The organism is Halobellus rarus (assembly GCF_024494595.1).
Taxonomy (GTDB): Archaea; Halobacteriota; Halobacteria; order Halobacteriales; family Haloferacaceae; genus Haloquadratum; species Haloquadratum rarum.
Window position 1 is genome coordinate 1 of record NZ_JANHDI010000014.1, and the last position, 56,133, is coordinate 56,133.

Below are 56,133 nucleotides of genomic sequence, written 5' to 3' on the forward strand. Positions count from 1 at the left end.
TGCCAGAGACATCGGTCTGGCGCAGCTCCACCTCGTCTACTTCAGTCCGCCGGCTTCGTGAACCGCTCTGCATCTTGGCCACAGGTTCCACGAACTATGGCGATAGGAGTTGTGGGTAAGAGACAGCCGTAAACGGGTGGGCTTTCGCCTCGCTACCGCTGTAACCAACACACACCCGTTCTGTCCTACTCGTGTTGTATTTTCTCAGCGTTCGGTGGGATCGTGGCTCAGGGAATACCCACCTGCGTAGAGTGTCTGCACAGCACTGTTGAACCCCGGTCCTGGGGCGAGTACCTCGTGCTCGTCGACGTCCCACTCGACGATGCCAGCGTCGATGAGAGCAGACAAATGTGAGCGCTTGAGATTTGTCCGGATATTCGTCACCTGCCGCGTCGAGACCGTACTGCGTTCACCGTCCGCTTCCAGCAGGCTAAGTACCTCGGCGAGTTGACGCAGGTGAACCCGACTCCAGGGTGCCATCGCGAGTGCGAGGATGACAGCACGTTTGCGATGTTGACTGAGCAGGTGGAAAATGTCATTTTCACGATACAGCGGAAGATCATCTGGATTGCCCGGACCGTCATATGGCTCATCACTCATCGGGATCGACCTCAGAGCCCACCATCCGAAGTTCGATGTCGTTGAGCACCTCACGGCCCACAGGTCGCCACTGACAGCCCGTCCACTCATCCTCGAAGCGCCACCATCCGGGGCCGGTATGCCGTGGCTCGAATCGGTAGCGACGGCGTGGGCCTCGCTGGACGGTGAACCGAAGCTCTAAGCTGAACGGTTTCGCTACGTGGGTGCTCTCGTGGTCGTGGGTGTCGCGGTGACTATTTCGGTGATTGAGAAAACGATACAACTTTTCGAGATCCACGACGAGCGTGGATGTGTCTCGTGGGGAGTTCATCGGTGGCAGGCCGGAAATTCACCCAGCCCGCACCTCCATCGGGGGGTAAAAATCAGTCAAGAGTGAAATAATACAAGTCTCTTGGCGAGGGGAGCCCCCAGAACATAACCCTAGTCGAGTTCGTCTCGAACAGACCCGACCTGCGGTCCCAGCAATGGAATCTCTTCTTGGATTGTTGTCCAGACAATCCGTAGTTCGACGGTGGCGTATCCGTGAATGAGTTTATCACGCATCCCGGCCATTTCCGACCACGGTACATCACTGTACTCTTGGCGAACATCTTCCGGTACGTTTTTCGCTGCCTCACCGATCACCTCGAAATTCCGGAGGACGGCGTCGATTGTCTTTGGATCCTCGACGAACTCCTCGTAGCCCATCTCGCTAGTGTATCGTTCAATCTTTTCGACGGCTTCAAGAATGTCATCTAGATAATCAAGGACTTCCCTCATACGTATACGAGATCTTCAGTGACCCGGGATTTGATCCGTGGCTTCAGCGAGTCTTTTGTCACAAGATCGACCTTGATGCCAAGTTCGTCCGTTAGTTCATTTTCCAAGCGAACGAGATCGAACAACGTTACCGGCTTCTCGAATGCAACGAGGACATCGAGGTCGCTATCGGACTGCTGTTCACCGCGGGCGTACGAGCCGAAAATAGCCAACTCACTGATCGGATATTTTTGCTCAAGTTGCGGCTTGAGCTGTGCGAGGCGCGCAGAAATATCTTCGTCTGGGGTCATAGTATGCGGTTCGATTGCGTTAGTTAACTACATTATGGTCAGTCCAGTTCTGTTCGCTTCAATCTCGGCAAACACCGGACGGCAGCGCCTTGCAGGAAGTGCAAATAACTCCACTCCAGGCCATCCTTGGATGATGACAGATCGAAGCTTCCGACAGAAAGTCATCGACGAGTACGGCAACGAGTGTCTGCTTTGTGGTCGCTCGCCCTCGGATGGATACGACCGCCGCCAGGGACTCTCAACGCATCACGTGAACGGTGACGCGTCGGATAATCGCCTCGAAAACGTGATTCCCGTCTGTCAGAGCTGTCATATCCATATTCATCGATCGGATACGCCACCATATCGAAAGTGGCATCGACAGCTCCCACTGGAGGCTCGAAACTACTGGAATCAATTCACGGAGCGGCCATATACGGGTCCGCAACTTTCGCGGGAGGAAGCCGAACGTCGCTTTGGTGATGCGGGTGGCACGCCTCGAGGAACGCGCTACTTTGACGCTGATGATGAACGTGGTCCGTGAGGACACACACGAGAACTATCAGATCGACGTTCCCTCAAGGCATACAAATCGGGAGCAAAGACGAGAATGGCCACGGAAACACCGTTGACCTGCTATATCTGTGGCGAGACCAGCGAAGAGTGGATAACGGTGGATATGATCGGGTTATTCAGGGACCAAGCGGCCGCGCGTGGCCGGTTCGAAGAAAAACATGGCCGCGAGCCCGAAAGCTATCTGTTCGTCTGTCCCGACTGTGAGTCTGAAAATCCCTATCACGCCGAGAACAGTCGCAAAAAGTATGGAATGTACTGATCAGGAGAGCCAAGAATGGGACTATTCGATCGAGTGACGTTTGAGGATGGACTCGATGTTGCATTTCCAGAGATTGCTGCGGATCCCTTTGAGATCACCTGGCAGACGAAATCCATCCAGTACCGTCCGGCGATGGAGAACTACAAGGCCACCGCCGATGGTCGTCTCCTCAAAGAGAACGCCGAATACGACCACATCCCCGAGGAAGAACGCCCACGATACAACGACGAGCTCGATGGGTTCGAGAGTTCAATCGAGAAAATGATCGGTAGTCGGAGGAAAGTACACCACGATTGGGTGGATACAGAGTACCACGGAACGTTCGAGTTCCATCGTGTTATTGACGACGAGTACGTGAGTCTCGAAGCGAGGTTTAGTGATGGAAAACTACTGGAAGTGAAATTGTCTCCCTAACGGTAAAGGCGAAGACATCTACTCAATCTGCCCAAGTTTGACCGAAACAACCCGCTCGTCAACCACGCAAACCGTCCTCCGCGATGTGATCGATCACCGCCCGCTGCTGGCGACGAAGCGACTCGTGTTGCTCGTCAAATTTCTCTTCGATAGCTGTCCTGAACTGCTCGAATGCTTGTTGATCGCCACACAGGAGTTCACCGTTCATGGCATCGTGTGCGACAGCCAGTGGAAGGGATTCGATATCAGAGACATCAATGAACGGGAGCGCCTCGTGCTGCAGATCACCAGAGAGGAAACAGTGCTTCTCGAATCGGTCACCCGCGGAGAGTTCATCTGCAAACTTGATTGCAAGGTCGAAATCGGACGACTGGGCCGACTCCCCCGAAATCTGTGAGCCAAACACGATAGCAAACACGATGTCCGGATCAGAGCACACTGTCTTCTCAAGAGTTGAGAGTACCTGTGAATGATCCGCACTCCTGTTCATAGATAAGAGCACGCCGTATCGTCACAAAAGAATTCCGCTGGATCGAGTTCTTGTTCCGGCCTTGTGGACTCATAATGTATATTTGCGAATTGGTTTTATCCGATCAGGGGATCTAAAAAAACTACAAACAGTGGTATTGTTCTCCGAATGCGGTATCACAGAGGCACCCTCTGACGTTTCAACCCTCCACACTTTATTTCACTTCTCGTTCGGTGAATAAGCCGAGGGAACAAGCGTGCTTACCGAACGAATTTATTCACGTGAATATATCGTGATATCGTCGGGAGTGATACGCAGTGGGTATCCCCATACTTTTGTTCGCACTTCCAACTGTGGGTTATCCCAATTTAATCGTTTAAGTGCAAATGGGTCAATGAATTCCATCATCGGTACGTCTCGATTCTCTAAATCTGCTCCGGCTACCTCAAATGCCGTGAATAAATCATCTTCAAACGAGGTCTCCTCCTGTCGTTCGTAACTAACCAGTTCGCTTTTGTCCGTGAATTCAGTAGGATCAGATGATTTATTCGACATTAGGGGAGGGCTCTATCGCATACTTGTTGACAGCTAACCAATAATATTTGTTACGACATAGTGTTGTGAAGCTCGAATCAATTGTTCCCCTGTACTGAGAGATTCCCATTCAGGTATAGCAACTCTTCTATGACATCTTGGTGTACACTCTTAGCTTGCAGGAAGTGCAAATAATACGGTATCGCTTCTAGCAACTCGTATGCGATCGACGATATCCAGTCCGTGTTTCAGGGAGGGAGCACCTATGAATCCGGTGACTCCTCGTCTTCGAACGCTTTCACGAGATACTGGCCGTTTTCCGAAAGCTGGTAGATCTTCTTCCCGTCGCGTTCGGCGGCGATTTCGATCATCCCCGCGTCCCGGAGTTCGCGCAAGTGCGTGTAGATATAGCCGTGGCTGAGATCCAACTCGGCTGCGAGTGCGTAACCGTGCAGCGGTTCCGTTCGCAGTTGTCGTAAGATTTCCAACTTGGTGTCGCTGATCAGTCCGCCCATCATACGGTGGATTCAGACCCATCAGGGGAAACATATATAATAGAAACTGCTGACCGATCAGTAGAAACAAACAAGTCAACGGTTCAAGTAGAGTGATGTATCCCAGCACCGTTCGAGGTTCCAGTGTGCTGCTGTCGGACCGTCGCTCCCGAAATCGATCATCACCGACTACCCACCCAGACACAGACGATGGATTCACAAACTGAGCCTGTTCTCAGGCCCTCCGAAGGAGACGCCCCGTTGAGTACTCGAGTCGCGACGACGGTTGCGTGGCTCGAAGGAGTCGAGCAGACTGCGCTCACACCGCTGCAGGACGTCATCGATGTGGATGCGCTGCAGGAGTTGCCCACCGATGCGGAACGCCCATCCGTTACAGCGGGGTTCGATTACGAGGGGTATCGTATCGACTTCAACAGTGACGGTACGATCACCGTCGACGGGACGCCGGCATCGACTGATGGAACGATTGCGCCCGGGACGAGCGTCTTGTGTATCGGACCCGCAGGCGACAGCACAGAGTACATCGAGTGGCCGACGTATACGATCGCTGGTCCGACCGATCATCAGGCGTGGCTTGAAGTGTTTGCCAAGGATGGGGATATCCCATCTACCAACGAAGACGAAGCGGAACTGGAATTCACAGCGCCCACCACACGACAAACGCCCTTCGTCTGTGGGGCCGGTGAAGAGTCCGCGCAGATCGCATCTCACCACAGACTCGGAGTCGATTACGATCACCCACAGCCGGAGAAGCAAGTCGTGAGAATCTCCGACTGTGGGGACCTCTCGACACTCGGTCAGCGGGTGAGCGACCAGCTGGCCGTCTGGGAAAGAGTCGGAGCGAATTCGGTCGTTCGGATCCACTCGCTTGCGCCATTTCTCGATGCGTCAGCGCTCTCACAGCTGTTTCAGTTTTTCCACCTGCTCATCGGACAGGTCGCTGCTACTGACACATTCTTACAGGTGCAGTGTGATGCTACTTTAGTTGCTGAACGGACAATCGATACTCTTGATCCGCTGTTCGATGTCGTGATCGAGTTCGATGCGGATGGGCGATTTTCAGTCTCCATTTGAACGCTCAGAGCAATATCGAAACGCTCAGTATCGCCTCCTACAGGTAGCTTGACAGCGAGAACGATCACGGGCTCTTAAACAATGAAGGTATACCCAAAGATCCCCCGTCACGATCATCCTGTCGTTCCGGAGGCGTTCTTCGACTCCGAGGACCTGGTGGTCGTCGAGAAATTCGACGGGAGTGCGTTCCGATTCACGCTCTACGACGAGCGCTACGCCGATGTGTATCCTAAAATCGTCGTGGATGCCGCCGATGGCGATGGGAGCATCGTTTTCGGAACGCGGAAATCCATCAGAGGCTGTGCGAATGACAATCTCGAAGAGATCGATGGGGCCCTTCATCGTGCCGTCCGCTGTCTTCGCGAGGGCATCGAATCGGACGTCCTCCGGAGACTCCACGACGAATACAGCAGTCCACTGATCGTGTATGCGGAGAATCTCGTCTATTCGACGCTTGATTACGGTTACACGGACGGCTCTCTCCCAGCACTGATCGGTTTCGACGTCCTCCCGTATTCGGATGTCAAGACGATGATGTCACCGGCAAATCCCTATGCCGAGACGTTCGATGGATTCCTTTCGACGACTGCGACCTGGAACGTCCTCGAGCAGATTCGTGATGAGAGGGCGCCGACCGAACACGCGTTCGTCCCAGCTACGATCCTCGCCGAGGCGGACGGGTTCGATCCCGAGAGCTACGAGTTCCCGACTTCCTCGCTTTCCGAGGACGTTCGCGTGGAAGGTGTCGTCGTCCGAAGCGACGCCCACGACCGACGTGTGAAACTCGTCCGCGAAGCGTTTCGGGAACTGAACCGCGAGCAGTTCGGTCAGCATCCCGACGAGACCGACACCGGTGCAGAGTATCTCGTCGCGGCGTACTGCACGCCTGCTCGAATTCGCACTGAAGTTCGATCGATGGTCATAGAAGAGGGACGGGAGTTCGGGATCCACCTCGCGGACGATCTCTATCCGCGCGTCGTCGAGGACATCTGGACCGAAAACTATCAAGAGATAATGCAGCTCAATATTGAACTCACGCCTGCAGATGTCTATCCGCTCGTCGCCAAACGGTGTGTGGCAGAACTCCGGAAGATGGAGACGAACGCCGAATTGAACGCTGCCGATCCAACTACGATCTGGCACCACCTCTCATAGCAACGATGGGCGACCGACCACGATCGGAGATCGGCAAGCGCGGAGGAAATCGAGACGCTATTAGCGGCCGCTATCGGGACTCACTCGATCAGACTGATGCTGGTTGTGTATCCCCGAAATCGCCCTGCGAAATTCTGAACGAGAAGTCGAGAGTCTCGCTTCCTCCACGGAGGATCGGACGCTTTCGGCCGCCGCCCTCCTCGAATTCGATTACGCCCAACTCCTCGAGATCCTCTAGGTTTCGGTGGACCTCTCGGTAGTCTCGCTCGACGATTTCCGAAGTTTCCCGGATGCTTTCGGGGCGTTCGTCCACGATCGCCTCCAAGAGTTCCAGGTTCGACGTTCGCATCAGCCGCTCGACGTCGGTGAAATCTTCGAAGTTGAGGATGAACTGTGCATCCTGCTCGATCGTCTCGTTGGTCTCACCGGCCTCTGCGCGCTCCAAGCGCTTCCGAGCCGCCGTGCGGTGGTCGTCGGCCTGTCCGAACGTAATCTTAAGTGTGTTCGTGGTCGTGCTCATGGTAATTCTTCGATCTCCTCCAGGAACTGCTCTCGTAGCGCCATCATCCCTGGAAACTTGATTTCTCTGATATCGTCGGTAGTGTGGCACTCGTGGCGTCCCGGTGTCTGGTTCTCGTTGTCGTAGCGGAGGATGGTGCCGCGCCCGTCAGTATACCCGTAGTGGAGCGCGTAGCGGTACCCACTCGGAAATTTCTCATCATTGGTCCGGATGATCTTCCGGCGGATCACCCGATTGTCGACGCGGTCCTCCACATCTTCGATGACCGCGTGCACCATCGCTATATTATGGTATCCATCCCATCAATATAATATTATGGGATTTATCCCATAGAAGTATTTACTCGCGTCCAGTCTTCGTGGGGGTCCTGCACTCGACTGGCAGCTCCCACGCGTCGACGATCTGGTACTTGAAACAGCAATTATGCACGCGATAATATTATCGTCTGCATAATGATTGACCGGGATGCGGAACTGGACTGGTTGGGCTCACATCTTGCTCAGGACGACCGTCAGTTGCTCGTCCTGTATGGTCGCCGGCGTGTCGGAAAGACGACACTGGTGACGACAGCACTGGATGCGATCGACACACAATCAGTGTATTACCTCTGTGACCAGCGTGGATCCACACAGAATGCGGAACAGTTTGCGGCCCACTGTGCCGATCGGTTCGACGACGTCACCCCGGCCGTCGACGGCTTCGTCGATGCGTTCCAGTATCTCACGAACCGCGTTGACGACGCCTGTGTGGTCGCCCTTGATGAGTTCCGAGAAAACGTCGGCGACCCGATACGCACGGCCGAATTCGTCGAACCAGGCGGTCGGTAGGGGTGTCCAAGACTGACACGGGGAATTTGAGTACATATCCAAACTGGAGAAACCGATCGAGCATTGCCTTCGCGAACTCATCGCGGAGACAGGGTGCAGCACCGAGTTTCCGATGAGTGGTCGCGCCGAGACCTGGGGTTTGAGAGGCCCAAGAGTACGAGAATATTGTTCGTGAGACTGGAAAAATTTCTAGAGCACGTCGGGCTGAACGGGTCGGGACCACTGTTCGAAGTCGGCGATGAGGGTTCGATCGCACCTCTTCCAGCCGGTGTCGCCCCAGACCTCCTCGATTCGCCACCAGCCGGCCGTTTCCCGTGGGACGAACCGGAGGCGCCGACGCGAGCGGGCGCCACCGAATTCGATGATATGTTCACGGGGTGTTTTCGGGGTCATCGGCTGGGCGGTTTTCGCGGTGCTCTGCGGTTCGATACAGCTCGTCGCCTCCGAGGGCTGCTCGGAGTGGGAGAATGCGTCCGTCATTTTCTGTGGGGCCACCTACGAAGTGACCTCCACTCTCCTGGGGTGATACAAATCAATCTAGCGCGGCTCAGGACCGTCTCGATAGTCATTTAGTCCTCGTGGTCGGTGTCGGACTGGCGTTCACGAGAGCATTTCCCTCGTGCGGCCCATCAGAGCGCAATGTGTTCTGAGGCCGGGGCCAAACCGCCGGTACTCCTCTCTTCGGCACCGTTGATTCCGCCTGTTATTTTTGCCAGCACGGGTCAATGCTGTGTCAGCGGATTCGGAGTGATCTTCGAGGCTTGCTCAACCGACGGACACCGACGGATCCAAGGATTCATATTTACCACCTCGGAGGTTCGGATACTGTCTCATTGGGTGGCGGATCGATCCACTCCAACAGTCGTTCGAAATTCGTTCTGTTCCGACCTGATCGTGCTCTTTCTCAGGTGTATCTGGTATGTGCCTACCGCTGTGTACAATGGTGGTCTCCAAGACACACATCAACCAGTCAACTCCGACTTTGAGTCGTTATACTCGTTCGTTAGACCCTTCAGAAACGGGTGTAATCTAGTGGCACCGAATACTGGAAATACCCTGTGACGGGTGATGGTTACACCCGTCTTTCCCGACTGATAATAACAACAACAGACAGAGAACACCAAGTGGGCGACCTGGAAGATCAATGCTCGGAGTCCATCCAAAGGGGAACTCCAACCGACCGAGAACGGGTGCAGGCCGCGGGCCACACACGGAACAGTCCACGGAACCTACTTGACTCGATCTGGTATAGACTCCCCGGTGGCAGTGGGTGTATCTGTGTTCTGTACCTGTTGAGCAGCATTACGTAGCTAATAGAACTTCGGCGTAATTTGAGGTACCGCCTCCAGCCTCAAAGAGTGACACAACGAATGAGTTGGCCTGAAAGCATCCCGATCGTCTGGAGAACAACTGCACTCCGTTGACAATCACATTGAATAGTGTATTCTCCAGAAAGACGACGCAAACTGTCTCAGGGGGTTCCCAAGCGGGTCGTGTTTGTTCCCGTTCCCTGTAGCGTATCGAGTGGGCACTCTTCGTATTGATGGGGGTCTCCGTCTGTCGACAGATCAATCTTAGCCGTCTCAGTTGCTATGAGATTCCGCTCGACTGCTGGAATTCTGGGGTTGTTTTCGGAGGATTGGTTCTGTACTTCGAGCGTTCGTATTGGGTCCTTGAATGGTCTCTTAGGACTGTCGAGTTGTGGGTGCTGCTCCACCCCACTGGGTGGCAGATTGGGTGCGCATCGGTGGAGACTCGTGGGGGAGAGCGTGCAGTCTCGCTGATCAACGAGTGATACCAATCTGCGGTAGGCTGTATTCCTCGGGGTGCGCATCTCTGTTGGCTGTTCCAGTGACTCTCTCAGGGCGACCCCAAAGAGAACTCTCTATGTATCGGTCCCTGTTGGTGGTCAGTTCGGGCTTCTTTTGCCCGATCCTTTTGGGCAACACGCTCGGCGCGCACGACCGTCCATAGGGAAGAGTCCGGACTATCGTTGGGGAGATTCAGCTAATTCGGTCCTGCATACGAGGGTGGCGACGCCCAACAAAAGTGATGAATCGAGTGGTTTCCTTTGGGTTCTCCTGTTTCCCTTCGCGGTTTCTTCTTCTATCAAATTGTATTTACTTTAGTGGTTTTCTGGCGGTGATCGGCCGCTAGCCGATAGTCAGTATTACGACCTTTGGATGACCATTGTTATTGTTATTATCAGTCGCAATGAAGCCCAATAACGGATCGCAGTATGGCGATTATTTCTCAATTGGGTGTATTCTGGTTAGCGGGGGAAATTACAGGTATAACAGCGGTATTTCGGAGGACTATTCTATTGTAAATCAAGTAATTATAATTATATGTTTCTAACGTGTTTTTGTGAATGTCTGAAATTGAGACGCTTCACTTTCGGTCGCCCGCATTGACACGAGAAAACAGCTCAATACGGTTCGGATCGCGACCGCTGGTTGCGCGATCGACGGCAAGAAGTTACAACAGTCCGATTAGAATATATTGTGAAACTCGCGTCTGTAGCCGACCAATAGCTGTCGACGTTCACTTGAAACAGTGGAGTCTCTCTCGGGTTTCGTATCCGGGTATCCTCCGCAATCAGCGATGACTTTCCGAGCCGGCAGTCGCGCGGTGAACGGGCCGGTATTCGAAACACAATCCTTATTCGCGACTTCGAAGACGGGTTCGATAATGAAGGTCTCTGTCGTCGTCTGTACGTACTCGATGGATCGCTATGACCCTTTCTCCGAGTGCGTCGAGAGCGTGCTCGCCCAGGAGTACGAACCTCTGGAAGTCATCCTCGTCGTCGACGGCAACCCGGAGGTCTACGAGCGTGTCCAGGCGGATTTTGGTCGCGAAGAGGATGTCGTGGTCCACAACAACGCCGAGAATCGTGGCATCTCCTTCAGCCGGACGAAGGGTGCCGAGTTGGCCTCAGGGGAGATCGTCGCATTCATCGACGACGACGCAACTGCGGAGCCCGATTGGGTGCAGCGGCTGGTCGACGTCTACGAATCGACCGATGCGATCGCTGTTGGAGGTGATGTTCGGCCGGACTGGCAGACAGAGAAACCCGAATTCTTCCCCGAAGAGTTCTACTGGCTAGTAGGGTGTGTGGAACCGGGCTTTGCTGAGGACGGCGAGGTGGTCCGGAACACCTACGGCTCTAATATTTCGTATCGGCGCGAGGAGTTTTTGGAGGTGGGCGGCTACGATCCTAACACGGGTCGGAAGGGCGACAAGCACCTGCAGGCACACGAGGCTCCCGTGGGGATTCGTCTGCTGGAGGAGTACGGAAAGGGGATGGTGTTCACTACGGACGCGGTAGTGCACCACACGCTGTTTGAGTATCGCGGGGAGTTTCGGTGGTTGCTGTTCCGATCGTTCTGGCAGGGCTACTCCAAGCGCGTGATGGATTTATTGTATCCCGACGCTCCCGACGACAAGAGCGCGTATCTGAAGCAGTTACTGACGCACTTCGTGCCGAAGCGCTTCAAGCACCTCATTCGGTCGCCGTCGATTTCGGCGGTGAAGCAACTCGTTTCGATTTTCGTGTTCACGGCGGCTGTCGGATTGGGATATCTGTACGCTATCTTGACGCCCGACGTCGTGGAGAAGGCTAACGCCTAGGATCGGAGAGATCGCGTTCCTCCTCGAAGAGGAACTCGTAGTAGTAGCCCAGGCCGCGGCAGGCGAGCATCGCGACCGAGAGGAGTGCGAAGGCGATTTTCGTGGCGAGGGCATCGGGTTCGTCCGCGTTCTCGTTGGTCCCAGAGCCGCTCGGGGTCGGCGGGATACCGGGAGTCCCGTAGCGTTCGGGGTAGTAGCGCTGCTTCTGACAGAAGCCGCGGCCGACGCGGAAGTTTTTCTTCGCGAGCGCCTCGAAGGAGGTGCGCGCGGGGTGCGTGACGACCGCGTCCTCGGCGTAGCCCTGCTCGTAGCCCGCCTCGTGGACGCGCTGTCCGAACTCGATGTCGCCGCCGGAGACGAGGCGGCTGTCGAAGGGGCCGACGTCCTCGAAGACGTCTCTTCGGACGAGGAGGGCGCACGTGGGGGCGTAGTGTTGTTCTTCGAGGTATTGCTTGACTGGGAAGCCGGTCCGGCCGTCGTAGCGACCGACGAAGGTGTCTTCCGGGAGTGTGAGTTCGACGTTGCAACCGAGGTAGTCGACATTTTGGTCGTTCATCGCTGCTACAGCTTTTTCGAGCCAGTCTTTGTCTACGGTCTCGTCGGCGTCAAGGAAGGCTACTACGTCGCTGTCGGTGTTTTCGATCCCCTTGTTGCGGGCGGCGTAGGAGCCCTGGATTTCGTCTTCGTGGAGAAGAGTGATCCGGTCGTCGTTGTACGAGCGAACAACTTCGGGGGTACGATCGGTGGAGTCGTTATCGACGACGAAAACCCGGAACTGGCGGTCTATCGATTGGGCGGAAAGTGATTCGATGGTAAACTGGATTCCGGCTGGATCGTTATAGACGGGGACAATAATTGAAACCATCAGTTTTTTTCTCGTTCAGAACGATGTATTGCGAGTGACTCGTGGATTGTTCCGTATGTCTGCGTAAGCTTCAGGAGGTATTCCAAGAAGTAAAAGCAAATGAGTTCCGAGAGCGACGTGTCATAGCCGGAGAATCGCCGCTTGAGACGAAATGGACTCGGCGGAAGATAATTTATTGGATGTAAGGGATGGAGATACGTACCGATTTCAGGATGATATCTACGTATCTGTGCTCGCCCACGGCCGATTCGGAGCGCTTTTGATTTGAGTTTGTCCCACGAGTCGCGTGCTGGATGATACGCGGTTACGTCGCTGGTATAGCACTGTTCGAATCTCGCTTGATACACGCGCTGACCAAATTCTTTGTCACCCCCCGATTCAAGCTGTTCGTCGAAAAGGCCTACCTTATCGAAAATATCGCAGCGAACAGCGAGAGCGCAGGTGGGAGCGAAGTGTTTGTCTTCGAGATAGGTCTTGACTGGGAAAGATAGGGCCTGTTCGTAGCGTTCGCTGAAGGTTGGTTCGTCGTTTGCGACGAGTTTGACGTTACAGCCTAGGTAGTCACAATCGCGGGTTTCGAGGGCAGCCATCATCTCCTCAATCCAAGTGTCTGGGACCCACATATCAGCGTCCAGAAATAATATGACATCACCTTCAGCATATTTGACGCCAGTATTTCGGGCTGCGTAGGAGGATTGGATGTCTGTTTCCTCGAATGGGCGGATAACATCCGGATAGTCTGTGACGAATTCAGCAATCACATCTCCGGTTTTATCTGTTGAATTATTGTCAACTGGGAGAACCTCGTAATTATTGGTGGTCTGAGAGACAAGCGCGTTAAGAGTCGTTTGGATCCCTTCCGCGTCATTGTAGACTGGTACTATAACTGAGATAGGTGTGGTACTGTTCATTGAAATTATTATCTATGATTAGTCATATATATATATATCACGGGGATGTTATGATAAATTATTTATGACAGGCATATACCCGAGTGTGAGTATTGAGTAAATGTTGCGCCAGTCTCCACCGTTAGCTGAGATCTCTTTATATAATTGATTGAACTCTGACATTTTTATATTTGACAGGGATTGCATATTCTCTTGAATTGCTTCTACTTCTTTATCGCCGAATACGTCGTATTGAAGAAGCTTCCCGTAATCAGGCCAAGGGGAATCCGTGAAATGAGGCCGTGGTACTTCGTTTGGAAAGAACTTCTCCTTGAATTTACGTACGTTATTCATCATCCAATGGACTACATATGGGTGCTTCACCGGAGTCAATGTTGATGAATGCGGTATTTTAGCCAAATCATCATCTAATATAGAGATAGCATCATTGATGATATCCTTTCTAAGTCGATATTGGTTTGGAACCGATAAATGAAACTCAATCATACGTTTGTCCAAGAAGGGTGTTCGATGTGGCGCTAGTTGAACGGAACTCTGATAGTGGAAATAATCTGGATCATTGGTAAGTGGATAATAGCTGGCTTGTTGGACAAGATCGGACAGGTTCTTGTAATGGATCCCGTGATGATTTATTCCATTATTAGACAGAATATTTTCTTCAAGAATCTCTCTTGTTGTATCAAAGCCTTCGTAATAATCTGGAACGGGTTGGCTCATTACATTTAGATATTTATCAAGTGTTTCTACCTTTTCCTTCATAGGCAAAAATATAGTATTGTTCAATATATTCAATTCTTTGAGCGGGAAGAGATGATCCTTGAACAGAGCATCGCTAAACATTCCCAACAACGTCACATCCACCTTATTTGCGATCTCACCTCGAAATCCTAACGCGTGTCCTTCTTGAAAGTAGCCGTTGAAATTATTTATGCTGCACGAAGTTTTAATTATATCATTGTAGTACGAATCACCACGCTGTAATAGATGAAGTTCACTATCAGCCGTATCAGCTACACGTTGGGCTAGACGAGCTTCTCTATTCATCCAATCACATATATGAAATGAGATTAGATTATTGTATAGAGATAAAATTAACCGGGAATCGCTACCGCCACTCAGCATTAGGCCATATTTCCTTTCGGGTTCGATACACTCCGTCAGCGACTTCCGGAATACGTCAATAAACTCTCTAACCACTTCTTGATAATTTTTCTTGGAACGTTTGAATGATGGATACCAATATTGAGTGTGTCGTTGACGTTGTTCTTGAAGATCGAATGTTTGTATCGATGCTGGGGGAACTTTTTGTATACCTTCAAGTGGAGTATGAATTCCAAAAACCCGATTATAGCAAATGTACTCACACAGGTATTTCTCGTTGAGCGACGTTGTGATTTCAGAGTATTCTGGAATCAGCTGAATTTGTGTGGACAAAACAAGTTCGTTATTGTCTCCACGGGCAACATAGATGGGCCTGGACCCTAGTTGGTCAGTAAATATATGTACGGTCTCCGATTGATGGTTGTAGATTATTCCTGCAAACTCTCCGTTTAATTTACTTACAAAATCCAGTCCGAACTTGTTGTACAGTTGTACACAGAGTTCCGCCTTCCCGGTATTCTTATCACGAGATCGGTACTTGTTTCCAGCTTCGTGACCCTTGAGGTCTCCCCAGATCCAGATGAGAACATCTTCGCTGGCCGTTACTGGTTGTCTTTCCGAGAAGTAATCGTGAAATGAAATTTTCACTTCCGCTTTTTCTCCAGAGTAGTCGTATATTATTTCATTTCCTGTCCAGCAAAGGTGATCATCAATTAAATTATCGGGTGATTCAATGTCCTGTTGTGAACTAAATATAGCACTAAAACCAACCATCGTTCTGTAAAGTTCCTACTGTGATAGATGTAATTTGATATCTGAAATAAGTTCCTTCTGGAGCGTAGTTATCCGCTCAGAGGACTGTTCAATTATACTTTCTCGATCCTTAATGATTTCTTTGAGTCGTCTCTTTGCCTTTTTTGTATCCATCGTTCCAATTTGTATGACGTACCGACTTAATCCAAGCATAGCCATAATCCCTTCAGTTTTGTGAGTATACGAGATTGCAAGAGCTGGTGCACCACCGACAAACGAAAAAATTGCCGAATGCATCCGCGTTCCAATCATCACCTTCGCTTTGCCGTACAGTTCAGACTGTGTTTGTGGTGAGAGATCCTTATCAATGATAACGGCTTTATCTGAATGGCTCATACGTTCATATATACTATTAATCGGCTTACTGTCATCCTCATGTGGCTGATGAGTGCCATTATTGTGAACGACTAGAGCAACGTTTGTTACGTACTCTTCAGCCACGAGCCAGTCAGCTATTTCTGCCATTTCAGACAAGTAATTGTCATAAAGTTGCGGAACTTCCGTCCGATCGTACTTCGGAAAGTCCCACTGGCGTGCAGTAAAAATGGCAAACTCGTCCTCCGTAAGTGAATTCTCATTAACCACCTTTTTCGCACCCTCATCGGTCTCAAGATTCATTGCAAAGGCTGTATCTGCGTTTAGATTGTACTGATTCCCTCCCAACTGTTCAATGATATCAAGCGAGCGGATCTCCCTTGCACTCGTATACGACGCGTGGTGCAGCACATAACGTGTGAGTAATTTTGCGGCATAGTTGTTGAATGGGCCGAATGAATGCGAGACAATAGCGAGCGGTTTTTGAAGTCGTATGGTCAGTAAGAGAGTATACAGCTTGTGATATGCGGAAAAGTAGGCTCGAAGCGAGTTTTTATCTTGGAACTGATAAAAGTGACCGCCTTTACTAATTACATAATCCGCATTTCTGATTGCATGTACACCAGAGCGCTGTGATAATTGTGGTAGAACCAGTATTACTAACGAAGTGAGGATTATTTTCAGAGCATACAAGTAATTCACTAGCGATTTGTTAGGCCAACTGGTTGAAATCGTTTGCCCGTGCGTCTGTATGTTCCGATACCGCACATTAGTATGTCTGTCGGCATCTGAAATTCGAGAATCACCATCAGAGAAGCGATATACGACGTCTATTTCGATATCTGACTCCTCTTGTTTCTCAATATCATATAGGATGTCAATCACACCTGCTAAAATACCTGCACCCCCCCGATCAGAATCGTGATATGCGTCTACAATAGCGACTTTTTTTTTGGAACTCATTAAATCAATACCTGGTTTAGTACCAATAAACAAAAAGGTTTTTATGTGTCCTGAGTTGTCCGCGAATTCAGCTAAATTGATTCAACTATTAAAGTGATAGTTGTATATTAGGAAAGTCGACAAGTAGTGATATCCGTGCGGCTTGGTTGTGCTGATTGGAGCCATCAGAGTACAATAAATATGACTCTCTATCCAGATTCTTAGAAACGTCTATACTTACTAATTCACACAATTCTTCGGAAGACCTGTTTCCGAGCCAGTATAATGTTTTTGCCGTTGCAACACCTGGTAATCCTGACCCGTGTTTTGTGTCTATCTTTGTTATAAGTTCCTCTTTATTGATCAATAAAAATTTTAGGCTTCGTTTGATCGTATTGCTCTCCCAAATGCTATGCTCCCCGAATGAACGTTTGATACGAGATAATGCGGATAAATTTACTGTGTGATATCCGCGTTCTTTTTTCCTCCGTTCGTCTGATCGCGAGTAGTAGTGGTAAACAAGTTCGTTTATGATCATTTCGTAATGGCGCGGAGTATAGAGTACTTTCTGGATGACATCAATCGGTGGCGGTCGAACGTAGTGTTTAATTAGACCATCCGAATGAAGTCGCATATTTGTCTCTAAATTATTAAGAAAAGCCTCAACCCGATCATTGACTAGGTCTGATTCTGAAGCTAGTTTGCTACCTGCAGCTGCAAATAGGACCTGATGGTTCAATGTCCTATCAAACGAGAGTTTCTTGCCATTGATCTCTACACGTTCCCACAAACCGAGATCTGGGTTAAACGGATGGAGTGCGAAGACTTCTATTGCTGTTTCGATGGCATCTTTTCGTCCGAGTATCGGTCCCGCATAGCTAAGTGCCCTAATCGGACCTCCCTGTCCGACTACTCCATTGCATTGGTCCTTATCTGTAGCGTCTCGGCAGTGAAAGGTATACCCGTATGGACGAACTTCGTCACTAAGAAGATAGTCTATAGCTGCATTAGCAGCTTTCTGAAATATATCTTCACCTGTTATTTTGTATACTTCTGATAGAGTTACCGCCCAGTGTGACGTCGTTCGGACAGGAGTCTCTGGCTCATCATAAGTATAGTTTCGTCCTGCCGGAAAGGATCCATCTTCTCGCTGAATATTGAGTGCAGATTGAGCACTCTTTTCAAGCAACTGGTGTATAGTGATATTTTTACGATCAGATTCCGCCATCTCTACTTTCGTATTCGCATCTAAAATAAAAACCTCTCGAATCATTATCAGTATTCCATCAGAATTGAATATGTCGTTTAGATAGTAGAAATTAATTAACAATGAGAGATTATTAATCCAATTCGAGGGGGAAAATTACAGTAACAACAAGTAATAGTTCAATAGTAATAGATGTACTCTGTTGAATAAATGCTGAGTCACGGTTAGAGCAGCTCACAGCTATTTTATGTTAATAAGGGCGAACATCAGGACAATTTCACGGAACTGTCGTACCAGCCAAGCGCTCGCACGGCGATGCCGTGCGAGCGCTTCGTTATCGAGTACGACATTTCTGCTATCCAGCGCTGAGAGTAGCCTTTTGCCCGGATGAGCGAGTTCTTTGCAACTGCGTTCGGTGACGACCCGCGGTAGTGAACGAGATACTTGACGTCAAGCGCGGCAACCTCGTACTCAGTGTGCCAGTCTTGGAATCCGTTGTCGGCAGCCACGGACTGCAGGTCGTCCGCGTTCCGGCGGACGACCTGCGGTCCGGTCTTCGTATCGTGTTTCCAGCGTGCTATGATATGGACGTCGAGAATAGCGAGTGACTCCATATCAGTTGATTTAGCTACTTTCAGCGTCTATGAATACTTTCTGACCGCTGGCAGAAGTACGAGGAAGCGCAGCGGTGGTCGGAGAACGTGCTGTCGAGAGCGGCGTGTCCAGACTGTGAGTGTTGCTGCGCTGAAACGCGCAGCAACGCCCGCCAGACCCACATTTTCAGCTGGTCGAACGACTTGTAGATCGTGCTGTAGTCGGAAAGATCGTCCCGATCAAGACCGGGTGCGTTACGAACCTCGGTTAGATACTTCACCGATTCGACGTTTCACGGTAGCTGTGGCCTTCTTCGAGCCGAAAGCAGTGCAGAACGACGTGGACCCATCGGGCGAACCCGGCCTGTGGCCAGAGCTGGCTTCAGATTTCAAACTGAACGCAATGGAAACCGGAACGCCATCGAACGCATTTTTCGAGAGTTCAAGCGCAGAACGTCCTCCTTCTCAAACTGTTTCAGCCACGGTGAGCCGCAAACTGCCGAAAATTGGCTCCAAGCATTTGCTGCCTGGCTCAATGCTCCAAACTAAACACGACCCGTGATTAATTGAATTAAATACACCTACTCAGCTTTGCACGTTGAAGTAGGAGCGTGACGTAGGCGGACGCAAAGACGAATGATGCCGATCACGGACTTCCTGTCGTGTACACGCGTGTTCGACGAGTTCGACTCGCTATCACCAGCACAACGGCGTCACGCCAAAACCTACGCCACAGGTCTTGTTGCGGCCAGCAACAAGACCGTGGCGGGCATCGCACGCGAAGTTCTTCCAGCCAGCGGCAAACGCGCTCTCAACAAGTTCCTCACCGAGTACGACTGGGACGAACAGGAGTTCAACCACGAACGCCTCGAAGAGCTTCAGAAACACGGCGAAACGCGCTGGTCGAAAGACAGCTACATCATCCTTGACGACACGATCACCGAGAAAGCCGGGGACGAAGTCCCCGGCGTCGGTCGGTTCTACGATCACGCCGAAGGCGACACTGTCTGGGGCCAAGACCTCATCTACGTCTTCTACGCTGACGACAAAACCGCCTATCCCCTCACCTTCCGCCTCTACGAACAGCACGACGACGAAGACGACGACCACGATACCAAATACGATTTAGCCCGAGAGATAGTCACCGAACTCGAAGAAGAGGTAGGTGTGCCCGCGGACACCTACCTCTTCGACTCGTGGTTCGCTCACGATTCTGGCCTTCCTGACCACATCGAATCCTACAACAAGGACTGGATCGGTCCGCTTCGGAGCAATCGGAAGGTGACCTACGCTGGCGAAGAACTCCGCGTCGATGCGCTGGCCGAGCGCATCGACACGGTTGAGCGCGATGTCAATGACGACACCTACCACATCTGGACGAAGAAGTTTCCCGTCTCCCAGCTGGGAGACGTGAAGTTGGTCATCGCAGGGAAAGAGACCGACGAAGACGAAGAGAACCCGGTCAAGTACCTTGCCACGAACAAAATCGACGCCCCGACCGAGCACGTGATTCGCTCCTACGGAATGCGATGGCACATCGAGACGTTCTTCGAGGACTCGAAGCAGAATCTCGGCCTAGGAGAGTGCGAGATGCAGATCGACGAAGGTGCCAGTCGGCACTGGCACCTTCTTATGGCTGCCTACAGTCTCGTTCGTCTTGATCCTGAATCGAGCGCCTTGGGAACGGTTCACTCGAAGGCGTCATCGCTTCGAGCGAACCTCGAACATTCCCTGAAGGAAGCAGTGTACAACCTTCTCTCGTGGGTTCGAGACAACAATGATCGTGGCGTCGATGACCTTATGGAAGAGATCGACCACCTCTTCGTTCACTCAACTGCCGACGCTAACGTGCAAAGCTGAGTACACCTATAGATATCCTAGATCCTCAAGGTGATCCTCAATAACTGTGTTATTGCTTGCGTTATGTGAGTGATCAATCGTAGGCTCATACGTTTCCTTGTCTGATGCCGCAGACTCCACCCAGGGGATTTTCTTAATACAGGGCAAAAGCATCCCTTCGGGATGACCATAAATCGAGTACTTGCCGAACGCATTCCCGTGATCGGCAATCATAAGGACATTTTCGGCATCAACATTCTCCAGTAATAGATCGACTTCGTCAAGCACAAGCCGCAGGTTCTCCTCGTAGAGTTGCCAAACCTTATCATAATCTGCTTCCCCCGATTCGAGCAGCTTCCACCCCTTCGCTTCTACGTCAGTCGGCGTCCGATCCTCTGCCAGCACCTCGGCGATGTAGGGAATATGCGGCTGCATATAGTGGGCGATCATCCGATCGTAATCCGATTCGCGTGCAATTTCGACGGTTCGATCCGTGATTGCACGCGGAGGAACGCCGAGCTTGTCTTGGTGTGCGGTCTCCCAGAGCATATCCAATTGACCGAACACCTCTGTCCCGACTGTCTGCCACTTCGGCCAACAGAACGGGACAGTCTCGTCCGGCGGGTAGTCCTGCTCGATGAACGTTTCGTGTGTGTGCCCGTTACCGCTGACGTAAGCAGTGTTCGCGATCTCGTCCGAGTATTCCTTACAAAACGTCTTCGTGAGCCATTCGTGAGAGTGGCTGCCGATAGACCACCGCGACTCCACGGACTCGATGAAACTGTATTCGTCGGCGACGTCTTCGAGAACGTCTACCCGGCACGCGTCGAGAATCACAAGCAGATCCCAGTCCTCGTCGTAAATGTGTGTCTCGGGGGACCAACGTGACGTAATCGTATACCAGAGTCCGAGGTACGTCGTGAAAGCCGCGTGCATCAGACCGCGAACCGGATCGGACGAGATTTGTTCGCCGTGTTCCCCCAACCAGTCCCGGAATGAGCCATCCATCGTTCGTAGAGAGCTATTGGTACGTGACTAAAACGGTGCTGATTCGAGCCCGAGACTCAATCGGTTCCAAATCGACTGGCTTTACTCATCTGAGAGGGCTGTAGTATCACAAAATTCCCATTCAAAAAGGCTAATTGGCTCACTCGAATCTCCTACGCTATGAGTGTCCAGAACGAATCTTCCCCGGCGGACGAACTCGATAATATCATTCTCTTGTCCGCGGACTCCCTGCGGTTCGACCGTATCCACGCGACCCGAAACGGTGAACCACTAACGCCGACGCTAGATGAGCTCGCCGAAGACGCGATCGAGTTCCAACCTGGCGTCGCACCCGGTCCCTCGACGCGAGATTCGATCCCATCGATGCTCACCGGCAAGTATCCGTCCGAATTTGACGAGTACGGCTTACCCAAATCAGGGACACAGCCGCTGACGATCGCCGAGGAACTCGCTGATCGGGGCTTCGCTACTGCCGGGTTCAGTCACAACAACTTCACGGCACGGCGGTACAATATCGACCGCGGATTCGACATATTCGATGACGTCAGTCGAGAGGCCCGGGAAGAGAATAATCGTGGTGTGTGGCGACTCAAGGTCCGTGATCTGATTGAAGATACGTCGCTGATGCAGGTGGCACACCGCACGAACACCCTCGCTATGGAACTTCTCGGCCGTAGTCTCTTTTTGAGAAATGAGGGGGCAGAAGTTATCACAGATAGAGCAGTGGACTGGCTGTCCGATATCGACGGAAAGCGATTCCTATGGATGCATTATATGGATACTCATCACCCGTATCTGTCGCCAGAGCGCATCCAACAGCAATACGGCCGAGTCTACTCGAAGGAGCGGATCAAACGACTCTCTCAGAAGACTAGGAGTGCCCAGGACGAAATCACCGACGAAGACATCCCCGAGATGGAGTATGTCTATGACTGCTCAGTTCGGTACGTCGACGAGCAGATTGGCCGTATCGTCGACTACCTCCGTGCTGAGGGAGAACTCGAAAGCTCTCTCATCATCGTGACCGGCGACCATGGGGAGGGATTCGGTGAATTCGGTAAGTTCGGCCACGCAGACGAACTGTGGGACACGCTCATCGCTGTTCCACTCATCGTCTATCATCCGAATAAACCGTCGAAATCTGTCGATGGGCAGGCACCGCTCCGACTATTGAAGGAATCAATCGTAGATGGAACGGGCCTCTTCGAGCTCACAGACAGTGGCTCAGAGTACGCCTACGCCGAAGTTCCAAACTACCGTGATGAACTTAGCGGGGTTCGAGGAACCGAATACAAACTGATCGACAGAGGCGGGGAGCGTCTCGCGACGCGTATTACAAACGGTGATGAAGAGATCATCCCGGTCGAAGAAATATCAAAGGCGGAACGTGAACGGTTAAAAAAAGAACTCAACCGAGACTTCAACCCCGTCAGAGTCGCTTCCGACGTGGACAGACGCGAATTCCGCAAGGACTTGGCTGCACTGGGATACTTGGACGAGTAATCGAAGTATCGTTTCGGATCAACCTGATAAACCTCGACCGGTGATTGTGTGCCGAGGTGACACTCCAGAATCGAAGAGGAGGCCTTATTGTCCTTACCCTCGGCAGTGAACGTATGCGGTTAGGTCAGACGTCAATCATTCATTTCGTATCTCGACTTCTGGCGTCTGCTCTGGGGTTCGTCGCAACGATCGCTATTGCCCGAATTCTCGGCTCTGATTCGCTCGGAATTTATTATCTCATTATCTCAATGGTGTCCTGGCTTGGGATTGCCGTCACGATGGGTGTTCGGGGTGCTGTAACGAAACGCATCAGTGATAGCGAAGACGAGGCCGCCTATGCGATCGCCGGGGGGACAGTCAGCACGGGACTGTTCTTGGTTATGTCTGCAGTCGTCCTCATTTTTCAGCAGCAGGTAAACGATTACATCGGGTACTCTGCCGCAGAAGTCGTGATACTATTTCTGTTCGTCAACCTCGCGCAATCGATAGTAAATGCGGTACTGAATGGTCAACACCTCGTTCACATCTCTGGTGCTCTAACTCCGGTCAGAATCGGGACCCGCAGTATCGTGCAAATCACTGCCCTCCTCGCCGGGGTCGGCATCACAGGTCTGTTTATTGGATATGCTGTCGGATATCTACTCGTTGCGGTAGTTGGACTCTGGATTATCATCCGCAATCTGACGGAGATCTCGTTTCCACGTCGCAAGCACTACCGTGATCTCTTCTCTTACGCAAAATACTCTTGGCTCGGTTCGCTCCGTTCGCGCGCGTTCAATTGGGTTGACATCGCAGTACTCGGATTTTTCGTATCGTCGTCGATTATCGGGGTGTATACTGCCGCGTGGAATATTGCGGTTTTTTTGATGCTGTTTGGCGGATCGCTAAGTCAGACACTGTTCCCCGAGATGAGTTCGATCTCAGCCGAAGACGATCCGCAATCGGTGGCAGGGTTATTCGAGACGGCACTCGCGTATGCGGGCCTGATTTTGATTCCAGGGTTAGTTGGTGGAATCCTTCTTGGTGAACACCTCCTTCGAGTATACGGCGATGAATTCACACAGGGAGCGGCTGTCCTCTCGGTTCTCATCGTTGCCACCCTCATCCAGGGTTACCAGCGACAGTTCACGACTACCCTCAACGCTATCGACAGACCAGATATCGCATTTCGAATCAACGCTATCTTCATTGTCGCAAACGTGATCTTGAACGTCGGACTGATTCCTTCCTATGGAATCATCGGCGCAGCAGTCGCGACTGCCTCATCAGTTGCGATAAGCCTTGGAGTCGCGTACACATATCTCTCGTCTCTCATCGACTTTTCTATTCCTACTGGCGATATTGCGAGGCAGTGGACTGCAGCCGGGGTTATGGGTGCCGCTGTGTATCTCAGTTTATGGCTTGAATCGGCCTATCTGAATGTAAGTAATAATACCGCACTGGTATTAACGCTCGTTACTGTGGGTGCAGCAGTGTATTTCCTCGTTCTGTTTGGAATTTCACCTCGGTTCCGAACAACAGTCACCGACAATCTGCCTTCGAGTCGCCTTCTTGCTGACCGATAGCCCCTTATCAGACAAACGTGAATCCGGCAAGACACATAGAACTGCCTTTTTAATGATCAGGATGCGACTTGGTCACGTTCCGCTTCCAACCGCTCTTCTGCCTCGTCCCGATCTTCGGGATACCCGACGTCAATCCGCCAGCCGTCCATCGGAATCGCATCGATCGTCCGCCCGCTTTGAATCAAGAGGTCAATAGCGTCAGAAAGCTCGTACTCTCCTCTACCAGATGGCTGGACAAGTTTACACGCGTGGAAAATAGCCGGAGAGAACGTGTAGAATCCGGTCATCACCAGATTCGACGGCGGATCGTTGGGTTTCTCAACGACCTCCTGAATCTCCCCGTAATCATTCGTATCACACACGCCGTACCGACTGGCTTCCTCCCACTCCACCTCCTCAACCAAAAACGCCGCATCCGCCCGATCTTCCTGTTGCCGATTGACTACGTCTGCCAGATTTGCCTGGAAGATGTTGTCGCCGAGCATCAGCATAAAGTCGTCCTCGACGTGCTCTTCGGCCTTCAGGAGTGCGTGCGCCAGACCCTGCTGCTCGCGCTGGTGGGCATAAGTAATAGGAACACCCTCGAACTCGTCGCCGTAGTGGCTGATGATATTCTGCTTCCTGTAGCCGACGATCACCACGAGTTTGTCGGCTCCCAGCTCCACCAGTTGCTCAAAGCAGTGTGTGAGGATCGGCTTGTCCGCAACTTCGACCATTCCCTTGGGTTTGTCTTCCGTGAGGGGTCGAAGGCGCGTTCCTTCTCCTGCTGCGAGAACGACTGCTTGCATACCGCGGAGTTGCGTATCGGCCGTTAAATAGGTTTCACTCGCCTAGATAGAAAGCAGATACGCCGAAAACACGCATCACAAGGCTTATGAACGTATTAGCAGTCGTTCGGAACAATGAGTGAGTCGCAGGGAGAAAACTCGCCCTCCGTCGTAGACCTTCTCCGTGATCACTACCCGAAAGCCGTCCTCTCAGCGGTCATCGCTGTGATGCTCTGGATTCGACTCCAGACGTACGACAGCTTCCTTCGGGACGGAGAGGTGTACTTTGCGGGCAACGACGCGTGGTACCATCTCCGACAGGTGAATTATACAGTTCGGAACTGGCCCTCGACGATGCCATTCGACCCGTGGACTGGGTTCCCATACGGGAACCTAGCGGGTCAGTTTGGGACGCTCTACGATCAACTGATCGCGACAGTCGCGCTGACTGTTGGCCTCGGCGATCCCTCCCAAGAGCTGATCGCCAAGACGCTACTGGTCGCACCCCCGGTGTTCGGCGCGTTGGTTGCGCTCCCGACCTATGCGGTCGGCAAGCGCCTCGGCGGAAAGCTGGGTGGTGTCTTCGCGGCGATCATCCTAATGCTGCTGCCTGGGGTGTTCCTCCGGCGGGGACTCGTCGGCTTCGCCGACCACAACGTCGCCGAGCCGCTGTTTATGATGACGGCTGTCTTCACGACGATGATCGCGCTCACCGTCGCTGAACGTGACCGCCCCGTCTGGGAACTCGTCGTCGACAGAGACCTCGACGGGCTCCGCGATTCCCTGAAGTGGTCCGCGCTCGCTGGCGTCGCGATTGCGATGTATATGTGGGTGTGGCCGCCGGGCATCCTGCTCGTCGGGATCGCCGGCGTCTACTTCCTGATCCAGATGGTCGCCTCGTTCATCCAGGGCGACTCCCCCGAGCACGTCGCCTTCGTAGCGGGCATCTCAATGATCGTCGCTGGGATCCTGATGGTCGTCAGAATCAACGAGCCTGGGTTCGGCGTCACAGGGTTCACGCTCCTACAGGTGATTCTCCCGGTGGCTGTCGGCGTCGGTGCCATCTTCCTCGCTGGCCTCGCGCGACTGTGGGAGTCCAACGAGATCGACGACCGCGGCTACCCAGTCGCGGTCTTCGGGATCGTCGCCGTTTCGCTCGGTATCTTCTCGCTCGTGCTCCCGAACGTGTTCGGAAGCATCCTCTCGAACCTCCTCAATACGGTTGGGTTCAGCGCCACGGCTGGAACGCGAACTATCGGCGAGGCGCAACCGTTCCTCGATCCGGGTACCCTCCAGCGACGGGGGCTGACCGCGAGCGGTCGAATCATCAGCGAGTACGGGTTCACGTTCTTCTCCGGGCTCGCCGCGGCGATCTGGCTCGCCGCGAAGCCGCTCGTCAAGAGCGGCGACACGCGGGAACTCGGCTACGTCGCGGGCGCGCTCGGCGTCATCGCCGTCATCTTCCTTGTGCCCGCCATCCCCGACGGAATCAGCGGCGCGCTCGGGATCGAGTCCTCACTCGTCAGCCTAGTGATCGTCACCGCGCTCATCGTCGGGGCGATTCTACAAGCCGACTACGACGCGGAGAAGCTTTTTGTCCTCGTCTGGATCGCCTTCATCACCTCCGCCGCGTTCACGCAGGTGCGGTTCAACTACTACCTCGCGCCCGGCGTCGCGGTGATGAACGCCTATCTCGTCGGCCAAGTCGTTAACTCGAAGTACCTCGGACTCCCCGAGATCGACGGCTTCAACGACATCGATGGTTACCAGGTGCTCGCGGTCGTTGCCACGATACTCCTGATTCTCGGACCAGTGTTGGCGGTTCCGATCACCGTTGGAAACGCCCAAACTCAGACCCAGACTGCGACGGCGTGGCAGTCCGCACAGAACAATGACCCTGGAGCGGTCACTGTCTGGGACGAGTCGTTCGAGTGGATGCAAGGGAACACCCCCGAAGAGGGGAACCTCGGCGGTGCGGGGAACGAAGGTGAAATGGAGTACTACGGCACCTACGAGTACACCGACGACTTCGACTACCCGGACGGGGCCTACGGCGTGATGTCGTGGTGGGACTACGGCCACTGGATCACCGTCAACGGCGAGCGGATCCCGAACGCGAACCCGTTCCAGCAAAACGCGGACGTAGCCGCGAACTTCCTGCTCGCACCGAACGAGACCCAGTCCGAAGAGGTCCTTACCTCACAGAGCGACGAGGGCGATCAGACCCGCTACGTAATGGTCAACTGGGAGATGGCGACGCCCGGGTCCGAGTTCGGCGCGCCGACGGTGTTCTACGACGCCGAGGATAACGTCTCGCGCGACGACTTCCTTCGGACGCTCTACCGCTTCGACGACGAGAACGAGGGGCAGTTCGTCGGGACCGCCTCGGTCCGAACTGACCGCTTCTACGACAGCACGATGACGCGGCTGTACTACTACCACGGGAGCGCCCAGGAGCCCTCGCCCGTCGTCGTCGACTGGGAGGACCGCCGGGTCCAGGCCGCCGGTGGCGACGAGGTGACCGTCCCCTCGAACCCGCAGGGCGAGCGGACGTTCGTGCGGACCTTCGACAATATGAGCGCCGCCGAGTCGTACGTCGAAGAAGACGGGAGTGCACAGATCGGCGGCGTCGGCGAGTTCCCGACCGAGCGCGTCGAGGCGTTAGAACACTACCGACTCGCACACGCGACCGAGAGTTCAGCGGCGAACTCCATCCTTCGTACGACGGGACGCAACTCGCAGATTCTGGGGGTCAGCCCGCAGGCGGCTGTTCCGAGCAACTCCGCGTGGGTGAAGACCTTCGAGCGCGTCCCCGGTGCGACGGTCGAGGGCAGCGGCGCGCCCGCGAACGCGACCGTGACCGCCCAGACCGAGCTTCGGATGCCGAACGCGAACTCGACGTTCACCTACACCCAGCGCGCGCAGACCGACGAGAACGGGGAGTTCGAGATGACGCTGCCGTACGCGACGACCGGCTACGACGAGTACGGGCCGGAGAACGGTTACACGAACGTCAGCGTGCGCGCGACGGGGCCGTACACGGTCTCGACGCCCGCGTCGCTCAACGACAGCGGCTCGATCGTCACCTATCAGTCGAACCTCTCAGTCTCCGAGGGCGACGTCAACGGTGACGAGGACGGCACCGTGAGCGTCGAACTCGAACGGGACAGTCAGGAACTCCAGATTGGTGGCGGCTCCGGTGACGGCGAGTCCACCGACGAATCGGGGAGTACCGACGGATCGGACGGCAGCACCGACGGCTCGACCGACGGTTCGACGTCCGACACGCAGTCGAGTCTGAGCGCGTCGGCGATCCAGACCGACGTCGCGCGGGCGAGCTAACGCGGGCCCGGTCGCTCTTTTCGGCGGCAATTCATCGCGGTCGAGACCGCCCTCGCGGAGCGAAGAATAGCGAGTTGCGTACGACGTCGCTTACGAAACCCCAATCGCGACGTCGCCTGTCTCCAGAAACGCCGTCTCGTAGCCGTCGTGGCGAGCGATCTGCGGGGGCGTCGTCACGGAGAGCGTCAGTTCGTCGCCCGTCCGGACGGCGACGTCGACGCCGGCCGCGCCGTAGTGATACCCGAGGTCCGGATCGAGCGTCGACGTCAGTCGCGCGTCCGAGACCGTCTCGCCGTCCCGGCTCACCGTCGCTTCGAGGCCCATCATCGGGAGGACGATCCCGTTGTGCCGCGTCCGCGCGGAGACGTACAGATACGGGTCGGCGTCGAACCGACCGTCCAGTTCCTCACTGTCGACGGCAAACGCCTCGAAGACGACGTCGCCGACGCTCCCGCCTCCGAGGTGTCGCCCGGGCAGGGAGTCGGCGTCGGGCGCGCGGCCGACGGGCACGTCGCCCATCTCCATCGGGGGGACCGCGCCGCGCTCGCCGCCGTTCTCGGTCTCGGTGATTTCGATCGCCGACAGCTGGTCGGGATCGAACTCGAACTCTATCGTGGCCGTTGCCGCCGACTCGAAGGCCTGCGCGAAGCCGCCCGTCCGACGGGGCGAGACGCCGCCGATCTGTACCCGCGCCTCGTAGGTCCCGACGCCGTCGAGCGCGTAGTTGTCGCCGTAGTGCATCCCCATCTGCTGGGAGAGCATCGGATAGGCGATTTCCTGGGAGACGAGTCCCGCCTCGTTTCGGATCTCGATCGACAGTCCGGAGTCGATCGGGAGGGCCATCCCGGTCTCGGTGTCCCACAGCGACGCCATCAGGTGTACGTCGTCGTCGGCCTCGACGACCGTCTTCGACTTTTCGTCTCCAGTCAGCGTCCAGAATCGGTGCGGATAGGAGTACGTGAGCGCGACGCCGTACCGACCGGCGGTCGCGCGACCGTACATCCCCATCCCCTCGGTGACCGCGGGGACGTAGACCGCGTCGGGGCGATCCTCGGCCAGCGGCGGGTCCCGCCAGAGGGACTGCCGCCGGAACCCGAGCGTCTGGAGACAGCCGGCCGTCCCGAGCAGTCCGCCGGCCGCGACGCTCCCGAGGAACGCGCGCCGGGTCCGCCCCGAGTGAGTCCGCGTCGGAGGTGAAGGTGCCATCGTCTCTCTCGAACTTGCGACTCGACGGTGATGACGGTTCCGAACGTCGACCGGATGGAGCGAATCGAGCGACGGGACGGTCTTACCGCACGTCCTCGCGCGTGAGCCACTCGTACTCCGCGTCGGCGTGCTTTCGCTCCTCCTCGCGGATTCCCCCGTAGTTGGCGATCAAGTCCGTCGTCGAGACGACGCCGACGACGTCGATACCGTCGACGACGACGAGGCGGTGGACGTCGCGCTCGCGCATCTGCTTGGCCGCTCGCCGGAGTGAGGCGGACGGGCCGATCGTGACGAGCGGCGCGCTGGCCGCGCGCCTGACGTCGATCGACGACAGCGGCTGGTCACTCCGGTGCGTCGCTTCGAGCACGTCGCTCTCGGTGACGATCCCGCCGGGGGCCCCGTCGTCGGTGACGACCGCGCTCCCGACGTCGGCGTCGAGCATCCGGCCGACGGCCTCGGCGAGCGAGGCGTCGACGTCGACGGTCACGACCGACGAGGAGCAGATATCGCTGACGCGCATAGTGGCCGAAGACGCCCGGAATACAAAAAGACCGCACTGGGTCGGCGGCGGGGCGAGAGCCGTCTCGGCCGGCGCCGACGTCCGCCTCGCGCCTACAGGAAGTCTTCGACGTACTCGGCGACCTCGTTGGGGGTGTCGCCGACGGGGACGCCCGCGTTGTTGAGCGCGTCGATCTTCGACTGAGCGGTCCCCGTTCCGGAGCCGGAGACGATCGCACCGGCGTGACCCATCCGCTTGCCCGGCGGCGCGGTCCGGCCGGCGATGAAGCCCGCGACGGGCGTGTCCATGTTCTGTGCGATGAACTTCGCGGCCTGCTCCTCGTCCTCGCCGCCGATCTCGCCGCACATCACGACCGCCTTCGTGTCCGGGTCGGACTCGAAGGCGTCGAGGGCGTCGACGAACGACGTCCCGATGATCGGGTCGCCGCCGATGCCGATCGCGGTGGTCTGGCCGAGCCCTCTCTCGGTCAGGTTCGAGACGACCTGGTAGGTCAGCGTCCCCGAGCGAGAGACGAGGCCGACGTCGCCCGACTCGAAGATGTTGCCCGGGAGGATGCCCAACTTCGCCTCGCCGGGGGTGATGATCCCGGGGCAGTTCGGGCCGATGAGGCGGGTGTCCGTCTCGGAGAGGCGCTTGTTCACCTTCGCCATGTCCTGCGTCGGGATGCCCTCCGTGATCGCGACCACGAGGTCGAGATTCGTATCTAAGGCCTCGAAGACCGCGTCGCCGGCGAACGCCGGCGGGACGAAGATCACGGAGGCGTCGGCGTCCTCGGCCTCGACGGCCCCGTCGACGGTGTCGTAGACGGGAACGCCGGCGACCTCCTGGCCGCCCTTGCCGGGGACCGCGCCCGCGACGACGTTCGTGCCGTACTCGATCATCTGTTCGGTGTGGAACTTGCCCTCCCCACCGGTGATTCCCTGTACCACGACTCGCGTGTCGTCGTCGACGAAGATGCTCATTGGGATGCCTCCTGTGCGTTCTCGACCGCTCGCTGTACCGCGTCCTCCAGCGTCGCCTCGACGTCGACGAGGTCGGTGTTGAGGATCTCCATTCCCTCCTCGGCGTTCGTGCCGGCCAGTCGGACGACGACCTTCTTCGGGATCTCCTCGAAGGATTCGAGCGCCTCGTTGATCCCCTTCGCGACCTCGTCGCCGCGGGTGATGCCGCCGAAGATGTTGAAGACGACCGCGTCGACGTTCTCGTCGGAGAAGACCATGTCCAGGGCGTTCGCGACGCGCTCGGCCTTCGCGCCGCCGCCGATGTCGAGGAAGTTCGCGGGCTGCCCGCCGAAGTGATCGACGAGGTCGAGCGTCGTCATCACGAGGCCCGCGCCGTTGCCGATGATGCCGACGTTACCCGAGAGGCGGACGTAGTCGAAGCCGTACTCGTTGGCCTTCGCCTCGAGGTCGTCGGCGGCCGCCTCGTCCTCCATCTCCGCGAGTTCGGGCTGGCGGAACAGCGCGTCCTCGTCGATGTTCATCACGGCGTCGGCCGCGATGACCTCTCGATCCGCGGTGACCATCACGGGGTTGATCTCGATCTCGGAGGCGTCCTTCGACTCGTAGAGGTCGTAGAGCGTCGAGAGGATCGACGCGACGTCGCCGGCGACGTCCTTCGGAATGCCGGCGTCGTAGACGACTTTCCGGGCCTGATAGGGGTGCAGGCCGAACGCGGGGTCGATGTGCTCGCGGGCGATCGCCTCCGGCGTCTCCTCGGCGACGGACTCGATGTCGACGCCGCCCTCCGTGGAGACCATCGCGACGGGTTCGCCCTCGCCGCGGTCCATCGTGATCCCGACGTACAGTTCGTTCTCGAAGTCGACGCCCTCCTCGACGAGGACCTTCTCGACCGTGTAGCCCTTCAGGTCCATCCCGAGGATGTCCTCGGCGTACTGGCGGGCCTCTTCCTCGCTGGTCGCGATCTTGATCCCGCCGGCCTTCCCGCGCCCGCCGACGTGTACCTGTGCTTTGATCGCCGCCGGGAAGCCGATCTCCGAGACGGCCTCGACGACCTCCTCGACGGTCGTCGCGAGGTGCGACTCGGGGACGGGTACCCCGGCATCGGCGAAGACATCCTTCGCCTGATATTCGTGTAAGCGCATCGTCCGAGAGAGGGGCGCGCGCCCGCATAAAGCCCGTCGATATCCGTCTCCGCGATGGGGCGGATCACGTCGATACGCAGCGGAGTCCCGCGACCCCAGAACACCCGGTGCGGGGGCTCGCTCGCTTCGATATCCTTTATCACTCTCCGCCCGGAAGCGCATCCCAATGCGCGCAGTCAGATTCCACGAGCACGGCGGCCCCGAGGTACTGACGGTCGACGAGGTCGACGACCCCGAACCCGGCCACGACCAGGTACTCGTCGACGTCGAGGCCGCCGCGGTGAACCCGGTGGACACGTACTTCCGCGAGGGCGAGTATCCCGTGCCGCACCTGCCGTTCGTCGGCGGGTCCGACGTCGCGGGCACCGTCGCCGCGGTCGGCGAGGGCGTCGAGCACTTCGCGGTCGGCGACCGCGTGTTCGGAACGGGCCTCGGCAACGGAATGCCCGGATCGTACGCCGAACGCGTCGCCGCGCCCGCGGACTTCCTCGCGCACCTCCCCGAGGAAGTCGGCTTCGACACGGCCGCGGCGCTCGCGCTCGTCGGGACGACCGCGTGGCAGGGGCTCGTCCACCACGCCGCGGTCGAACCGGGCGAGACGGTGCTCGTCCACGGCGGCAGCGGCGGCGTCGGCCACGTCGCGATCCAGCTCGCGGAGACGATGGGGGCACGCGTCCTCGCGACCGCCTCGCCCGATCACGCCGACGAACTCGAATCCCTCGGCGCGGACGCGGTCTTCGACTACGCCCGCGAGGACCTCGACGCCGCCGTCGTCGACGCCGGCGGCGCGGACGTGATCGTCGACCTGCACATGGATCAGTACCTCCAGTTCAACGCGGACGTCGCGAACGCGGGCGCGCGAGTGATCGGCATCGGCAACGACACCGCCGAGGGAGGCTTCACGGACATCGGCGTCACGAAGAGCAAGGAGATCCGGTACCAGTTCATGTCGATGTACAACGCCGACGACATCGGCGCGGTACTCGCTCGGCTGGCGGACCTCTGCGTCCGCGAGGAAATCGCGCCCGTGATCTACGAGACCTACGAACTCGACGAGACGGGCGAGGCCCAGCGCGCGGTCCTGGAGGACAGCTTCGTCGGGAAGCTCGTGGTGACACCGTAGGAGCGTCAGGTCCGAGAGCGCGCCGCCCACGGCAACGCCACGACGGGCACCGGGAGGAACGGTCCGAAGGCGACGGCGATCTCATCGACGGCCAACGGGGGTGGCACGAACGGCCGGTCGAGCGAGTTTCGCCTACGTCTGTACAAAAATGTCACTCCAGAGCCAGTCGTGTACATTTCTCTCGCGATATTCGGCCGATAATCGCGCATCTTATCACTTGCCCGTCGACTACGCCGAGACAGTATGAGTCAACGAGAGACGTGGGCGACGCGCGCGGGGTTCATCCTCGCCGCCGTCGGCTCGGCGGTGGGCCTCGGAAACATCTGGCAGTTCCCGTTCAAGACCTCCGAGTACGGCGGGGCGACGTTCCTCGTCGTCTATCTGGTCGCCGCGATCGGAATCGGACTGCCGGCGATGCTCGCGGAGTTCGTCATCGGCCGGAAGAGCAACCTGAACGCCATCGGCGCGTTCGAGAAACTCGGGTTCAGTAACTGGAAGTGGGTCGGCGTCCTCGGCGTCGGCACCGGCTTCTGGATCCTCTCGTACTACAGCGTCGTCGGCGGGTGGGTCCTCCGCTACATCGGCGGCAGCGTCACCGGGGCGTACTTCGCCGATCCGGCCGCCTACTTCGGACAGGTCTCGGCCGGCCTCGACGCGCTTGCACTCCACGCGCTGTTCATGATCCTCGTCGTCGCCATCGTCGCGAGCGGCGTCGAAGATGGAATTGAAAAGGCGACCAAACTGATGGTTCCGAGTATCGTCGTCATCCTCGGCGTCCTCGCCGTCTGGGTGTTCACGCTCCCCGGCGCGACTCCGGGGTACGGCTACTTCCTCTCGCCCGATCTCTCACAGCTCAGTTTGAGTATCAGCTTCGATCCGTTGCCCTCCTTTAGCGGTCCGCTCACGGAGATCATTCCCTTCGCGGTGAGTCAGGCGTTCTTCTCGCTGTCGCTCGGGATGGGTGCGATGATCACCTACGCGTCCTACGTCGGGGACGACCAGAGCCTCTTCGGCGACAGCATCACCGTCGTCGTGCTCAACAGCGCGGTCGGCATCCTCGCCGGACTCGTGGTCATTCCGCTCCTGTTCGTCCAGGGGATCGAACCCGGCAGCGGCGGCGCGGGCGCGCTGTTCGTCAGCCTCGCGACGGCGTTCGCCGAACTCCCGGCCGGCCGCCTCGTCGGCGCGGTCTTCTTCGCCGTCGTCCTCATCGCGGCGCTGTCGTCGGCGATCAGCCTGCTCGAAGTGGTCGTCTCCTACGCCGTCGACAACCACGGCGCGCGCCGACCGCAGGTCGCCACCGCCCTCGGCGGACTCATCTTCCTGCTCGGGATTCCCTCGGCGTGGGACACGCCGTGGCTCACCTGGTTCGACACGCTCGCGTACCAACTCCTGCTCCCCCTGTCGGTGCTCGGCGTGCTCCTCTTCATCGGGTGGGTGTACGGTCGCCCCGCCGTCGCCGAACTGCTCAGCGGCTCCTCGCTGGGCGGCGGCGTCGGGATGACGTGGCTGTGGCTCGTCCGGACGGTCGTCGTCCTCGGCGTGGTTCTCACCCTCGCACTCGGCGTGCAGACGCTGTTCTTCGCCGAGAACCCGGCGATCGTCCCGCCGCTATAAGCGAGACTCCGAGCGAGTTTTCATCCGAGAGTACCTTCGGTGAGAAGTATCAGAGAACACTTCGGAGGGTGTTGTTTTCATAGTTTTCCGGCCGAACCAGCCGTGAGAACCTGCGTGCTGCCCGGTGGGAATTCCGCCAGTTCAAAGATACTTTCCAGCGGTGTTCGAGACGTAACTCAACGGAACACGCGACCGACAGTGGATTCGTTCACGCGTCGAATCCGTTCCGCCTGAGTGCCTCCGCCAGCTCACCGTCAGGGTCGGCCGTAAATTCAACCAACGATGACTCTGGTCTCGTCGTCGTGTAGAGTTCAGAGTCAATGTTGTCGGGGATCTCGTTCGCGTGCGTCTCATCTACAACTGCGACTGATATTTTCGGCCTCGCGTCCGCGTCTTTTGACTCGCTCATTGACCGATGGTACGGGGGAGCGACGTTTGGCCTTTGCCATTCGAAATGTGAAATGCTGTTTCCGACAAGGGCGTTTGACCGGACGAACTACGACAACCGCGCAATACGCGCACAATCTGTGCTGACCGTCCGCGGTCCGATCGACACCGACGGTCTCACCGGAAGCCAGCGCTTCACGCCAGCGACGAAGCGAGCGGTTCACCGGCGGGGTCTGACGTTTTTCGAACCGGCTAAACGGTGTGAGTTATGCTGATCGGCACTGCTCGATGACCTCGCCGACGACGTCGCGGTCGGCCGCGATGAGGTAGCGACGCCCCTCGATCAGTTTCGTCGAGTGCTGGACGGCGACGTGACCGCCCGACTCGGCGATGACCACGGACCCTTCCGGGAGGGCGTCCGACACCACCGCTCCGGCGGCCGGCGCGTCGTAGTCGATCCGGACGTCGAGCACTTCCAACTCGCCGGTGACCTCCTCCAGCGTGCGGACGTCGCTCCCGGTGAGCGCGTTGACCGCCGCGCGGACGCTGGCGCGCTCGGGAAAGTACACCTCGTCGACGTACGCCTCGTACTCGTCGCCGGCGCGGTCCTCGATGCGAGCGACGGTCCGAAGCCCCGTGGCGTACCGCTTCGCCGCCATACAGACGACGAGGTTCGTGTCCTCTTTGTCCGTCAGCGCGCCGACGACACCCGTCTGGTCGGTGATGGCCGCTTCGAGCACCGACGGCTTCGTCGCGTCGCCCTGAACGGTTTCGACGTCGTCGCCCTCGAACTCCCCGACCGGATCGGGATCGATGACGGTGACCGATCGACCGCGGTCGGCGAAGTGCTGTGCGACTCGGTGCCCGACCCGTCCGCTCCCGGCGATCACGACGTGCTCCGTATCAGTCATATACGTTCATTATAGTAGTACCAAATAAGCCTCGGCCCGGGTCACTGGTGGCTTTCAAGTGGGCGACTCCTGTGGAGGAGAAATCGACGCGGCGACTGCTGCCCACACCTCGCGGGGGGCGATCACTTCCACCGGGTTCCAGCGCCGTCCCGCGTGGGTGTCCCGACGATACCCGAATTCGTCACGAACGTCCGTTGTATCGGCGATTTGAGAGAGATACGGTCCGAAAGCCACTTACTCCCGAGCGAGGGAGTGAGAGCCAATGGCACGAGAGACGTGGGCGACGCGGGCGGGGTTCATTCTCGCCGCCGCGGGATCGGCGGTGGGACTCGGGAACATCTGGCGCTTCCCGTGGGTGACGGCGGACAACGGCGGGAGCGCCTTTCTACTGGTCTATCTCGGAATCGTACTGCTCGTCGGGGTCCCCGGCCTGCTCGGAGAGTTCGTCGTCGGCCGACGAGGAAAGAAGAGCCCGGTGGGCGCGCTGCGAGACCTCTCCGGATCCCGCGCGTGGGGTCTCTGGGGCGTCTTCTACGTCGTCACCGCGATCGCGCTGATCTCCTTTTACAGCGTCGTCGGCGGGTGGATCCTCCGGTACTTCGGCGAGAGCGCGCTCGGACTCGCGGGCGCGCGACCCGCGTACTTCGCCGCGCCGGGGGAGTACTTCGGCGGGGCCGCCGCCGGCCTCGACGCGCTCGGCTTTCACCTGCTGTTTCTCGGCCTGACGGCGCTCGTCGTCTACGCCGGCGTCCGTCGCGGGATCGAACTGGGGACGAAAGTGATGATGCCCGCGGTGCTGGCGCTCCTCATCGGCCTCGCGGTCTGGGCCGGCACGCGACCGGGCGCGGCCGAGGCGTACGCGTTCTACCTCCGGTTCGACCTCGCGACCGTCCGTGCGAACTTCTTCGACGTGCTCGCACCCGCGGCGGGACAGGCGCTCTTCACCCTCTCGCTCGGTGCGGGGACGATGATCACCTACGCCTCGTACATCGACGAGGACCGCTCGCTGCCGTTCGACGGGACGGTCATCGCGGTGCTGAACACGCTCGTCGGCGTGCTCGCGGGACTGGTCGTCTTTCCGCTGCTGTTCTCCCTCGGCGTCGATCCCTCTCAGACCGCGCCCGGTCCGGGCGCGCTGTTCGTCGGTCTCGCCGGCGCGTTCTCCCAACTACCCGCTGGCTCACTCGTCGCGACGGCGTTCTTCGGCGTCGTCGTCCTCGCGGCGCTGTCCTCTTCGATCAGTATGCTCGAAATCCCCGTCTCGTTCCTCGTCGACGAGTACGGCCTCTCGCGGCAGCGCGCGGTGGCGCTCGTCACGACCGCCGTCGTGGTGACCGGCGGCGTCTGCGCCATCAACCCGACCATCGCCGGGACCGGCGTGTTCGGCTTCGTCGCGGGCCCGCTCGTCGACACCCTCTTGACCGCCGGGCTGACCGCGGTGCTCGTCTTCGTCGGCTGGGTGATGGGTCGCGACGCCGTCGCGGAGTTCCGCTCCGGTGCGGGGAGCTTCTCGGCCGCGCTCGCGACGCCGTGGCTGCTGGCCACCGGCGTCGCACTCCCGATCTTCCTCCTCTTCACGCTGCTCACGACGTTCGGCGTCGACGCCAGCCTCGGCTTCTGGCCGACGGTGCTCGTCGCCGTCCTCGCCGGCGCTGTCGCGTTCGTCGGGCTCCGGACCGAGCGATCGCTGGTCTGATTGCCCGACCGTGCCCGGGTTCGCTCGGATGAGAGAGTAACGGTGAGCTTCCGCGCGCCTCGCTCAGTTCACGGTCCGAGAGAAATCGTCCGGCGACGGATCGACCCACAGCTCGGACAGATGTGTCGGTACTGAACCACCCCGCCGGTCGTCACCGCCTGCCACTCGCCGTCGGCGTCGTCGTAGCCGCACTTCGGACAGACCAGATCGACCTCGCTGTACTGGTTCCGAAGCCGCTCGAACGGAGATCTGTTCGTACTCGCCATTGTGTTAATTGTTACCACGCTGTCCTAGGCAATAAATATAATTATCGTTCATTTATATCTCTGCCAAGAGTTTCGACGTTCGACGAACCGTTCTTTGTCGGATTGCGGAAACCCTTTTGCCTCCCGTCGGTACGTACGGGACGATGATCGGAGGTGGTCCGACGTGACGATGGAGGACCGTATCGAGGAGCTGCGCGAAAAGCGCGAGCGCGCGCTGAAAGGTGGCGGCCAAGAACGCATCGACGCCCAGCACGAGAAGGGGAAGATGACCGCCCGCGAGCGCATCGACTACTTCCTCGACGACGGGAGTTTCAACGAGATCGACCAGCTCCGGACCCACCGGAACCACAACTTCGGGATGGAGGAAAAACAGCTCCCGGGCGACGGCGTCGTGACCGGCTACGGCGAAGTGGACGGGCGAAAGACGTTCGTCTTCGCCCACGACTTCACCGTCTTCGGGGGCTCGCTCGGCGAGGTCCTCGCCGAGAAGATCACGAAGGTGATGGACAAGGCCGTCGAGGTCGGGGCGCCGGTCGTCGGCCTCAACGACTCCGCCGGCGCGCGGATCCAGGAGGGCGTCCAGTCGCTCGCGGGATTCGCGGAGATCTTCCGCCGGAACACGGAGGCCTCCGGCGTCGTCCCCCAGATCTCGGCGATTATGGGACCCTGTGCCGGCGGCGCGGTCTACTCGCCGGCGCTCACTGACTTCACGTTCATGGTGAAGGACACGAGCCACATGTTCATCACCGGCCCCGACGTGATCAAGACCGTGACTGGCGAGGAGGTGAGCTTCGAGGAGCTCGGCGGCGCGGTCACGCACGCCTCCACCTCGGGCGTCGCGCAGTTCGCCTGCGAGAGCGAGGAGGCGGCGCTCGACGACATCCGACGGCTCCTGTCGTATCTCCCGCCGAACAACGTCGAGGACCCGCCGCGCGTCGAACCGTGGGACGACCCCGAGCGCGCCGACGAAACGCTGAACTCCGTCGTCCCCGACGAGCCCAGAAAACCCTACGACATGCGCGACGTCTTCGAGGGCGTCCTCGACGAGGGGTCGTTCTTCGAGGTCCACGAGGGCTTCGCGAAGAACGTCCTCGTCGGCTTCGCCCGACTGGACGGCCACTCCGTCGGCGTCGTCGCGAACCAGCCCCGAGTCAACGCCGGCACGCTCGACATCGAGGCCTCCGAGAAGGCCTCACGTTTCGTCCGCATCTGCGACTCGTTCAACGTCCCGATCGTCACCTTCGTCGACGTCCCCGGCTTCCTCCCCGGCACGGACCAAGAACACGACGGGATCATCCGCCACGGCGCGAAACTGCTGTACGCCTACTCGGAGGCGACCGTCCCGCTGCTTACCGTAATCACCCGGAAGGCCTACGGCGGCGCCTACGACGTGATGGCCTCGAAACACCTCGGAGCCGACGTCAACTACGCGTGGCCGACCGCCGAGATCGCGGTGATGGGACCACAGGGCGCGGTCAACATCCTCTACAGCGACGAACTCGCCGCCGCCGAAGACCCCGAGGAGCGCCGCGACGAGTTGATCGAGGAGTACCGCGAGGAGTTCGCGAACCCCTACACGGCGGCGGATCGCGGCTTCGTCGACGCCGTGATCGAACCGCCGGAGACGCGCTCTCGGCTCGTTTCGGACCTCGAGATGCTCCGCTCGAAGCGGGGGTCCCTGCCCGACAAGAAACACGGAAACCTCCCGATCTGACCGACGATGGGAACCGAGACTGATCTCTCTGACGACGACGCCGGCGCGAACCTCCCCGACGTCGCGGACTATCTGTCGCTGCCCGACGACGCCACCGACGAGGAGGCGGCGGCTATCGTCGCGGCGATCGCAGCCCACGTCGCCGACGGCGAGCGAGCGGCGGCCGCCGTGGCGGCCGCGGCGGCCCGATCGGAACCGACGTGGGAGGGCGAGAAGTGGACGTTCGCCGGGCGCGTGACCGCAACGAGCGGCCGACGGCTCCGGCGCGTCCCCGACGGCGCACCGCGCGAGAAGTGGACGGCCGCGGCGCGCGCGGACCGGTTCTGACGAGCGGTGTCGCCACAGCCGTCGCTCCCACACTCGGGAGCGAGGTCTCGCAGCGTCGACGACTCCGAAGGGGAACTTACGCCGAGGAGGAGGGCTTGTTGCCGCCGCTCTTCTTGCGCGTGATGTAACCCGCGATCCGGTTTCGGACGCCCTTCGATTCGACGTTCGTGAGCGTCGAGACGCTCTCTTTGTTCGTCTCGAAGTCCGTGTTGAACGCGTCCGGATACTTCTCTAAGAGCAGCTTCCCCAGCTGTTTGACGTACTTGGGTTTGATCGCCATATGGCCTCTACTACTCGGCGAGTTTAGTAAAGTTTCGTCTTCGTCCGACCGAGGGGGAGCAGACGCAGTATGGACCGTCCCGAAGGCGGGTTTCGATCGTCCTCCACGACAGCTGAATCGTCGTGCATCCCCGTTCGCACACGCGGACAGGTTCGGATTGTGATCTATTTGAATAGTTCCTCGGTAACGGTGACGCCGAATGGCGTTTGCAATGGAATAACAATCGGCTACTCCGGTGAATATGAGATTGATTGACGAGTATGATCGATTCATCGAAGGCCGTCGCAATCGGAATCGCCACCGTCGTGTTACTCGCCGGTGGAGGCTACGTGGCAGCGACCGATATCGGCGGAACGAACGGGTTGCAGATCGCCTCGCCGGCGCAATCCCAAGAGGACGTAGCCGGTGGAGAACCGGCGGCCACCGCGGAGGGGTCGGGATCTACCGATGGTGCCGATTACTCGTCGGGTAGCGAGGGCGACGACCCGACGGAAACGGTCGACGACAGCGACGAGACCGAGTCCGGAACGGTCACTGCCGGACCCACGAACGCGGCACCGTCGGCCGACGCCGGCGGAGACCGCACGGTCCCCGAGGGAAGAGTCACGGAGCTCGACGCGAGCGGATCAACCGATCCCGACGGCGAAATACACTCGTACGCGTGGCGACAGGCCGACGGACCGAACGTGACGATTGACGATCGGGAGACGCGGACTCCCTCGTTCACCGCACCATCGATCGACGCGGAACGAACGAACCTCACGTTCGTGCTTACCGTCCGTGACGACGATGGTGCGACCGCTACGGATACCGTCAGCGTCACGGTGAGTCGGCGGGCCGAAGACTCGGACGACGGCGACCACCGCCCGCCGTCGGCCGAGACCGGGAGCGATCAGACCGTTTCCGAAGACGCGAACGTGACGCTCGACGCGACGGCGTCCTCGGACCCGGACGGCAGCATCGAGTCGTACGCGTGGACGCAGACGTCCGGTCCGAACGTTACCCTCTCGGATACGGCGTCCGCTTCACCCACGTTCACGGCTCCGTCCGTCGACGTAGTGACCGATCTCTCGTTCGAGGTTGCGGTCACCGATCACGAGGGGGGGACCGACACTGACGGCGTCGTCGTCACCGTCGAGCCCGTCACCCGAGAGGACGCGTTCCCGGACCACGACGAAGCCCACACGCGCGGAGCGATTGCCCGAGCGAAGTACGACGCGAACTTCAGCGATCTGGGGACCGACCGGGCGCGCCAGGTCGAAGAACTGTACCTCCGACAACCGTTCGCCAACGAGACGCCACCGGGTGACGTCCGGACGCGCGACGAACTCGCGAACGAACGGTACGGTAACGATTTCGACGGGCTGAACCGGAACCGGACCGTCGACGTGCAACGGGCTTTCGACGAGCAGTTCGGCGCGGCAGAGACGGAGAGCGAGTACACTCGCGACGACATATCCCTGGCAAAGTACGGCTACCGCTTCAGTGATCTGAGCACGGAAACGGCCGGCGAGATGGAAGAACTCTACAACCGACAGCCGTTCGCCGACGGAATCACTCCCGGCGACGTTCGAACGCGCATCGAGATCGCGGACGACCAATACGGAGAGCCGCTCGACGAACTGAGCCGCGAGACGCGACTCGAAATCGAAAACGAGTACCACGAGCAGTTTGCGTCCAACGACAGCGCCTCCTGACCGAATCCTCCGACGATCGGTCACCACTCGGTCGGGCTCTCAGCGTCGGTCTACGGCGACCGGCCGAGGCGCTCGTCGAGAATCAGCCGCGTCTTCGTGTTCTTCACCTCGTCGAGTTCCCGCGCGCGGGTGATGAGTTGATTCACCGCGCGCGTGTCGGCGGCGTCGACGACGAGGACGACGTCCTCCTCGCCGGAGACCTGCCAGACGAAGTCGACCTGCTCCCACTCGGTCATCTGCTCCGTTATCTCGGTGGTGTCGACGTCGACTTTCACTGACACCTCGATCATCGCCTTGATGTTCCCGGTCCGCGTGGAAACGGTGAATCGCTCGATAATACCCTCCTCGGTCAACCGCTCGACGCGATTCCTGACCGTCCCCTCGGAGGTTCCCACTCGCGAGGCGATCTCCGTGTAGGGGGTCCGAGCGTCTCGCCGCAGGATGTCGAGGATCTGCCGGTCGAGGTCGTCCATAGCGGCCCAACGGCCCCCGGGGGCTTACCGATTACGAAAATCGTAACTGAGCTACGAAAGTAACACTTATGCCCCCGGATCGCGTGCGTTTCTCGTAATGTCGGACGCCTATCTGGCCCTGGAGGACGGCCGCGTGATCGAGGCTCGTGGTCGCGCTCCGGGACGGACCCGCGGCGAGTTAGTGTTCACGACCGCCTACACCGGCTACGAGGAGAGCCTGACGGACCCCTCCTACGAGGAGCAGGTCCTCACGTTCTCGTACCCGCTCATCGGCAACTACGGCGTCCGAGAAGAGCGATTCGAGTCCGATCGCGTCCACCCGCGCGCAGCCATCTCTCACGAGTTCACCGAGGACGTCGTCGAGTGGCTCGAGGCGGAGAACGTCCCCGCGATCGATCACATCGACACCCGGGACCTCGTCACCTCCATTCGCGAGGAGGGGGCGATGAAGTGCGGCATCGCGGTCGGCGAGGACGTCACTCCGGAGGACGCGAAGGCCGAACTGGAAGAGTGCAAGGGGATGAGCGAGCACGTCGACATCGGCGAGCGCGTCTCGACCGTCGAACACACGACCTACGGTGACGGCGATACGGACGTCGCGCTCGTCGACTGCGGCGCGAAGATGTCGATCGTCGAGTCGCTCGTCGAACGGAACGCCACCGTCCACGTGCTCCCGTACGACACGACCCCCGAGGAACTCGCCGCGGTCGATCCCGACCTCCTGTTCATCTCGAACGGGCCGGGCGACCCGGCGAACTTCGAGGCCGCACAGGAACTCGTCGAAGAGCACGTCGGCGAGGTGCCCATCGCGGGCATCTGTCTCGGCCAGCAGGTCGTCGCGCGCGCGCTCGGCGGCACCACCGAGAAGATGGACTTCGGCCACCGCGGCGTCAACCAGCCCGTCCGCGACCTCGACTCGGGGAGGGTCGTGATGACGACGCAGAACCACGGCTACACCGTCGGCGAACCCGGCGACGAACTCGACGTCAAGCAGGTCAACGTCAACGACGGCACCGCCGAGGGCCTCGCGAACGACGAACTCGACGTCATCACCCGGCAGTACCACCCCGAGGCACACCCCGGCCCGCACGACTCGCTCGACTTCTTCGACGACGTCCTCGCGATGACCGCGAGCGGACAGCACGTCGTCGCCGACGACTGATTGCGCCGCTGTACCTGGCGTCGTAACTCAGCAACCGCAGCCGCAATCCGATTCATCGTCGCCGGAGCTTTCGAAAAAGCCCCGAACGTTCGACGAAAGCTGATACGCCTGGCTCTCGCCCGGGTCATCAAACTGCATTCCGTTCGGCGCAAGGGCGCGAACTAATTTCTCGACGAGTAGTCCGACAGGCGCTGTCGAGTGTTCCTCACCGCGGTATCGCCAGCGGCGGCAATCGACAGCACCCTCACACGCACAGAGGTCACCGCACGATTCGCAGGTGTTTTCGAGATACTCGGGTTGAATGTCCCGGCCACCGATACGAATCGTCGGCGACACGGCGAGTTGCGCCGCTTCCGCGGCCGCCAGCGTCGAGACGTGGACGTCTCTGACAGTGATACCGACGTCCAGCGCATCGAGGATTGGTCCGACACGTCGGAGTGCCGTCTCGAGCGCTGCTTCGGTCCCCATGCATCGGTCGCAGGATTCGTTGTTCAGATAGAGGAAATCGACGGTGACCGTCCGCCGGGCGTACTCTTCGGGCGTTGGCCGGACAATCGAGACAGCCTCGCTGTCTGTGGGATCGTTCATCGCATCTCGAAGTGCGTCCTGACGAGGCATATATTAGTCAGTGATAAAACATATACGAGGTTATCGTATCGAAACCCCCCGGGGTGCAAGAAGGGATACGACGAACGTATATGACGCTACGGCCGCTAACGTCGATGTAATGGGCGAAAGTGAGCAGTGGCAAGCGAAATGGCACGGGTTGCAGGATGTCCTCGGGCCCAAATGGACCCTGCACATCCTCCGACTCCTCTCGGACGATCCCTACGGGTTCAACGCCATCCAGCGCGAACTCGATGGCCTGACCGCACCGATGTTGTCTCGACGGCTCAAAGAGCTTCGGTGCCACGGGCTCGTCGAGCGGACGGTCGCGGACACGACCCCGCCCGAAACGACGTACTCACTGACCGAACAGGGAACTGAAATCGCCACTCGGCTTCGAGAGTTGGAACCGCTCTTCGAGTTGCACGATCAAGAAGCGGAAAACGCAACCATCGACTGTTCAACTCCCTCCCAAGAGTGTCGAGGCGAAGCACTCGAAAACGGCTGCGTGACGGTCACTGATCGATGTTGAATCCGAACTGAGGCAGTCAGTCTCGACTGTGGACTGTTTCACGCGCTACCCCCCGCGAACAATACCCACGGATTTATGATCGAACGGGCGGAGAACGGATCTATGAGCCAACCGGAGATCGTCCAGGCCGACCTCGCCGACGAGGACGTGGTCGCGCGAGTCGACCTCGGCGGCGAGGACGAACTGTACGTGACGCCGACGCGGACCCTGCTCTATCGTGCGGAGGGACTGCTCTCCGACGAATCCGTCGAGGAGTACCCCCACGAGGCCGAGCGGGTCACCGTCTCGGAGGGCCGCCGCAAGGCGAAGGTGAAGCTCGACTACGGTCTCGACGGCGAGAAGACGATCTCGCTGCCGGCGAAGCGACTCGAACGGGCGCTCCAGCCGATCGTCGAGGGCGTGCTCAAGGCCAACGGCGTCCTCGAAGCCGACGAACCGATGGAGCGGCTCTTCCGGTTCAGCGAACTCACCATCGCGATCGCGGGCGAGCGCGTCGTCCGCCACATCGGCGCGAGCCTGTGGGACGAGGACTGCGAGACCTACCACTACGGCGACGTGAGCGACCTCGACTTCGAGGACGGCAGCGTCGCCACCTCCGTCGTCCTGACGGTGAACGGCCGACAGGAGCGGTTCAAGGCCCCGAACGACGAGGCCCGCGCGGTCCGGGCCGCCCTGGAGACGTCGCTTCTGTCCTACTGGGGGGTCGACTCGGTCGAGGAACTCCGCGCCGCCGCCGAACCCGACGAGGACGAGCCGGAGGAGGCGGCCGACGACGCTCAGGGACGGGACGTCTCCTTCGGCGACGGTCCCGATCCGCTGATCGCCGATCCCGCCGAGCCCGAGGAACTGCCGGAGAACGCGACGCGCTCGGAGGACGCGGGCGAGAGCGGATCGGAACCGCCGGCCGGAACCCCCGACGCCGTCGCTCAGCAGGTCGAACGACCGACAGAGTCGGAAGCCGAGACCGACCCGCTCTCGGCGGAGCAGGCGACGGGCAGCGCCAAGGACGCGCCGTCGAGAAACGAGCCGGAATCGCCATCGGAACGCCAGCCGAGAGCGACATCGGAGAGTCAGACGGGGCAGGAGAGGGATTCGACCACCGGAGCGAGCGCTGAGGCCGAAGAGACCGATCCCGGCGACGCCGTGGCCTCGTGGTCGGAACCACCACGGGAGGCCGAAGAGGGTCGGACGACACCGGCCTCCGAAGCGACTGGACCCGCCGCAGCCGACCCGGCCCGGGAGCCCTCCGAGGACGCGAGCCACGGCGAACGCTCGGACGCGAGTGCAGGGGGTACCGGAACAGCCCCGGGCCAGGAGCGGCCGGATCAGGAGGCGACTCCGGCGCAGCGCCGAGCGGACGCCGGCTTCGCGGGATCGGGCTTCGAATCGGCTGCGCCCGCGGCCGACGAGCGGATCCTCGACGAACTGGCGGACCTGCGCGAGACGGTCGAGCGCCAGAACGCGGAGTTGCAGGCGCAGCGCGAACTGGTCGAACAGCTCATCGAAGAGCTCCGACGCGGCCGGTAACCGCTCACCGCCGCACACGGCCGTTCACCCCGCCCGAAGTTCACCCCCGTCCGAGGATCTTCCGCACGCAAGACGGACCGAACGGGCCGAGTTCGCCCGATTCGAATCTGACGAAGTGCCCCGTCGAGAGGCCGGCCCCACAGCGGCGGCACTCGTAGTCTCCCTCGCGCTCTACGACCTGCCGTTCGAACCGGACGAAGGTGCCGCCCCGTCGCGTCCGGAGCCGACCCTCCTCGCGTTCGATGACGCCGCGAAGCTCCGCGGTGTCGAGGATCTCTCGGGTCAACGCGGGATTCGTCGTCACCGACTCGATTCGATCGACCGCCTCCGACAGCGACAGCGACTCCCGCTCGACGTGCGCGAGCAGGTCGACGCCGAGTTCGACGCGCTCGCCGCGGTCGAGTTCCGAGACGGGGCGGACGCTCGCGGCACCGGAGACGTCGGTTTCGGCGGCGCCCTCGGTGTCGTCACCGGCGTCTCCGGTGTCGCTGGCGTCCTCGGTGTCCTTGACGTCTCCGGCGTGACGCTCGGCTCCCTCCTCGACGGTGTCGGCGTCGCCCACGTCGCCCTCGGCATCGGCCGAACCGCTCTCGGCGTCGCCAGTCTCGAACGCCGAGAGGTCCGGCTGTTCGTCGTCGGCCACGGTTCGACCGTCCGTCGGGGCCACAGCGACAAAATAACTGTTATGCCCGCCCGGGAGCGACGCGGACACGATGGATCGGTCTCGTTTACGCGTGCGCGTCGTCGCCGGGGCCGCGCTCGCTGTCGTCATCGTGGGCGCGCTCCTCGTCTCCCCGGACGCGGTGCTCTCCCGCGCGTCGTGGCTCGTGTCCGATCCGATGCGACTCGTCGCGACGTCCGTCGCGCTCGCCGCGGTCAGGCCGCTGCTCGCGTGGCCGACGACGCTCCTGGCGGTGCTCTTGGGCTACGGACTCGGCCCAGCGGGGTTCCCGCTGGCGCTCGCGCTCGTCGCGCTCACGAGCGTCCCGCCGTTTCTCCTGGCCCGACGCTTCGGCCGCGGCGGCGGGCTCGCGGACGCGGGCGAGGCGTTCGTCGACCGGACGGGCGGAATCCGGAGCGTCGTCGCCAGCCGACTGGTTCCCGCGCCTTCCGACGTCGTGAGCGTCGCCGCGGGCATCGCCGGCGTTCGGCTCTCGACGTTCCTCGTCGGGACGGCGATCGGCGAAGTCCCGTGGGTGGTCGCCGGCGTGCTCGCCGGATCCTCCGCCGAGACGCTCGCCGCCGGCGACGTCGCGGGGGCGGCCGACCTCCGCCTCGTCGCGGCCGCGGGGATCGCAGCCGCGTTGTTGCTCGGCCCGACCGCCTACGAGTGGTATCGCGATCGGACCGGCGGTAGCAGCGTCGACGTGGACACGGGCGACGCCGCTGACGGGGACCCGTGATCCCGACGCGCATACGTACGGAGCGGGCGACGGCCTCGCCGTCGTCGGACTTGCGAAGGTTTAAGAACGTCATCGGCCAACGGTGAGACGAGCCCGGGTGGCTTAGCTGGACATAGCGCCGCACTCATAGGGTTTCCTGAGATTCGGTGCGGTACGCCTTGGAAGCCTCCGCCGCTCCCCACGGGGCCCGCCGAGCCTCGGACCTGGGACATGCGGAGATCGTGGGTTCGGAGCCCACCCCGGGCACTCATCGCTTTTCGAGTTCTAGTCGAGCAGTGCCTTCCGCGAGGGCGTTCCGCGGGGAACGGCTTCCAACGAAGTCGGACCGTCAGCGCCCCCGTTTGTATTCGTTGACAAGCGCTTGCATCGAATCTCTCGCGTCACCGAAGAGCATCAGCGCGTTGTCCATCGCGAACAGCGGGTTCGGAATGCCCGCGTACCCGGGGCTCAGGCTTCGTTTGTTGACGACGACGGTCTGGGCCTCCCAGACGTCCAGGACGGGCATCCCCGCGATCGGGCTCGCGCTGTCGGAGTAGGCGGTCGGATTCACGACGTCGTTCGCGCCCGTGACGAGGACCAGATCCGTCTGCGAAAACGTCGGATTGATCTCCGAGAGCTCCCGCATCCGCTCGTAGGGGACGTTCGCCTCGGCCAGCAGGACGTTCATGTGACCGGGCAACCGGCCCGCGACGGGATGAATGCCGAACACGACGTCCACGCCGTCGTCCTCGAGTAGCTGTGCTAACTCGGCGACGGCGTGTTGGGCCTGTCCCACGGCCATCCCGTAGCCCGGCACGATCACCACGCGCCGAGCGGTCTCGAGGAGCATTACCACCTCCTCCGGAGACGTCGATACGACGTTCCCCTCGTAGATATCCGCCTCAGCCCCGCTCGTCGCAGTCGGTCCACCGTGGCCACCGAAGAGCACGTTCACCAGCGAGCGGTTCATCGACCGGCACATAATCCTCGTCAGGATGAGTCCAGACGCCCCGACGAGCGTCCCGGCGATGATGAGAACGCTGTTGTTCAACACGAAGCCCGTCGAGGCGGCCGCCAGTCCGGAGAAGGCGTTCAGCAGTGCGATCACGACGGGCATATCCGCACCGCCGATCGGGACGACCAACAGCACGCCGAGAACCGAAGCCACGGCAAGTAACGCCCAGTAGGGTGCGACCAGCTCCCCCATCGGCACCAGGTCGATCCGGGTAACGAGCACCAGTCCGGCGCTCACCGCGACGCTCAGAACCCCGACTTTGATCGCGTTCTCGGCGGGGTAGTGAATCGGATTTTCGTAGATCCCGTGCAGTTTCCCGGCGGCGACGAGACTGCCGCAGAACGTGACTGCGCCGATCAATCCGGTAACGGCGGCGGCTCCCGTCGCCGTGGCCGAGAGTCCACTCGCTCCGAGTGCGCCGACCTGACCGACGAGTTCCGCGCCCGCAACGAGTGCGGACGCTCCGCCACCGAACCCGTTGAAAACCCCGATCAACTGGGGCATCTCAGTCGTCTCGACGGAAACTGCCAGCCAGGTACCGATACCGGCGCCCACCAGCAGCGCGGCCCCCAGCACGAGCGGTTCGAGGATCTCGAACCAGAGAACGGTGACCCCGACGGCGAGCGCCATCCCAGTCGCCGAGATGAGGTTGCCTTGTTCGGCCGTTCGCGGGTGCGTCAGTTTCCGAAGGCCGACGATGAACAGCACGCCGGATACGAGGTACACGAGGGGGAGCGTGTCCTGCGGAAGGCCATCGAGGAGTCCCGCCATCGGTCACTCACCCCTCCGGCGGCCGAAATTCCGGAGCATCTGGTGGCTGACGAGGTAGCCGCCGACGACGTTGACGGTTGCCAAGACGACCGCGAAGAAGCCGAGAACGGATGCGAGCGTCGAGTGTCCCGATCCGGCGACGACGACGGAGCCGATCAGCGTGATCCCCGAGATCGCGTTCGTCCCCGAGATGAGCGGCGTGTGCAGCGTCGCCGGGATCTTGGTGATAAGTTCGTACCCGAGGAAGCCGGCGAGGACGAACAGCGTCAGATTCTCCACGAACGCCATCACGGCCACCTCCGCGGGTTATGCGGCATCGATCTCACCTGTCCTGTGTGGCGTTCGGATCGTTCCCTCGTGCGTGAGGAGCGTCGCGTCGACGATCTCGTCTGTGACGTCGACAGAGAGTTGTTCATCTTCGAGCAGATTATCGAGAAAGTTGGTGGCGTTGTTCGCGAAGAGCCGACTGGCCGTGTGAGAGACCGTTGCGGGAAGGTTCGTAGGACCGAGGATCGTGACGCCATCGTACTCGACCGTCTCACCCGGCCGGGTCGGCTCACAGTTCCCGCCGCCGTCGGCCGCGAGGTCGACGACGACGGAGCCGGCGTCCATCCCCTGGATCATCTCCGCCGTGACGAGCGTCGGAGCCGTCCGACCCGGAACTGCGGCCGAAGTGACCACGACATCCGCGTTCCCGACCGCCGCGGTCATCGCCTCCCGCTGTCGGCGATAGAACGTTTCGTCCTGTGCCCTCGCGTACCCGCTCTCGGCCGCGGTCTCGGCCGTCTCGAGATCGAGTTCGAGAAAGTCCGCCCCGAGACTCTCGACCTCCTCTTTGACGGCCGGTCGGATGTCGTACGCGCGCACCCGTGCACCGAGGCGTTTGGCGGTGGCGATGGCCTGTAACCCCGCGACTCCCGCGCCGACGACGAAGACGTCGGCGGGGCGCACCGTCCCCGCAGCGGTCATCTGCATCGGGAACAGGCTCGGCAACGCATCTGCACCCATCACGACCGATTTGTACCCGGCCACACTCGCCATCGACGTCAGGACGTCCATACTCTGCGCTCGGCCGGTTCGCGGGACGAGTTCCAGCGCGAACGCACTGATTCGACGCTCCGCGAGAACCTCGAACGTCTCGTCGCCGATGTTGTAGGGGCCGAGGAGACCGATGACGGTTTGTCCGTCTCGATACGGATCGATCGACGTCTCGGGGAGACTCCCCAGGGCACGGACCTGCAGGACGACTTCCGATCGTTCGAAGACCTCCGCACGGCTCTCGACGACGTCGCAACCGACTGCGGAGTACTGCGTGTCGCTCCAATCGGTGCCGGTCCCCGCGCCGGCCGCCAGTGTCACCTCGTGACCGCGGTCGACGAGTTTCTCCGCAACCGGTGGGACCAGCGCGACGCGCGATTCGTCCGCGGCTGTTTCACCCGGGACGCCGATCCTCATCGCCAGCTCGTCCAGCCGCCGTCGACCACGAGCGATTCACCGGTAACGTAGCTCGCCAGGTCACTCGCCAAGAACGTCGCGGCGCCGGAGACGTCCTCCGGTTGTCCGTATCTCCCGAGCGGAACCATCTGCGTGAACTGTCGAGCCTGTTCGGCCGCCGCCTCCGGCTCCGAAGCCTCGCCGGCGATCATCGTCTGAATCCCGCCGGGGTGGATCGCGTTCACCCGGATCCCGTGTCCCCCGAGTTTGTGCGCGAGGGAGTACGTCAGCGTCGTCAGCCCGCCCTTCGATGCGGAATACGTCGGCCACCCTCCGTTGCCGAACAGTCCCGCGATACTGGAGACGTTGACGATGGCGCCGCCCTCCTCGTTCTCGATCATCCGCTCGGCGGCGATTTGCGAGCCGAAGTACGCGCCCGCGAGGTTGATGTCCATCATCCGCCGATACTCGTCTTCGGTCACCTCGAAGAACTCCTCCGAGCGCCAGATGCCCGCGTTGTTCACCATAACGTCGATACCGCCGGCGGCCTCGGCGGCCTCGACCGCCTCGGTCAGGTCCGACCGACTCGTGACGTCACACTCCACGAATACCGAGACGGTGTCGGTTTCGGCTTCGAGCAGTTCGTGGGTCGCGACGCCGCCCTCTTTCGGTTCCTCGCGGACGTCGGCTACGATGACCGCCGCAGCACCGTGTTCTGCGAAGCCGCGTGCGATCCCTCGGCCGATCCCGGAACTACCGCCGGTGACGACCGCCGTTGTTCCGTCGAGAAGTGACATCCGTATTTCACCACTGTGATAGAGGTGACTATTTGGTATAAATATGAAGTGCGTACCGTCCGGGTCGGCGCATCACGACCGGATCGCTGACGGAACCAGTACCGACTACCAACGTCTTTACCGGACGACGAGTAACTCGGGAGTATGGATTCGATCAACCGGATGGCCATCGAGCTGATCGACGAGGCCATCGACTTCGCGGAGGAACTCCGCGTCGCGCCGCACGAACTGGAGTCGGGGGCGACCGTCCTCGACTTCGGCGTCGACGCCCAGGGCGGCGTCGAGGCCGGGATGCTGCTGGCCGAGGTCCAGACGGCAGGACTCTCCACGGTTCAGACCCGGATGGACGACGTCGCGGGCGCGCCGACCCCCCACGTCGAACTGCAGACCGACAACCCCGCGCTCTCGCTTCTCTGCTCGCAGAAGGCCGGCTGGGAGCTCACCTTCGAAGACCCGCCGTACGACGGCCTCGGCTCCGGCCCGGCCCGCGCGCTCGTCGCCGAGGAGGACGAGTTCCACGAGTTGGACTACTTCGACGAGTTCGACCTCACGGTCCTCTCGGTCGAGGGCATCGACCTCCCGGGCGACCGCATCGCCGAGCACGTCGCAGAGCGCGCGGGCGTCGAACCCTCGGGCGTCTTCCTCCCCGCCTACGCCACGGGCTCGACCGTTGGGAGCGTCACCGCGGCCGCTCGCGCGGCCGAACTCGCGCTCTTCCGCCTCTTCGAGCTCGGCTACGACGTCCGCAACGTCCAGTCGGCGTTCGGCTCAGCCCCGATCGCGCCGGTCAGCTACGACGAGAGCGTCGCGATGGCCCGGACGAACGACGCCGTCGCCTACGGCGGCGAGGTCCACCTCACCGTCGCCGAGGACTTCGAGGCGTTCGACCGCGTCCCATCGAGCGCGCGCGAGGAGTACGGGACGCCGTTCGAGGAGATCTTCGACGACGCCGGCTGGGACTTCTACGAGGTTCCAGAGACGATTTTCGCACCCGCGGCGGTGACGATCGACGTCGTCGACGGGCCGACGCGCGTCCTCGGCGAGACCGACGAGGAGCTCCTCGCGGAGTCGTTCGGCTACCGCTCGTAGGGACCCGTGCGATTCAAACTCCTCCCCGAGGCCCCGAAGTCGCTCGACGTCGTCGTCGACGCGCAGCGCGCGGTCCCGCTCGTGCCGGCCTCGGAAGACGACTGCTGCGCCCGCCTGCTGCGACGCCTCGACTTCCCCAGTCGCGACGTCGCGCGGACGTGGCTCACGTTCCTGCGCGCGCTCGAACTGGCGTCGGAGACGCCGTCGGGGTTCGTCCGCGAATCGACGGAGCCGACGACCCAGCACCTCCGATCGGCGTTCGAGCGGCGGATCTACGGCGCTCGCGAGGTGCTGGACGCGCTCGACGCCGACGAACCGCGCACGGTCGAAGCGGTGTTCGCGGAGTTCGAGGATCGCGTCCCCGTCTGGGAGACCCACCGCGCGGCCGGCGACTGGCGCGACGTGTGGCGCGAGCGCGTCGAGCGGATCCTGGCGTGGGCCGTCGTCCTCGATCTGGCCGCCGAGCGCGACGAGGGATACGTCCGCGTCGAGTGAAGCCACGGCCGACCCGCTACGCCGCCGGCGGGACGTCCGGCCCGCGTTCGTCGCCTGCAACGCCCTCATCTCCACCATCGTCGCCGTACTGCTCCCGGAGCCGACGGATCCGCTCGGGGATGGGCGGGTGCGTCAGGTGGAACGCGGCGTAGGCCGGGTGCGGGAAGGGATTGCTCAGGTTCTCGCCCGCGAGCGTCTCCAGCGCTCGCGTCATCGACCCCGCCTCGCCCATCGTCTCCGCGGCGAAGTCGTCGGCCTCCCGTTCGTGGGCCAGCGAGAGGCGGTTCGTCAGCGGCGCGGTGAGCGTGAGGACGGGGCCGGCGTACAGCAGTCCGATCCCGAGCGCGGCGTAGACCTCGCTCGGCAGGCCGAACGCCGCGTACACCCACTGGGAGGTCGTCACCCACCACAGGAAGGCGAAGACGACGGCCATCTGCACCGCGGAGGCCGCCAGCTGCTTCCAGATGTGGGACTTCTTCCAGTGGGCGAGTTCGTGGGCTAACACCGCCTGGATCGCTTCGCGGTCCATCTGCTCGACGAGCGTGTCGAACAGGACCACGCGCTTGGCCCGCCCGAAGCCGACGAAGTAGGCGTTCGAGTGCGAGGAGCGACGGCTCGCGTCCATCTCGTAGACCTGCTCGCACTCGAAGCCCGCGCGCTCGAAGACGTCCTCGACGGCGTCCCGAAGCTTCCCGGCCGCGACCGGCTCGAAGTCGTTGAAGAGCGGCGCGATCACGCGCGGGTACACGATCATCATCAGGAGCGAGAAGCCGACCACGAGCGCCCAGCCGACGACCGGCCAGAGCGCGGGCAGCGCCTCGACCGCCAGGAGGATCGCGCCGCCGACGAGGCCGCCGAGCGCGAGCGCGACGACCGTCCCGATCAGGAGGTCCCGGAGCCATAATGCGACGGTCTGGTTGTTGAAGCCGAAGCGCTCCTCGACGACGAACGTCTCGTAGGCGTCGAACGGCGCGGAGAGCAGCCGTCCGGCGACGACCGCGCCGGCGAGGAGGACGACGCCCTGGGCGACGCTCGGGAGGCCGGTCTGAGACAGGACCGTCGCGATGTCGCCGTACAGCCCCGAGACGACGATAGCGACGACGGCGAGGACGCCGAGCCAGGACTGGACTCCGGAGAGGATCGTCTTCGAGCGCTGATACGCCAGCATCTCCTCGGGATCGTCGACGTCGAGCGCGTTCCGCACCCACTCGTCGGCGTCGCGGACGGCGTCGGCGCCGTACTGGAGGTTCAGATAGTCGAGTCCCGTCTCCAGCAACTGTACCCCGACGAGGAGTCCGGCGAGCGCGAGCGCGGCAGTTGCGACCATTACGTCCCAGTCGGGCCCCGCGGGACTTCAACGTCGCGGCGCGGTTCGCAGGCGACTGCTCGCGGAGGTGAGCGGTCGCTACCGACTACCGGTCGCCGTCGTCGTCGACGTCCAGCACCGTCCCGACACCCTTCGATTGGCCCTCGCGGAAGACGAACCGCTGGCCCTCCCTGACGAGATACGGCCGGAACTTGAACTCGACCGTCGCCGTCCCGGTATCGCCCGGGAGCAACTGCCCGCCCTCGGGTCGAAAGACGACCGCCTCGCTCACCGTCTCCAGGTGCACGACGGGCTCGTACCCCTCGCGGATCCGGGTAGGATGATTCAACACCATCACCTCGGCCTCGAAGGAGCGGACCGCCCGCGGGTCGTCGTCGACCGGGAGCAGCGCCATCCCGCGTTCGATCTCCGCCTCGCTGACGCCCTTGAGCGCGATGCCGACGATGCGGCCGGCCTTCGCCCGGTCGACGCGGTGGTGGTGCATCTCGATCGAGCGGACCTCGACCTCGCGGAAGGAGCCGTCCGGCATCGGCCCGATCTGCAGTTCGTCGCCGGCCTCGACGCTCCCGGAATTCACGGTTCCGGAGGCGACCGCGCCGACGCCCGTCACCGAGTACGTCCGGTCGACGTACATCCGGAAGTCGCCGCCGGACTCCCGCGTCGTCTTCGGGAGCCGTTCGAACATCGAATCGAGGTCGTCGAGGCCGTCCATCGTGACCGCGCTGGTCCCCAGTATCGGGACGACCGAGTCGCCCAGCTCCTCGACGGCCGCGTCGACGCCGTGTCTGTCGACACGGAGCGGCGTCCGCCCGACGTCTCGAAGCAGCCGTTCGACCTCGCGTTCGACGTCCTCGAGTCGGTCGGCGTCGACGACGTCCGCCTTCGTGATCGCGACGACCGTCGGGAGTTCCATCGCGAGCAGGATCCCGAGGTGCTCGCGGGTGGTCTTCGTCGGCCCGTCGTCGGCGGCGACCACGAGGAGGCCGTAGTCGAGTCGCTGCCCGACGAGTCCCCGGATCGTCGTCCGCAGCCAGGGCTCGTGTCCTACGGTGTCGACGAAGGAGACCAGCCGATCCGACTCCTCGACGACGCGGGCGCGATCAGACTTGCGATGCGGGTTGTCCAGGTGGACCGGGCCGTCGTCGGTGAACCCGTAGACGGCGTAGGAGAGATCCGCCGAGAGCCCGCGTTCGACCTCGTGGGGCTGGACGTCGAGGAAGCCGCGGGTCTGGCCCTGGCCGTCGTCGGCGGTCCCGGTGACCAGCGAGCCGACGAGCGTCGACTTGCCGTGGTCGACGTGGCC

Annotated in this window: 54 protein-coding genes, 1 tRNA gene and 2 pseudogenes (1 of these 57 only partly in view); 24 read left to right on the forward strand and 33 right to left on the reverse strand. The window is 59.9% G+C overall.

Annotated features, from left to right (window positions below; all coding sequences use genetic code 11):
* Positions 1-204: 204 nt before the first annotated feature.
* From NO876_RS15710 to NO876_RS15720, 3 genes are all read right to left on the reverse strand, one after another.
* Positions 205-600: a DUF7344 domain-containing protein gene (locus NO876_RS15710; protein ID WP_256422614.1), complete on the reverse strand. Its 396-nt coding sequence runs from the start codon at positions 598-600 to the stop codon at positions 205-207.
* A 420-nt stretch (positions 601-1,020) separates the two neighbouring features.
* Positions 1,021-1,359: a HepT-like ribonuclease domain-containing protein gene (locus NO876_RS15715; RefSeq protein ID WP_256422615.1), complete on the reverse strand. Its 339-nt coding sequence runs from the start codon at positions 1,357-1,359 to the stop codon at positions 1,021-1,023.
* Positions 1,356-1,649, reverse strand: coding sequence for a nucleotidyltransferase family protein (locus NO876_RS15720; RefSeq protein WP_256422616.1), 294 nt, complete (start codon positions 1,647-1,649; stop codon positions 1,356-1,358). Before NO876_RS15720 ends, NO876_RS15715 begins: the two co-directional genes overlap by 4 nt.
* Before the next feature lie 589 nt (positions 1,650-2,238).
* On the opposite strand from NO876_RS15720, the gene NO876_RS15725 reads away from it, so the two are divergent.
* Positions 2,239-2,463 carry a hypothetical protein gene (locus NO876_RS15725; protein ID WP_256422617.1) on the forward strand — a complete coding sequence of 75 codons (225 nt, stop codon included), beginning with the start codon at positions 2,239-2,241 and terminating at the stop codon, positions 2,461-2,463.
* Positions 2,464-2,496: 33 nt separating this feature from the next.
* On the forward strand, positions 2,497-2,877 hold the full coding sequence (locus tag NO876_RS15730) for a hypothetical protein (RefSeq protein ID WP_256422619.1): 381 nt from the start codon (positions 2,497-2,499) through the stop codon (positions 2,875-2,877).
* 58 nt (positions 2,878-2,935) lie between these two features.
* Here the strand turns inward: NO876_RS15730 and mntA are convergent, their stop codons facing one another.
* Positions 2,936-3,367: a type VII toxin-antitoxin system MntA family adenylyltransferase antitoxin gene (mntA, locus tag NO876_RS15735; protein ID WP_256422620.1), complete on the reverse strand. Its 432-nt coding sequence runs from the start codon at positions 3,365-3,367 to the stop codon at positions 2,936-2,938.
* 776 nt (positions 3,368-4,143) lie between these two features.
* Positions 4,144-4,398 (reverse strand): ArsR family transcriptional regulator, encoded by a 255-nt coding sequence (locus tag NO876_RS15740; RefSeq protein WP_256422621.1) that lies wholly within the window; start codon positions 4,396-4,398, stop codon positions 4,144-4,146.
* A gap of 186 nt (positions 4,399-4,584) precedes the next feature.
* Here NO876_RS15740 and NO876_RS15745 point away from each other — a divergent pair, with 186 nt between their 5' ends.
* Together NO876_RS15745 and NO876_RS15750 are read left to right on the forward strand one after the other, a co-directional pair.
* Entirely contained in the window at positions 4,585-5,469 is an 885-nt protein-coding gene (locus NO876_RS15745) for a DUF7504 family protein (RefSeq protein ID WP_256422622.1), read from the forward strand.
* Positions 5,470-5,550: 81 nt separating this feature from the next.
* Positions 5,551-6,624 carry an RNA ligase family protein gene (locus NO876_RS15750; RefSeq protein WP_256422623.1) on the forward strand — a complete coding sequence of 358 codons (1,074 nt, stop codon included), beginning with the start codon at positions 5,551-5,553 and terminating at the stop codon, positions 6,622-6,624.
* Between the two features lie 88 nt (positions 6,625-6,712).
* Here the strand turns inward: NO876_RS15750 and NO876_RS15755 are convergent, their stop codons facing one another.
* Together NO876_RS15755 and NO876_RS15760 are read right to left on the reverse strand one after the other, a co-directional pair.
* Entirely contained in the window at positions 6,713-7,144 is a 432-nt protein-coding gene (locus NO876_RS15755; protein WP_256422624.1) for an HVO_A0114 family putative DNA-binding protein, read from the reverse strand.
* On the reverse strand, positions 7,141-7,422 hold the full coding sequence (locus NO876_RS15760; RefSeq protein ID WP_256422625.1) for a toxin-antitoxin system TumE family protein: 282 nt from the start codon (positions 7,420-7,422) through the stop codon (positions 7,141-7,143). The genes NO876_RS15755 and NO876_RS15760 overlap by 4 nt, the downstream gene beginning before the upstream one ends.
* 174 nt (positions 7,423-7,596) lie before the next feature.
* Between NO876_RS15760 and NO876_RS15765 the strand changes: the two genes are divergently transcribed.
* Entirely contained in the window at positions 7,597-7,971 is a 375-nt protein-coding gene (locus NO876_RS15765; protein WP_256422626.1) for an ATP-binding protein, read from the forward strand.
* A gap of 189 nt (positions 7,972-8,160) precedes the next feature.
* Here NO876_RS15765 and NO876_RS15770 read toward each other — a convergent pair whose 3' ends face one another.
* On the reverse strand, positions 8,161-8,451 hold the full coding sequence (locus NO876_RS15770) for a hypothetical protein (protein ID WP_256422627.1): 291 nt from the start codon (positions 8,449-8,451) through the stop codon (positions 8,161-8,163).
* Positions 8,452-10,662: 2,211 nt separating this feature from the next.
* Here NO876_RS15770 and aglG point away from each other — a divergent pair.
* Positions 10,663-11,601 carry a glucosyl-dolichyl phosphate glucuronosyltransferase gene (aglG, locus tag NO876_RS15775; protein ID WP_256422628.1) on the forward strand — a complete coding sequence of 313 codons (939 nt, stop codon included), beginning with the start codon at positions 10,663-10,665 and terminating at the stop codon, positions 11,599-11,601.
* Here aglG and NO876_RS15780 read toward each other — a convergent pair.
* The 6 genes and pseudogenes from NO876_RS15780 to NO876_RS15805 all read right to left on the reverse strand — a co-directional run.
* Entirely contained in the window at positions 11,591-12,466 is an 876-nt protein-coding gene (locus tag NO876_RS15780; RefSeq protein ID WP_256422629.1) for a glycosyltransferase family 2 protein, read from the reverse strand. The two genes, aglG and NO876_RS15780, sit on opposite strands and share 11 nt — an antisense overlap.
* Positions 12,466-13,377 (reverse strand): glycosyltransferase family 2 protein, encoded by a 912-nt coding sequence (locus NO876_RS15785; protein ID WP_256422630.1) that lies wholly within the window; start codon positions 13,375-13,377, stop codon positions 12,466-12,468. Before NO876_RS15785 ends, NO876_RS15780 begins: the two co-directional genes overlap by 1 nt.
* A gap of 48 nt (positions 13,378-13,425) precedes the next feature.
* Entirely contained in the window at positions 13,426-15,252 is a 1,827-nt protein-coding gene (locus NO876_RS15790) for an asparagine synthase-related protein (protein WP_256422631.1), read from the reverse strand.
* 15 nt (positions 15,253-15,267) lie between these two features.
* A complete protein-coding gene (locus NO876_RS15795; RefSeq protein ID WP_256422632.1) occupies positions 15,268-16,569 on the reverse strand; it encodes a polysaccharide pyruvyl transferase family protein in 1,302 nt (433 codons plus the stop codon).
* Positions 16,570-16,657: 88 nt separating this feature from the next.
* A complete protein-coding gene (locus NO876_RS15800) occupies positions 16,658-17,821 on the reverse strand; it encodes a hypothetical protein (RefSeq protein ID WP_256422633.1) in 1,164 nt (387 codons plus the stop codon).
* Positions 17,822-17,995: 174 nt separating this feature from the next.
* Positions 17,996-18,709, reverse strand: a pseudogene (locus tag NO876_RS15805) (transposase); the annotation flags it as partial.
* Positions 18,710-18,720: 11 nt separating this feature from the next.
* Here NO876_RS15805 and NO876_RS15810 point away from each other — a divergent pair.
* A pseudogene (locus NO876_RS15810) lies at positions 18,721-18,897 on the forward strand (IS6 family transposase); the annotation flags it as partial.
* 87 nt (positions 18,898-18,984) lie between these two features.
* Positions 18,985-20,208, forward strand: a complete 1,224-nt coding sequence (locus tag NO876_RS15815; RefSeq protein WP_256422634.1) for an IS701 family transposase — start codon at positions 18,985-18,987, stop codon at positions 20,206-20,208.
* Positions 20,209-20,214: 6 nt separating this feature from the next.
* Here the strand turns inward: NO876_RS15815 and NO876_RS15820 are convergent, their stop codons facing one another.
* Complete coding sequence (locus tag NO876_RS15820; protein WP_256422635.1) at positions 20,215-21,195, reverse strand: hypothetical protein; 981 nt, start codon at positions 21,193-21,195, stop codon at positions 20,215-20,217.
* Positions 21,196-21,354: 159 nt separating this feature from the next.
* On the opposite strand from NO876_RS15820, the gene NO876_RS15825 reads away from it, so the two are divergent.
* Both NO876_RS15825 and NO876_RS15830 read left to right on the forward strand, forming a co-directional pair.
* Positions 21,355-22,698: a sulfatase gene (locus NO876_RS15825; RefSeq protein WP_256422636.1), complete on the forward strand. Its 1,344-nt coding sequence runs from the start codon at positions 21,355-21,357 to the stop codon at positions 22,696-22,698.
* Between the two features lie 113 nt (positions 22,699-22,811).
* The gene (locus NO876_RS15830; protein WP_256422637.1) at positions 22,812-24,263 is read left to right on the forward strand and encodes an oligosaccharide flippase family protein; all 1,452 of its coding nucleotides are present in this window, start codon (positions 22,812-22,814) and stop codon (positions 24,261-24,263) included.
* A 56-nt stretch (positions 24,264-24,319) separates the two neighbouring features.
* Here NO876_RS15830 and aglF read toward each other — a convergent pair whose 3' ends face one another.
* Complete coding sequence (gene aglF / locus NO876_RS15835; protein ID WP_256422638.1) at positions 24,320-25,051, reverse strand: UTP--glucose-1-phosphate uridylyltransferase AglF; 732 nt, start codon at positions 25,049-25,051, stop codon at positions 24,320-24,322.
* A gap of 114 nt (positions 25,052-25,165) precedes the next feature.
* On the opposite strand from aglF, the gene NO876_RS15840 reads away from it, so the two are divergent.
* Positions 25,166-28,372: an oligosaccharyl transferase, archaeosortase A system-associated gene (locus NO876_RS15840; RefSeq protein WP_256422639.1), complete on the forward strand. Its 3,207-nt coding sequence runs from the start codon at positions 25,166-25,168 to the stop codon at positions 28,370-28,372.
* Between the two features lie 90 nt (positions 28,373-28,462).
* Here NO876_RS15840 and NO876_RS15845 read toward each other — a convergent pair whose 3' ends face one another.
* The 4 genes from NO876_RS15845 to sucC all read right to left on the reverse strand — a co-directional run bounded on the left by NO876_RS15845 (position 28,463) and on the right by sucC (position 32,202).
* Positions 28,463-29,578, reverse strand: coding sequence for a DUF7350 domain-containing protein (locus tag NO876_RS15845; protein WP_256422640.1), 1,116 nt, complete (start codon positions 29,576-29,578; stop codon positions 28,463-28,465).
* An 82-nt stretch (positions 29,579-29,660) separates the two neighbouring features.
* The gene (locus tag NO876_RS15850; RefSeq protein WP_256422641.1) at positions 29,661-30,098 is read right to left on the reverse strand and encodes a CBS domain-containing protein; all 438 of its coding nucleotides are present in this window, start codon (positions 30,096-30,098) and stop codon (positions 29,661-29,663) included.
* Positions 30,099-30,190: 92 nt separating this feature from the next.
* Complete coding sequence (gene sucD, locus NO876_RS15855) at positions 30,191-31,060, reverse strand: succinate--CoA ligase subunit alpha (protein ID WP_256422642.1); 870 nt, start codon at positions 31,058-31,060, stop codon at positions 30,191-30,193.
* Complete coding sequence (gene sucC / locus NO876_RS15860; RefSeq protein WP_256422643.1) at positions 31,057-32,202, reverse strand: ADP-forming succinate--CoA ligase subunit beta; 1,146 nt, start codon at positions 32,200-32,202, stop codon at positions 31,057-31,059. Before sucC ends, sucD begins: the two co-directional genes overlap by 4 nt.
* Before the next feature lie 166 nt (positions 32,203-32,368).
* Here sucC and NO876_RS15865 point away from each other — a divergent pair, with 166 nt between their 5' ends.
* Together NO876_RS15865 and NO876_RS15870 are read left to right on the forward strand one after the other, a co-directional pair.
* Positions 32,369-33,325: a quinone oxidoreductase family protein gene (locus NO876_RS15865; protein ID WP_256422644.1), complete on the forward strand. Its 957-nt coding sequence runs from the start codon at positions 32,369-32,371 to the stop codon at positions 33,323-33,325.
* Positions 33,326-33,568: 243 nt separating this feature from the next.
* Positions 33,569-34,942 (forward strand): sodium-dependent transporter, encoded by a 1,374-nt coding sequence (locus NO876_RS15870; RefSeq protein ID WP_256422645.1) that lies wholly within the window; start codon positions 33,569-33,571, stop codon positions 34,940-34,942.
* Positions 34,943-35,150: 208 nt separating this feature from the next.
* Here NO876_RS15870 and NO876_RS15875 read toward each other — a convergent pair whose 3' ends face one another.
* Positions 35,151-35,351, reverse strand: a complete 201-nt coding sequence (locus NO876_RS15875) for a hypothetical protein (protein WP_256422646.1) — start codon at positions 35,349-35,351, stop codon at positions 35,151-35,153.
* Positions 35,352-35,595: 244 nt separating this feature from the next.
* Entirely contained in the window at positions 35,596-36,240 is a 645-nt protein-coding gene (locus NO876_RS15880; protein ID WP_256422647.1) for a potassium channel family protein, read from the reverse strand.
* A gap of 262 nt (positions 36,241-36,502) precedes the next feature.
* On the opposite strand from NO876_RS15880, the gene NO876_RS15885 reads away from it, so the two are divergent.
* On the forward strand, positions 36,503-37,936 hold the full coding sequence (locus tag NO876_RS15885) for a sodium-dependent transporter (protein WP_256422648.1): 1,434 nt from the start codon (positions 36,503-36,505) through the stop codon (positions 37,934-37,936).
* A gap of 68 nt (positions 37,937-38,004) precedes the next feature.
* On the opposite strand, the gene NO876_RS15890 is transcribed toward NO876_RS15885, so the two are convergent.
* Positions 38,005-38,202, reverse strand: a complete 198-nt coding sequence (locus NO876_RS15890) for an HVO_0649 family zinc finger protein (RefSeq protein ID WP_256422649.1) — start codon at positions 38,200-38,202, stop codon at positions 38,005-38,007.
* Positions 38,203-38,371: 169 nt separating this feature from the next.
* Here NO876_RS15890 and NO876_RS15895 point away from each other — a divergent pair, with 169 nt between their 5' ends.
* Both NO876_RS15895 and NO876_RS15900 read left to right on the forward strand, forming a co-directional pair.
* Positions 38,372-39,916 carry an acyl-CoA carboxylase subunit beta gene (locus NO876_RS15895; protein WP_256422772.1) on the forward strand — a complete coding sequence of 515 codons (1,545 nt, stop codon included), beginning with the start codon at positions 38,372-38,374 and terminating at the stop codon, positions 39,914-39,916.
* 6 nt (positions 39,917-39,922) lie between these two features.
* The gene (locus tag NO876_RS15900) at positions 39,923-40,243 is read left to right on the forward strand and encodes a DUF8022 family protein (protein WP_256422650.1); all 321 of its coding nucleotides are present in this window, start codon (positions 39,923-39,925) and stop codon (positions 40,241-40,243) included.
* 76 nt (positions 40,244-40,319) lie between these two features.
* Here the strand turns inward: NO876_RS15900 and NO876_RS15905 are convergent, their stop codons facing one another.
* A complete protein-coding gene (locus NO876_RS15905) occupies positions 40,320-40,523 on the reverse strand; it encodes a 30S ribosomal protein S17e (protein ID WP_256422651.1) in 204 nt (67 codons plus the stop codon).
* 260 nt (positions 40,524-40,783) lie between these two features.
* Here NO876_RS15905 and NO876_RS15910 point away from each other — a divergent pair, with 260 nt between their 5' ends.
* Positions 40,784-42,220: a PKD domain-containing protein gene (locus NO876_RS15910; RefSeq protein ID WP_256422652.1), complete on the forward strand. Its 1,437-nt coding sequence runs from the start codon at positions 40,784-40,786 to the stop codon at positions 42,218-42,220.
* Between the two features lie 50 nt (positions 42,221-42,270).
* Here NO876_RS15910 and NO876_RS15915 read toward each other — a convergent pair whose 3' ends face one another.
* The gene (locus NO876_RS15915) at positions 42,271-42,693 is read right to left on the reverse strand and encodes an Lrp/AsnC family transcriptional regulator (protein ID WP_256422653.1); all 423 of its coding nucleotides are present in this window, start codon (positions 42,691-42,693) and stop codon (positions 42,271-42,273) included.
* Positions 42,694-42,790: 97 nt separating this feature from the next.
* Between NO876_RS15915 and carA the strand changes: the two genes are divergently transcribed.
* Positions 42,791-43,855: a glutamine-hydrolyzing carbamoyl-phosphate synthase small subunit gene (carA, locus tag NO876_RS15920; protein WP_256422654.1), complete on the forward strand. Its 1,065-nt coding sequence runs from the start codon at positions 42,791-42,793 to the stop codon at positions 43,853-43,855.
* 27 nt (positions 43,856-43,882) lie between these two features.
* On the opposite strand, the gene NO876_RS15925 is transcribed toward carA, so the two are convergent.
* Positions 43,883-44,443: a DUF2703 domain-containing protein gene (locus tag NO876_RS15925; RefSeq protein ID WP_256422655.1), complete on the reverse strand. Its 561-nt coding sequence runs from the start codon at positions 44,441-44,443 to the stop codon at positions 43,883-43,885.
* Positions 44,444-44,582: 139 nt separating this feature from the next.
* On the opposite strand from NO876_RS15925, the gene NO876_RS15930 reads away from it, so the two are divergent.
* Positions 44,583-44,993, forward strand: coding sequence for a winged helix-turn-helix transcriptional regulator (locus tag NO876_RS15930; protein ID WP_256422656.1), 411 nt, complete (start codon positions 44,583-44,585; stop codon positions 44,991-44,993).
* 102 nt (positions 44,994-45,095) lie between these two features.
* Positions 45,096-46,520, forward strand: a complete 1,425-nt coding sequence (locus NO876_RS15935) for a DUF7115 domain-containing protein (protein ID WP_256422657.1) — start codon at positions 45,096-45,098, stop codon at positions 46,518-46,520.
* A 40-nt stretch (positions 46,521-46,560) separates the two neighbouring features.
* Here NO876_RS15935 and NO876_RS15940 read toward each other — a convergent pair whose 3' ends face one another.
* Positions 46,561-47,082 (reverse strand): DUF5830 family protein, encoded by a 522-nt coding sequence (locus NO876_RS15940; protein ID WP_390277460.1) that lies wholly within the window; start codon positions 47,080-47,082, stop codon positions 46,561-46,563.
* 151 nt (positions 47,083-47,233) lie between these two features.
* On the opposite strand from NO876_RS15940, the gene NO876_RS15945 reads away from it, so the two are divergent.
* Complete coding sequence (locus NO876_RS15945) at positions 47,234-47,923, forward strand: TVP38/TMEM64 family protein (protein WP_256422658.1); 690 nt, start codon at positions 47,234-47,236, stop codon at positions 47,921-47,923.
* Positions 47,924-48,014: 91 nt separating this feature from the next.
* Positions 48,015-48,169, forward strand: a tRNA-Met gene (locus NO876_RS15950).
* Between the two features lie 82 nt (positions 48,170-48,251).
* Here the strand turns inward: NO876_RS15950 and NO876_RS15955 are convergent.
* Genes NO876_RS15955 through NO876_RS15970 form a run of 4 tightly spaced genes read right to left on the reverse strand, consistent with a single transcriptional unit; the run spans position 48,252 to position 51,919 of the window.
* Entirely contained in the window at positions 48,252-49,688 is a 1,437-nt protein-coding gene (locus tag NO876_RS15955) for an NAD(P)(+) transhydrogenase (Re/Si-specific) subunit beta (RefSeq protein ID WP_256422659.1), read from the reverse strand.
* Between the two features lie 3 nt (positions 49,689-49,691).
* Positions 49,692-49,976, reverse strand: a complete 285-nt coding sequence (locus tag NO876_RS15960) for an NAD(P) transhydrogenase subunit alpha part 2 (protein ID WP_256422660.1) — start codon at positions 49,974-49,976, stop codon at positions 49,692-49,694.
* 18 nt (positions 49,977-49,994) lie between these two features.
* The gene (locus NO876_RS15965; protein ID WP_256422661.1) at positions 49,995-51,143 is read right to left on the reverse strand and encodes an NAD(P) transhydrogenase subunit alpha; all 1,149 of its coding nucleotides are present in this window, start codon (positions 51,141-51,143) and stop codon (positions 49,995-49,997) included.
* Positions 51,140-51,919, reverse strand: a complete 780-nt coding sequence (locus tag NO876_RS15970; protein ID WP_256422662.1) for an SDR family oxidoreductase — start codon at positions 51,917-51,919, stop codon at positions 51,140-51,142. Before NO876_RS15970 ends, NO876_RS15965 begins: the two co-directional genes overlap by 4 nt.
* 144 nt (positions 51,920-52,063) lie before the next feature.
* Here NO876_RS15970 and mch point away from each other — a divergent pair, with 144 nt between their 5' ends.
* Positions 52,064-53,008 (forward strand): methenyltetrahydromethanopterin cyclohydrolase, encoded by a 945-nt coding sequence (gene mch / locus NO876_RS15975; protein ID WP_256422663.1) that lies wholly within the window; start codon positions 52,064-52,066, stop codon positions 53,006-53,008.
* Positions 53,009-53,014: 6 nt separating this feature from the next.
* Positions 53,015-53,503 carry a double winged helix-containing putative transcriptional regulator gene (locus NO876_RS15980; RefSeq protein WP_256422664.1) on the forward strand — a complete coding sequence of 163 codons (489 nt, stop codon included), beginning with the start codon at positions 53,015-53,017 and terminating at the stop codon, positions 53,501-53,503.
* A gap of 16 nt (positions 53,504-53,519) precedes the next feature.
* Here the strand turns inward: NO876_RS15980 and NO876_RS15985 are convergent, their stop codons facing one another.
* On the reverse strand, positions 53,520-54,830 hold the full coding sequence (locus NO876_RS15985) for a M48 family metallopeptidase (RefSeq protein WP_256422665.1): 1,311 nt from the start codon (positions 54,828-54,830) through the stop codon (positions 53,520-53,522).
* Between the two features lie 85 nt (positions 54,831-54,915).
* Positions 54,916-56,133 carry the 3' portion of a GTPBP1 family GTP-binding protein gene (locus tag NO876_RS15990; protein WP_256422666.1) on the reverse strand. It continues 405 nt past the right edge of the window, so 1,218 of the gene's 1,623 nt are visible here — the last part of the coding sequence; its start codon lies off the right edge, out of view; its stop codon occupies positions 54,916-54,918.

Coding starts and splice junctions, on each gene's coding strand:
- NO876_RS15710 (WP_256422614.1), bottom strand. CDS start 600: ATGAGTGATGAGCCATATGACGGTCCGGGCAATCCAGATGATCTTCCG.
- NO876_RS15715 (WP_256422615.1), bottom strand. CDS start 1,359: ATGAGGGAAGTCCTTGATTATCTAGATGACATTCTTGAAGCCGTCGAA.
- NO876_RS15720 (WP_256422616.1), bottom strand. CDS start 1,649: ATGACCCCAGACGAAGATATTTCTGCGCGCCTCGCACAGCTCAAGCCG.
- NO876_RS15725 (WP_256422617.1), top strand. CDS start 2,239: ATGGCCACGGAAACACCGTTGACCTGCTATATCTGTGGCGAGACCAGC.
- mntA (WP_256422620.1), bottom strand. CDS start 3,367: ATGAACAGGAGTGCGGATCATTCACAGGTACTCTCAACTCTTGAGAAG.
- NO876_RS15740 (WP_256422621.1), bottom strand. CDS start 4,398: ATGATGGGCGGACTGATCAGCGACACCAAGTTGGAAATCTTACGACAA.
- NO876_RS15745 (WP_256422622.1), top strand. CDS start 4,585: ATGGATTCACAAACTGAGCCTGTTCTCAGGCCCTCCGAAGGAGACGCC.
- NO876_RS15750 (WP_256422623.1), top strand. CDS start 5,551: ATGAAGGTATACCCAAAGATCCCCCGTCACGATCATCCTGTCGTTCCG.
- NO876_RS15755 (WP_256422624.1), bottom strand. CDS start 7,144: ATGAGCACGACCACGAACACACTTAAGATTACGTTCGGACAGGCCGAC.
- NO876_RS15760 (WP_256422625.1), bottom strand. CDS start 7,422: ATGGTGCACGCGGTCATCGAAGATGTGGAGGACCGCGTCGACAATCGG.
- NO876_RS15765 (WP_256422626.1), top strand. CDS start 7,597: ATGATTGACCGGGATGCGGAACTGGACTGGTTGGGCTCACATCTTGCT.
- NO876_RS15770 (WP_256422627.1), bottom strand. CDS start 8,451: ATGACGGACGCATTCTCCCACTCCGAGCAGCCCTCGGAGGCGACGAGC.
- aglG (WP_256422628.1), top strand. CDS start 10,663: ATGAAGGTCTCTGTCGTCGTCTGTACGTACTCGATGGATCGCTATGAC.
- NO876_RS15780 (WP_256422629.1), bottom strand. CDS start 12,466: ATGGTTTCAATTATTGTCCCCGTCTATAACGATCCAGCCGGAATCCAG.
- NO876_RS15785 (WP_256422630.1), bottom strand. CDS start 13,377: ATGAACAGTACCACACCTATCTCAGTTATAGTACCAGTCTACAATGAC.
- NO876_RS15790 (WP_256422631.1), bottom strand. CDS start 15,252: ATGGTTGGTTTTAGTGCTATATTTAGTTCACAACAGGACATTGAATCA.
- NO876_RS15795 (WP_256422632.1), bottom strand. CDS start 16,569: ATGAGTTCCAAAAAAAAAGTCGCTATTGTAGACGCATATCACGATTCT.
- NO876_RS15800 (WP_256422633.1), bottom strand. CDS start 17,821: ATGATTCGAGAGGTTTTTATTTTAGATGCGAATACGAAAGTAGAGATG.
- NO876_RS15815 (WP_256422634.1), top strand. CDS start 18,985: ATGATGCCGATCACGGACTTCCTGTCGTGTACACGCGTGTTCGACGAG.
- NO876_RS15820 (WP_256422635.1), bottom strand. CDS start 21,195: ATGGATGGCTCATTCCGGGACTGGTTGGGGGAACACGGCGAACAAATC.
- NO876_RS15825 (WP_256422636.1), top strand. CDS start 21,355: ATGAGTGTCCAGAACGAATCTTCCCCGGCGGACGAACTCGATAATATC.
- NO876_RS15830 (WP_256422637.1), top strand. CDS start 22,812: ATGCGGTTAGGTCAGACGTCAATCATTCATTTCGTATCTCGACTTCTG.
- aglF (WP_256422638.1), bottom strand. CDS start 25,051: ATGCAAGCAGTCGTTCTCGCAGCAGGAGAAGGAACGCGCCTTCGACCC.
- NO876_RS15840 (WP_256422639.1), top strand. CDS start 25,166: ATGAGTGAGTCGCAGGGAGAAAACTCGCCCTCCGTCGTAGACCTTCTC.
- NO876_RS15845 (WP_256422640.1), bottom strand. CDS start 29,578: ATGGCACCTTCACCTCCGACGCGGACTCACTCGGGGCGGACCCGGCGC.
- NO876_RS15850 (WP_256422641.1), bottom strand. CDS start 30,098: ATGCGCGTCAGCGATATCTGCTCCTCGTCGGTCGTGACCGTCGACGTC.
- sucD (WP_256422642.1), bottom strand. CDS start 31,060: ATGAGCATCTTCGTCGACGACGACACGCGAGTCGTGGTACAGGGAATC.
- sucC (WP_256422643.1), bottom strand. CDS start 32,202: ATGCGCTTACACGAATATCAGGCGAAGGATGTCTTCGCCGATGCCGGG.
- NO876_RS15865 (WP_256422644.1), top strand. CDS start 32,369: ATGCGCGCAGTCAGATTCCACGAGCACGGCGGCCCCGAGGTACTGACG.
- NO876_RS15870 (WP_256422645.1), top strand. CDS start 33,569: ATGAGTCAACGAGAGACGTGGGCGACGCGCGCGGGGTTCATCCTCGCC.
- NO876_RS15875 (WP_256422646.1), bottom strand. CDS start 35,351: ATGAGCGAGTCAAAAGACGCGGACGCGAGGCCGAAAATATCAGTCGCA.
- NO876_RS15880 (WP_256422647.1), bottom strand. CDS start 36,240: ATGACTGATACGGAGCACGTCGTGATCGCCGGGAGCGGACGGGTCGGG.
- NO876_RS15885 (WP_256422648.1), top strand. CDS start 36,503: ATGGCACGAGAGACGTGGGCGACGCGGGCGGGGTTCATTCTCGCCGCC.
- NO876_RS15890 (WP_256422649.1), bottom strand. CDS start 38,202: ATGGCGAGTACGAACAGATCTCCGTTCGAGCGGCTTCGGAACCAGTAC.
- NO876_RS15895 (WP_256422772.1), top strand. CDS start 38,372: ATGGAGGACCGTATCGAGGAGCTGCGCGAAAAGCGCGAGCGCGCGCTG.
- NO876_RS15900 (WP_256422650.1), top strand. CDS start 39,923: ATGGGAACCGAGACTGATCTCTCTGACGACGACGCCGGCGCGAACCTC.
- NO876_RS15905 (WP_256422651.1), bottom strand. CDS start 40,523: ATGGCGATCAAACCCAAGTACGTCAAACAGCTGGGGAAGCTGCTCTTA.
- NO876_RS15910 (WP_256422652.1), top strand. CDS start 40,784: ATGATCGATTCATCGAAGGCCGTCGCAATCGGAATCGCCACCGTCGTG.
- NO876_RS15915 (WP_256422653.1), bottom strand. CDS start 42,693: ATGGACGACCTCGACCGGCAGATCCTCGACATCCTGCGGCGAGACGCT.
- carA (WP_256422654.1), top strand. CDS start 42,791: ATGTCGGACGCCTATCTGGCCCTGGAGGACGGCCGCGTGATCGAGGCT.
- NO876_RS15925 (WP_256422655.1), bottom strand. CDS start 44,443: ATGAACGATCCCACAGACAGCGAGGCTGTCTCGATTGTCCGGCCAACG.
- NO876_RS15930 (WP_256422656.1), top strand. CDS start 44,583: ATGGGCGAAAGTGAGCAGTGGCAAGCGAAATGGCACGGGTTGCAGGAT.
- NO876_RS15935 (WP_256422657.1), top strand. CDS start 45,096: ATGAGCCAACCGGAGATCGTCCAGGCCGACCTCGCCGACGAGGACGTG.
- NO876_RS15945 (WP_256422658.1), top strand. CDS start 47,234: ATGGATCGGTCTCGTTTACGCGTGCGCGTCGTCGCCGGGGCCGCGCTC.
- NO876_RS15955 (WP_256422659.1), bottom strand. CDS start 49,688: ATGGCGGGACTCCTCGATGGCCTTCCGCAGGACACGCTCCCCCTCGTG.
- NO876_RS15960 (WP_256422660.1), bottom strand. CDS start 49,976: ATGGCGTTCGTGGAGAATCTGACGCTGTTCGTCCTCGCCGGCTTCCTC.
- NO876_RS15965 (WP_256422661.1), bottom strand. CDS start 51,143: ATGAGGATCGGCGTCCCGGGTGAAACAGCCGCGGACGAATCGCGCGTC.
- NO876_RS15970 (WP_256422662.1), bottom strand. CDS start 51,919: ATGTCACTTCTCGACGGAACAACGGCGGTCGTCACCGGCGGTAGTTCC.
- mch (WP_256422663.1), top strand. CDS start 52,064: ATGGATTCGATCAACCGGATGGCCATCGAGCTGATCGACGAGGCCATC.
- NO876_RS15985 (WP_256422665.1), bottom strand. CDS start 54,830: ATGGTCGCAACTGCCGCGCTCGCGCTCGCCGGACTCCTCGTCGGGGTA.